This is a genomic window from Nesterenkonia suensis (assembly GCF_054782935.1).
The window spans coordinates 1-55,557 of sequence record NZ_BAAGRN010000007.1 but is presented as its reverse complement, the minus strand read 5'-3'; the positions used below and the strand labels follow the sequence as shown (position 1 = coordinate 55,557).

Here is a 55,557-nt window from a genome sequence, read left to right as displayed (position 1 = left end):
CTCGGCTTCGAAGCCGACCACCTCCGGGCCAAACTGGCCCGCCGCTCCCCGGAGCTGCTGGCCGACTTCGACGCGTTCGACGCGGCGTCCCCGGACGGCGCCGGACGATGGCCGGTGCACCCGCTGTTCATCGAGGTCCCCGGCGCGGTGGAGAGCTGGGAGCGCCCCTGATGCGCTGGGGGCGCCCCCGTGGTCGGTTCCCTGACGCCGTCGGCTGCTCCTCGGCGTCGAATGGGAATCTGGGCACGGGCAACCGGGGTCGAGAGGCAGTCAGGCAGGGGTGAATCCCCGCTCGACGGCGCAGGCGGGCGCAGGGGCGCCCAGTATCGTAGTGCTATGCGGATCGATCACGGGCCGGAGCACGGCACACTCACGCTGCGCAGCAGCACCAAGGGGTTCGGCGCCTGGCTGGGGCTGGCCATCGGAGTGTTCGGGGCGAGCATCGGCATCGCCGTCATCGGAATGGCGCTGGCCGGTGGGGCGTCGGCGGAGATCGGCCGCCTGGCGTGGTTGTTCCTGCTCCATCCGATGATCTTCCTGACCGTGGGGTTCGGCATCTTCGGTGCGAGCAAGAAGGTCTCGGCCACGCTGCGCCCCTATGGGGAGTCCGAGGCACATTTCCGCCGCTGGTGCGGGATTCAGCGGCGCGACGAGACCTTCCGGACCCAGCAGGTGCGGGTGGTCCGGCTGCACACCGAGGTGCGGACCAACCGCACCAACAGCGCTTCCCGGCGCGATCTGGTGACCTTCCTGAGCCTCGGCCTGCAGGACGGCGGGGAGATCCTCATCGGGGTCAACCGACGGGGCAGCGTCTTCCAGCGCGAACAGGCGCTGGTCGCCGAGGCCGGGCAGATCTCCGAGTTCTTGGGCGTGCCGTTGGAGCGCAGCGGCCACGGGGCGCCCCAGGGCTGGGAACCCGGGGGAGTGGCCGGTCCGCCAGGGCTGGGGTCCGGCTGGACGGACGGCCAGCCGGGGCATCGGGGCTGGCCGCAGGCACAGCGTCAGGGCTGGCATGCTGGGCAGGACCCGCCGCAGCCGCCCGAGGGATATCACGGCCCCGACGACCTCGGCCGCTGATCCTCCCTAAGGTGGGTGCGGCGCCGCTCAGTCGCGCCGTCGCAGATGCCGCAGCTGGTCAGCCCCGGAGACCAGCAGCACCGCGGCGCCGAGCCACACGGCGGCCGCCGGGCCCACCGGCCCGGCCAGGGCGCCGGCCGCGGCTGGCATGGCCACCTGGCCCAACCGGTTGCCGATCAGCCGCAGCGCGAGGGTCGGGGTGCTCCAGCCTTCGGGGACGGCGGCGGTGACCATCGTCATCGTCAGCGGCTGACCGAGTCCCAGGAAGAACCCGCCCACCGCCATCAGGGCACCGGCCATGGCGATGGTCCCGGTGGTGAAGGGCATGGCGGCGAAGCTGACGGCGGAGAGCAGCAGGGACAGCACCAGCAGCACTTCCCGGGAGATTCGGCGCACCAGTCCGCCGAGCAGGACGCGCGAGGCCAGGGAGCCCAGCCCGCGCAGCGCCAGGAGCAGTCCCACTTCCGACGGGCTCAGCCCGGCCTGCTGACCCAGCAGGGGAAGGAATGCCACCAGGACGTCAGTCAGCGCGAGCAGTCCGGCGGAGGCGGCGATGTGCGAGCCCACCCTCGGGGTGCGCAGGATCGCCCCGGGGGAGGCCTTCGGCTCGCTGTCGCGGGCCGCCGGCGTCGTGCCGGTCACCGGTCCTTCGTGGGAGGGCCGGCGCATCCGCCACAGGGCGAGGAACAGCAGCAGCGCGCCGGGAAGCGCTGCCGCGCCACCGGCGAGGATCGACAGATCGACGCCGGTCTCCACGTCCTCGGGCGCGCTGATGATCCATCCGGCCACAGGCGGCCCCAGCATCTGACCGGCGGAGACAGCGGCGGTGAACCAGCCGAAGGCCGCATCGCGCGTCGCCGGACCGGCCGCTCGGGTCACCCCGCTCTGCCCGCCGATGGCGAACACCAGCTGCCCCAGGCCCAGTGCCGCACTGCCGACGATGACACCCCACACCGTGGAGGAGAGAGCGATCGCGGCCGCTCCGGCGGCCATCACGCACAGGCCGCCGCCGATCAGCCCGGCCACGGTCCCCGTGCGTTGGATGAGCCGGCCGACCGGCATCGCGATCACCAACGGGACGATCGCGTAGGAGGCCGCCACCAGGCCGACCATCGCCGCGTCGCCGCCGAGCGCATCCACCTTGTAGGTGGTGGCCGGGCGGATCATGTTGACCGAGAACTGGCCCAGCATGGACGTGACCACCAGCAGGATCAGCCACAGATGAGGGGAACGACGCACGGGACCATCTTCGCTCATCGGAGCATCTCAGCGGGCCGTGTTGATCATCGGTGCGGCGACGGCGTGGCTCACCTGACGTCGCTGAGCGGTGCAGCCGGCCGGGGAGGCGAGGGGGTGCGCCGCCTCGCCTCCCCGGCCGGCTGCACCGGGGGAGGGCGGAGGTCATCCCCAGCTCAGCACGCCCTGGGCGATCAGCACCGAGGCCAGGAACGTCCCGGTGAACACCGCCAGACCCACGGGGATGATCTTCCATCCGACGCTGCGCAGCATCCGGGCGTCACGGCCCAGCCCCAGACCGGCCAGCACCAGCACCGGGGTGGTCATCGGCAGGAAGCTGACCGGGTCGACGAGGGTCAGCAGCGGCTCCGCGATCGGGGACCACGGGGTGGAGGCCAGCATGGCCAGGGTCATCGAGGTCACGATCGCGGAGATGCGCAGGTACCGACGGGCCAGCAGCCCGAGGACCACGAAGATCACGATGACGCCCATCCCGGGCAGGACCGAGGCGGTCACTGTGCCGCCGGCGGCCCACAGGGCGATGACGGTCAGCACCGTGGACAGCGCCAGCAGCGCGATCGGGGAGACCGGCCGGCCCTGGGCCGGAGCCTTCTGCTGGGACACCTCGACTCCGGAGAGGTACTGTTCGGCGTCCTCGGAGAAGTCCCGACGGCGGCGGGCCAGGGCCCGGTAGAACCGGTCGGCCAGCGGCAGCGCCACGTAGACGCCGATGTAGAGGCCCAGGGCGGAGCTGAGCAGGTTGCTCATGGCGGCCAGGGCGAGGATCTCGCCCTCCATGGCCGGGAACTGGGCGACGACGGCGTTGGAGGCGGCGGCCATCATCGAGCCGGATCCCACGCCGGAGCCCATCGCCAGGGCCAGCGGGTTGAACCAGCCGGTCCCGGCCATCATGGAGGCCAGCAGCCCCACCCACAGGGCGCCGAAGACGGTGCCGAAGATGTAGATGGCCAGCACCCCGCGGATCTCCGGGGACTCGGTGCCGTAGCGCTCACCCACCATGGCGAAGGAGCCCTCACGGCCGATGGAGAAGGTCGCGCCCACGGAGGCCCGGCGCATTCCCAGCAGCACGGCCAGTGGAAGTGCGACCAGTATGGTGGCCAGGTTCCCGATCTCCTGCAGCACCAGTGCGGGGCCGACCTCCACGACCACGCCCAGGTTCTCCCCGACCATGAAGGCCAGTCGGGTGACCAGCAGCAGCACCCCGATCTGCATGGCGACCGAGGCGATCTTCTGGGATCCCTCAGGGAACGGGCGGACCTTCTGCAGGCTGACGGCGGCCCCCAGCAGCAGTCCCCAGATGAGGGGAAGCAGGGTCAGGGTGCCGATGCCGAGGCTGATCTCTTGGGCCCCGATGAGCTCCGCGCCGATGGTGACCAGCGCCCCGGCGATCAGCAGCGGCAGCCACAGGCGCATCTGGGCGCGCATGGTCGTCTTCTCGGAGGGCACCGCGGGGCGGTGTGTGGGGGACTTCATGCCTGGTCCTCCTGGGTGAACGGTGTCCGGGTCGCCTGCTCGGCGAGGAGCTCGGCCCGGACCTCGGGAGCGGAGGCCACCTCGATGATCGTCTGTGCCATGGCGATGGCACCGTCGAGGGCGGCGGAGTCACCTCCGGGGGCGACGGCGTCGTCGGCGAATCCGCGGGTGTGTGGGGGCGCGCCGGAGCCCTCCACGGAGATCATCGGGTGGATCGAGGGGACGTGCTGGGAGACGTTGCCCATGTCGGTGGAGCCGCCGGTCAGTCCGCCGGTGTCGGTCAGAGTGCGTCCGAGGGCGGTCACCGCCCGGCTGTACGGGCCGGCCAGGCGCGGATCCTGGCGCAGGGGCGCGTACTCCGGCTCGGTCTCCTCGAAGTCCACCTGACAGCCGGCCGCCAGCGCCCCGGCTTCGAAACAGTCACGGACCCGGTCCCGCAGGTCGCGCAGCTGGTCGAGGTCGAACTCGCGGACCTCGAAGTCGACCACAGTGCGCTCCGGGATGATGTTGGTGGCCTGACCGCCGTCGCGGACGAACAGGCCGATGCGAGCGGTGGAGGGGATCTGCTGGCGGAGCAGGCCCACGGCGACCTGGGCGACGACGGCGGCGTCGGCGGCGTTCACACCGTCGGTCGGGGCGGCCGCGGCGTGGGCGGCACGCCCGGTGAAGGTCGCGGCATGCCGGGACACGCCCTGGGAGGCGGTGTCGACCGGGTCGGCGTCGGCGGTGCCGGGGTGGACCATCAGGGCGACGGTGTGGTGGTCGAAGCAGCCCTTCTCGAGCATGAGGACCTTGCCGCCGCCATGTTCCTCGGCCGGGGTGCCGACCACCTCGACGGTCAGGTCGAGCTCGTCGGTGACCGGGGCCAGGGCCAGGGCCGCCCCGACGGCGGCGGTGGCGATGATGTTGTGGCCGCAGGCGTGGCCGATCTCCGGCAGGGCGTCGTACTCGGCACAGATGCCGACGACGAAGTCGCCGCTGCCGTATCGGGCGGTGAATGCGGTCGGCAGATCCGCCACAGGGGTGGTGACGGTGAAGCCGGCCGCGGCGAGCTCATCCTGCAGGCGGACGGCGCTGCGGTGCTCGTCGAAGGCGGTCTCGGCCAGCCCGTGGATGTCATGGCTGAGTCGGGCGAGGCGCTCGCGCACGTCGTAGACGGTGTGGGTGGCGCGCTGATGAAGGGGGGAGGTCATCGGCGGAGCCTCTCGTGTTGGTGATCTCTGTCACTGTTAAGGTTGAGCTATACGCCAATGGAGGGGTTCAGATTGCACGATTCGGTCACAGAGCCTGAAGTGATGAAGTATTCCATCACCTTGGGTGAGGATGATCTCCGTCTCCTCCAGGCTCTGCAGATGAGCCCCCGTGCGAGCTGGGCGGAGCTCGGCCGCGTGCTGGGCATGGGCCCCACCACGGTGGCGCGGCGATGGGCCCGGCTGGAGGAGGCCGGCGCGGCCTGGGTGTCCTGCCAGCCGCTGGTCGAGCGGAACGCCGCGGTGGCGGTGCTCGAGATCACCTGCCGGGCCGGAGACATCATGACGGCGGCGCAGACGCTGGCCGAGGACTCTGCGGCGATGACCATCGATGTGACCTCCGGGTCCCGTGATCTGTTGGTGACTGTGACCTGCCCGGACCAGCTGTGGCTCAGCAGCTACCTGCTGGAGCGGGTCGCGCAGATCCCGGAGGTCGAGTCGGTCCGCAGCCACGTGGTCACCCACATGTACTCGGATGCGAGCCGGTGGCGGCTGCGGAGCCTGTCGAAGCGCGAGGAGGAGAAGCTCGCCTCCGCCGCCCGGGGGGCCGCTCCCGGTGGCTCTGCGCTGGGAGGTCTGGAGCGGCGGATCGTCGAGCTCCTCTCAGTGGACGGGCGCCGCCCGGCGGGGCTGCTGGCCGAGGAACTCGGGGTCTCGGAGAGCACGGTGCGGCGGCGCCTGCACAGCCTGGTGGCCTCCGGTGCTCTGCGCCTGCGCTGTGAGGTGGCCCGGGGGCTCACCGAGTGGCACGTGCTGGAGTGGTTCTTCCTGCGGGTGCCGCCGGCGCACATCGACGAGGCCGGCCAGGCGCTCGCGGGCATCGCCGAGCTGCGGGCCTCGCTGTCGACGACAGGTCCGGCCAATCTGGTCGCCGCAGCCTGGCTGCGCACAGTGGCCGACGGGCAGCGCCTCGAGAAGCGTCTGACCCAGCGGCTGCCCTGGATGGAGGTCCTCGACCGCAGCGTGGTGCTGCGCCCGGTCAAGCTGGTGGGCCGGCTGTTGGACGCCCGGGGTCTGGCGGTGGGCACAGTGCCGCTGCGCCAGGGCGGCGGCCACCGGGGCGGGTGGTGAGCACGGTGCGGGCCGCGCCGCCGTGACGGCGGCGCTCAGCCCCGTGCAGCCCATGACGATCAGCCCATGACGATCAGCCCGATTCCGGCGCAGACGACGGCGGCCCCCACAGTTCGCCGCACCGGGTCCGGCTCCCTGAGCAGCCACCAGGCCAGCAGCGCACCGATCACGAGGGACGACTCCCGCACCGGGGCGACCAGCGCGACCGGCGTCGTCGTCATCGCGTAGAGCACCAGGATGTAGGCCAGCGGGGAGAGTGCGGCCACGATGATCACCGGTCGCCGGTCGGCATGCCAGGTGGGGCGGACCAGGCCGCGCCTGCGCAGCACCCAGGGGAGCATCACTGCGGACTGCAGCACGCTGCTCAGCGCGAAGTACAGGATGGGTTCCAACCCCAGGGCGGTCACGGCGAAGCTGTCCCACAGCGTGTAGGCGGCGATGGCAGCCCCGGTGGCGCTGCCGTAGAGCAGGCCGGCCGTCAGGCGCTCGTGGCGGTGGAGCAGGCGCCGGCCGGTGACGATCAGGATCCCGCTGATCACCACCGCCCCGCCGGCGAGGGCGGCGGGTCCCGGGCGTTCGCCGAGCAGGCCGACGGCGACCGCCATGGTCAGCACGGGGCCCACTCCGCGGGCCACCGGGTAGACCACGCCCAGATCGGCTCGGCGGTACCCGGTCTGCAGCAGTGTGGCGTACCCGATGTGGATCACCGCGCTGACCAGGGCGGCGGCGGCCAGCCCCCAGCCGTAGGCGGCGTCGGTGCGCAGCATCTGGATCAGGCCCACCGGAAGGCAGAGCAGCCCGCCGAGGGTGAAGTAGCACCACACGAACACCGTGGTGTCCCCGCGGGCAGTCTTGGCGGCGAGGTTCCACACCGCGTGGAACACGGCCGCGGTCAGGATGAGCGCCAGGGCCCCGGTGCTCACCGTGGTCCCCCGGGCCATGGGTCGAGAGGAGCCGGGATCCTGGAGTCGGCGGTCACAGTCGAGAGGCTACCTGAGGGTCGCCAGCTGACCTGCGCGGCGCCGGCGCGACCCAGCCGGCGGTCCTCGGGTGGGCCCAGGAGTGGGTGCCCCCCCTGCCGGGCGGCCTCTGCTGCGGCGCAGTCCGGTGAGGTGCGCCGCACCGCAGACCGTGGCGCGGGCTTCGATGCCTGGTGGGACCGGCCGAGGGCTGATCGGCACTGCGTGCGAGCGGGGTTCACAGTTTGCACAGGACATGCTTCCCTGGTGTAATTCAGACGCATTCGCAATAGAGGGGGAAGCTGTTGCTGGTCCTCCCGCCGTCGCGCCTGAGACCAAGGAGCACCAGCTCATGTCCGTGCACTCCGCCTCGTCTCCCCTCGTCCACCTCCAGGACGTCGAGGTCGTCACGCGGCGCACCCGACAGACCCTGTTGCGTGTCCCGGACCTGCCGATCGCCCCGGCGTCTCGGGTGGCGATCATGGGGCCCTCCGGGGCGGGGAAGTCGATGCTGCTCTCGGCGCTCACCAGCCGCCTGCCCGGCGGCGTGGAGATGACGGGCCGTCGGCAGGCCCCCGTCGATCTGCGCATCGGATTCGTCCCCCAGCGGGGAGCCGATGCTGTGCACCCGCTCATGCCGATCGGGCGCCAGCTGCGGTCCGTCACCGGAGCCGACGCCTCGCGCACCCGGGAGGTGCTGGCAGCGGTGGGACTCGATCTCCAGCTGCTGGGCCGACGCCGCCCGGCAGAGCTCTCCGGCGGCCAACTTCAGCGTGTGGCCATCTCCTTGGCGTTCCTCGGATCCCCTGCCCTGGTCATCGCGGACGAGCCGACCAGCGCACTGGACGGCGCCTCTCGTGACGAGACCCTGGCCGTCCTGAGCGATCTCACGGAGACCACGGGCAGCGCGCTGGTGGTCGCCACCCATGACCCGCAGGTCCGCGATCGGCTCGACGCCCGGCTGATCCGCGTCTCCTCCGGCCAGGTGGACCTGGGTGACGCCACGAGTCAGGAGGCGGCGTGAGCACCGCGATCCTCGAAGCGCACGGCATCGGTGCCGTCTACGGCACGCGACGCCGCCCCCTGACGGTCCTGCATCCCACCGACGTCGCCCTCCACGCGGGGGAGTCCGTGGCGGTGATCGGCCGATCCGGGGCCGGCAAGTCCATGCTGGCGGAGATCATCCTCGGGCTGCGCCTGGCCAGCACCGGTCATGTCACGGTCCACGGCGAGCCCTTCTGCGGTGTGGGCAGTGCACCGCGGCCCCACCGGCGTCGCCTGGTCCAAGGAATACCTCAGGATGCGGGAGCCTCCCTGCCGCCACGCGTGGCGGTCCGCGCCTCGATCGAACGGGCGCTGGCCAGGCTCGGTGTCGAGGGGGACCCCGGTGGGCGGATCGCGGCCGCCGCCGAGATCGCCCGGCTCGAGCCGGAGCTCCTCGACCGCACACCCCGCGAGCTCTCCGGAGGGCAGGCGCAGCGTGCGGCGATCGCCCGTGCCGTCGCGGTTGGCCCCGATGTCATCGTCGCCGACGAGCCCACCAGCGCCCTGGACCCGTCCACCTCTGCCGGTCTCACCGACGCGCTGCTCGCGCTGCCGACCCGCACCGGTGGGGCGCTGCTGGTCGTCACGCACGACGACGCCCTGGCCGCCGGCTGCGACCGCATGCTGACCGTCCGCGACGGCGTCGTGGAGCATGCCCGATGACCGCTGGCGTATCGCTGCGCTCAGTGCTGCTGCTGCAGCTGCTGTTCATGCTGGGCTTCTCCGCAGTGGTCCCGTTCGTTGCGGCCATCGGGCAGCACCGGTTCGCCCTGGACGCCTCCGCCGTCGGCCTCCTGGTGGGCGCGCGGGTCCTGGCACAGCAGGGCCTGTTCATCGTCGGCGGGATCCTGACCGACCGCTTCGGACCCCGGAGCCTGCTGCTCACCGGCTGCCTGCTGCGCGCCCTGGCGTTCGGGATCATCGCGTGGGCGCCGCACGCGCCGGCGTTCGTCGTCGGCGTCGTGCTCGTCGGCATGGCCGGAGCGCTGTTCTCCCCTGCCGTGGACGCCCTCGTCGGGCACCTCGACGCCCAACAGCGCGGCGTGGTGCACGGTGGCGGCAGTATCTCCGGTGTCTCCGGTGTCTCCGGTGTCTCCGGTGTCGCCGGTGTAGGCGGTGTCGGCGGCCGGCGGGGCCCCACTCCTTTCGCGGCGCTGCTGATGGTCAGTGAGCTCGGAGGCGTGCTGGCCGCCCTCGGTGCCGCCAGAGTCATGCCCGAGCATTCGCCGGCCGTCGCAGCCGGCTCGGCGGTCATCTTCCTCGGGGCGGCCGCCGCCGTCCTCCGGCTGAGCGCGGCCGCAGGGGAGACGGAGCCCGGGCCGCGGAGCCGCGCTCAGGATGCCCCGGGATCGTCAGCGGGGGCACCAGCAGGGGCACCAACGGGCATGTCCGCCCCGCAGCTCGGTGTGCGCGTGCTCCCGCTGGCGATCGCCTGCTCGGCCCTGTTGGCGGTCTACGCCCAGCTGTTCTCCACCGTGCCGCTGGCCCTGGCCGAACACGGCCTCGCGGCGGGACAGATGGGCGTGGTGGCGGCCTCCCTGTCGGCGGCCACGCTGGTGCTGCAGTGGCCGCTGTCCCGCGCCGCCGAGCGGCTTGGCCGGGGCACCGCCGTGATGCTGGCGCTCGGTCTCTCGGCCACGGCGTGTCTGTGCGCGTTCGCCGGTCAGCTGCTCCTTCCTCCGCGGGCGCTGACCGGGGTGCTCTGCGTCGTGGCCGTGCTGGTGGGCGTGTCCCTGATGCTCGGCAGCCCGAGCGCCCAGTCGCTCATCGCCGAAGGACCGGGCCGGCGGAGGGCCACACGCCTGGCGCTGCTGCCGACCGCCGGAGGAGCGGCCGCCTTCCTGAGCACCACATTCACCGGTGTGGTCTCCGGCAGCGCCAGCACCTTGGCCGCATGGCCGCTCGCCGCCGTCCTGCCCGCCGTGATGATGCCGCTGGCCTGGTATGCGCTGGGCCTGGGCTCCCGCCAACACCGCCATCACCGTCATCACCGTCATCACCGTCACCCCGCACAGTTCTCATCCTCGGCACCATCCGTGCCTGCAGCGCCGGCTTCCGCCGACACTCCGACCACCAACACCTCGACCACCAACACCTCGATCATCAAGGAGCACACGCAGTGAACCGTCCTCTCCGCGCCCGCGCGATCACCGTCGGAGCCCTCGCTCTGGCCCTTCCTCTGACCGGCTGCTTCTCCGCCGAATCGGCCGAGACCTCCGGCTCCGGGGACGACGCCCGTCTGACCCTGGCCATGATGCAGCCTCCGCGATCCGGGCTGAGCCCGCTGAGCGACGACGCGTTCAAGCTCTCGCGCTGGAGCACCGCCGAGACCCTCGTCGCACTCGACGACGACGGCGGTCCGCTGCCGCTGCTGGCCACCGAATGGGATCAGACCGACGATCACACCTGGCACTTCAGCATCCGCGAGGACGTGACATTCCATGACGGGTCGCCCCTGACGCCGGAGGCGGTCGCCAACTCTCTGCGCGTCGCCTCCGAGGCGTCCCCGCTTCCGCGCATCCTCGACGGCGTGGAGCTGGAGGTCGACGTCGACGACGAGCAGGTGGTGCTGACCACCGGTGAGCCGGACCCGCTGCTGCCGAACAGGCTGTCGAGCCCTCAGCTGTCCATCCTGTCCAAGGACGCCTACACGGGGAGCACGGTCAGCCCGATCGGCACCGGGACCGGCCCCTTCGAACTGGTCGCCGTCGACGGGACCTCCAGCGCCACCCTGGACCGGTACGACGACTACTGGGGCACACCGGCGGCGGCCGCCGGCATCGACGCCGACTTCGTGCCCGACGGCACGGCGCGCGCCGCCGCGCTGCGCACCGGGACCGCGCACCTGGTGGAGACCGTCCCCGCCGGCCAGGCCGCCTCGATCGACGAGGACCTGCTGCATGAGGTGCCCATGCCGCGCACCAACACTCTGTACCTGAACGCCGACTCCGGTCCGTTCGAGGACCCCGCAGTCCGGGCGGCGGCCCGCGAGGCGGTCGACCGGGCGGAGATCATCGTCTCCACCTACGAGGACCGGGCCGACGAGGCCGTCGGCCTGCTCGGGCCGGCGCTTCCCTGGACCCTTGAGGAACGGGGCGGCGAGGAGTACGAGGAGATCCTGGAGGATCGCGCCGAGCCGGCCGACGTCGACGGCGTGCAGATCAGCCTGGGGACCTTCACGGACCGGGCCGAGCTGCCCGAGGTCGCGGTGCTGCTCGAACAACAGCTGGAGGCCGCCGGGTTCGAGGTGGTCCAGGACGTGCGCGAGTACCAGTTCATCGAGTCCGACGCCCTCGACGGGGCCTTCGACGCGTTCATCCTCTCACGTGCCACGATCCTGGACTCCGGTGACCCCGTGGCGTACTTCAGCGCGGACTTCACCTGCGCCGGAGGGTTCAACATCTCGCAGCTGTGCGACGAGGACGTGGACGCCGCCGTGCAGGCGGCCTCCCAGATTCCGGCTGGGGATGAGCGCCGCGAGGCCATCATGCTCGCCGAGGCCGAGATCCTGGCCACCGACACGGCGATCCCGCTGCTGCACGAGCGGGTCATCCAGGGGGAGACCAGTGACGTGCACGACGCGATCCGGGACCCCCGTGAGCGTGCCCTGGTGGACGAGCTGACCGGCCGCGATGAGGACCGGTGACCGCCGGGCCCTGATCTCGCGGGTCCTGGCGGGGCTGGGCCTGCTCGTGGTGGTCGGGGCCCTGCCCTGGCTCTCGCAGCGTGACCCGGCGCTGTCCGTGCTGCGGGCGCGCTATGCGGAGCTGGAGCCGACGCCGGAGGCTGTCGCCTCGGTGCGTGCCGAGCTCGGCCTGGACGGTGGGCCGTTCGCGATCAGCGCCCGCTGGTGGCTGGGCGTGCTGCGCGGCGACCTGGGGGAGTCCTGGGTCTCGGGGAACCCGGTGGGTCCGGGAGTGTGGGAGGCCGTGGGCGTCTCCGCCACGCTGACCCTGTTGGCTGTGGTGGTCTGCCTGCTCGTCGCCGCCGCCCTGGTGGCCCCGGTGCTGCGGGCCGTCGCCCGGGATCGGCCCGTGCGGGGTGCCGGGCCGATGGGTGTGGCGCTCACGGCGCTTCCTGAGTTCCTGCTGGCCAGCGGGTTCCTCGTCGTGCTCGCGGTACACCTACGCTGGTTCCCGCCGTACGGCTGGGCGGGACTGGAGACCATGATCCTGCCCGCGGCGGCGCTCGGCATTCCGGCCGGCGGCCTGTTCGGCCGTCTGCTGGGCGACGCGCTCGCCGGATCCTCCCGGGAGCCCTGGGTGACCGTCTGGCGGCTCGCCGGAGCGCCGCGTCGGGTGATCGTGCCCGCGGTGATGCGTCGGGCCGCCGCCTCGGTGGTGGACCAGATGGGCCTGATCGTGATCGGTCTGCTCGGTGGAGCGGTCGCGGTGGAGCAGATCTTCGCCGTCCCCGGACTGGGCCGGTACCTGCTGGGTGCGGCCAACGCTCAGGACCTGCCGGCCCTGCAGGCCGGGGTGCTCGCCATGGCGGGCGCGGCCGTGCTGATCGGTGCGGGGGCGGGAGTGGGTCGGCTGTGGCTGCTGGGCGGGTCGCTGCCGGCCGGTGCGGTGTCGGCGCCGCCGGAACGGCCGCATGGCGACCGGCTCGCGCAGTGGACGTTCGGGGTCGGCTGTGTGCTGCTGGGGCTGCTGCTGGTCGCCGGTCTGCCGCGAGACCCGTACGGGATCGTCCACGACAGGCTCGCCGCGCCGTCGTGGGACCTGCCGTTCGGCGCGGACGCCAGCGGCCGCGATCTGCTGGCCCGGGTGGCCCATGGGGCGCTGGGCACTCTGGTGCCGGCGCTGGTGATCGTGGTGCTGGCGATCGCCATCGGGCTGGTGCTCGCGTTCATCCCGCACGCCGTGCGGGGGCCGATCGAGGTCGCCAACGCGACCCCGCCGGTGATCGCCGGAGTGGTGATCGCCGCGCTGATGGGCCCCACGATGGGCGGGGCCGCGGCCGCGGTGCTCTGGGTGAGTTGGCCGCCGCTGGCCTCTCACGCGGTGGCACTGGTGGACGAGGCCAAGGCGATGCCACATGTGACGTGGTTGCCGCTGGCCGGGGTGCGGCCCTTCGAGATCATGGTCCGCTACGTGGTGCCTGTGGTGGCCCCCGCGTTGGCCCGGCACGGCATGCTGCGGCTGCCCGGTGTGGCGCTGGCGCTGGCCTCGCTGGGGTTCCTGGGGCTCGGCGCGCAGCCCCCGACGCCGGACTGGGGCCGGCTGCTGGCCGAGGGGATCGACTACGTGGAGCGCGGACCGTGGGCGACCGCCGCCCCGGCGGCGGCTCTGGTGCTCGTCTCGGTGATCGCGGTGGCCGCGGCCTCGCTGCAGGGTTCGCGGGTGCGCTGGCCCCGCCGTCGTCGAGCGCAGGCCAGGCTGGCGACCGAGGCCGGGTCGACGAGGGGATGAGCCGGGGCGCCGGGACATGGCGCCGATGGCCTGAGCGACGACGCTCTGGTGCCCCCGGCAGGATTCGAACCTGCGACACCCGCTTTAGGAGAGCGGTGCTCTATCCCCTGAGCTACGGAGGCTGGGACCCGACCATCCTACCGGTTGCCCAGCGGGCGCGCGGTCCGTTCCACGGAGCGTCGCACCATCGCCATGATCACCGCGATGATCAGCAGCGAGCCCACCACGGCGAAGAACAGCCAGCTGCTCACGGTCAGCGCGGAGGCGGTGGTGACGGTGCCGACGTCGAGGGTCTCAGCGGAGAGGAGGTCGTCGATCAGGAAGTTCTCGGCGATATCCATGGCGCTGAACAGGCCCGCAGCGGCCAGCAGCAGCCAGCGCACCACGGACTCGCGCATCATCAGCCCCACCACGGCCCAGGCGGTGAAGAAGAAGGAGACGGGGAACAGGATCCCGGCGGTCTTGTGCACGAAGTTCAGCTGGCCGATGGCGTCGTCGTCCATCACGGAGCGCAGGCGCTCGATGTCGGAGACGTCGTAGCCGGTCAGTCGCGCGTCGGGCATGGCGAACCCGCCGGTGAACTGGGTCATCTGCGGCAGGGCGATCAGGTGCAGGTAGATGAAGAGGAACACTGTGGTGCCCAGCAGTGCGTAGACCAGCAGCGTCGGGTTGGCCTGGGAGTCGTCGGCGGCCCGCTGGTTCGCCTCGGCGATGATGCCCCCTCCGCCCATGGAGCGGGGGCGGGGTCGGCGCGGCCGGTCGGCGCGTGGCTCGCCCGACGTCGACTCGGAACCTGCCGCGGGATTGCCGCGGGTGGTCTTCCGTCGTCTGGACATCGTCCTCCTCCGGGATCGTGGGTATGGGGCCCAGCATGGCGCCCAACATGGCGTCCCTGCGTGGATGCTCCGACGGGCGCACCCGGTGTCCATTGTCGCAGAGCCTGCTGGCCGCCCCGGGGGACGCGGGTCACCGGCCGCGCTTAGACTGGGAGCACCATGGAGTTCCTCTTCACCCCGCCGTCAGAACGCCCGTCCGAGACCGCCCGCGCCGCGAAGGCCCCCGCCGACGACGGCGCCGCGGCCGTGTTGCCGGAGGCCCCCTCTTCGGGAGGGCCCGAAGGTGCCGCACCGGCCCCGGCCGACCCGACGATCGGGCTGAACCCGCAGCAGCGGCAGGCGGTGCTGCACACCGGGTCCCCGCTGCTGATCGTCGCCGGCGCCGGCTCCGGCAAGACGAGCGTGCTCACCCGGCGGATCGCGCATCTGCTCCAGACCGGAGCGGCCCGTCCGCACGAGATCCTGGCGATCACCTTCACCAACAAGGCCGCCCGGGAGATGAAGGAACGCGTGGTGAGCCTGGTCGGCCCCGCGGCGGAGCGCATGTGGATCTCCACCTTCCACTCGACCTGCGTGCGGATCCTGCGCGCCGAGGCGGCGAACCTGGGCCGGAAGTCCAGCTTCACCATCTACGACGCCGCCGACTCCCTGCGGCTGATCACCACCATCGCCAAGCTCCACGACCTGGACCCCAAGCGGTTCGCCCCGCGGGCGATCAAGAACCGGATCTCCACACTGAAGAACGAGCTGGTCGACGCCGAGGAGTTCACCGCCACCGCGCCGAACGAGCCCTTCTCCGAGGCTGTGGCCACCGTGTATCGGGAGTACACCCAGCGGCTGCGTCAGGCCAATGCCTATGACTTCGACGACCTGCTGGCCGAGACCGTCTATATGTTCGACGCCTTCCCCGGCATCCTGGACGGCTATCGGCGGCGCTTCCGCCATGTGCTGGTGGACGAGTACCAGGACACCAACCACGCCCAGTACCGGCTGGTCCGCCAGCTGACCGGCGGACCCGGCGACGGTGTGCAGACCCCGGGGGCCGAGCTGACCGTGGTCGGCGACTCGGACCAGTCCATCTATGCCTTCCGCGGCGCGGACATCCGCAACATCATCGAGTTCGGGCGGGACTACCCGGACGCCACCACCATCAAGCTGGAGCAGAACTATCGCTCCACCCAGACGATCCTCGACGCCGCCAATGCGGTCATCTCCCAGAATCCGGGTCGCACGGAGAAGCAACTGTGGACCGAGGAGGGCTCCGGGGAGCCGGTGACTCTGCACGTGGCGCCCTCCGAGTCCGACGAGGCCGAATGGATCGCCCGGACCATCGATGATCTCGGCGACCGGGAAGGCATCCGGCCGGCCGACGTCGCGGTGTTCTACCGCACCAACGCACAGTCCCGCTCCCTGGAGGAGCGCCTGGTCAGCCGCGGCATCCCCTACCGGGTGGTCGGCGGAACCCGGTTCTATGACCGCAAGGAGATCAAGGACGCCCTGGCCTATCTGCGGGTCCTCAGCAACCCGGACGACGACGTCAACCTCCGCCGCATCCTCAACGAGCCCAAGCGGGGCATCGGGGATCGGGCGGAAGGAGCCGTGGCCGCGCTGGCCCAGCGGGACCGGACCACGTTCTTCGAGGGGCTGCGCCGGGCCGAGGAGGCCCCGGCCATGGCGACGCGTTCGCTGAAGGCCGTGGACTCCTTCGTGCGGATGATGGACGACCTCGCCTCCCTGCTGGAGTCCGAGAAGCCCTCGGTGGTGCTGGAGGCGGTGCTCGAGCAGACCGGGATGCTCGAGGCGCTGCGGCAGTCCAAGGACCTGCAGGACGAGTCCCGGGCGGACAACCTCGGCGAACTGGTGGCCGTGGTCAAGGAATATGAGGCCTCCACCGAGGGCGGGACTCTCGCAGACTTCCTGGAGCAGGTCTCGTTGGTCGCCGACGCCGATGCGATCCCCGCGGCCGATGACGCCGAGTCCGAGAAGCTCGCCCAGGAGCAGGGCCAGGTCACCCTGATGACGCTGCACACCGCCAAGGGGCTCGAATTTCCTGTGGTCTTCCTCACAGGCATGGAGCACGGCATCTTCCCGCACGCCCGCTCCATGTCTGACGGCGAGCAGCTGGCCGAGGAGCGTCGCCTGGCCTATGTGGGGCTCACCCGGGCGAGGCAGCGGCTCTACCTGAGCCGCGCGGAGTCCCGCCACCTGTGGGGCCAGCACCAGTACAACCCGCCCAGCCAGTTCCTCGGTGAGATCCCCGAAGACCTGCTCCATGTCGATGCGGCCTCGTCATCAGGTTTCGGCGGAGGGCACTCCGGGGGTCTGCGCGGCCACCACTACGGGACGCCCAGCTTCGGTGGTGGCCCGTCCTCACGCGGATCCGCGGGCGGATCCGGCTGGTCCTTCAGCGATGGTTCCGCCGGGGGCTCACGGACTGGCCGCTCCGGCGGTGCCGACAGAGGAGGGCGTGCGGAGCCCACTGTCTACGGGGCGGCGAACAGTGAGAAGACGTCATCTTCGCTGCCTGGGGCGACCGGCGGCGTCGCGCCCCGCCAGGTGGACCCCAGCCGGAAGATCCCCTCCCTGGCCCCCGGTGACAAGGTCTCTCACCAGAAGTTCGGGCGCGGCGAGGTCCTGACCGTGGAAGGCACGGGGGACAAGACTGTGGCCAAGGTCAGCTTCTCAGGAAGCGAGAAGCGTCTGCTCCTGCGATATGCTCCCCTGGAGAAGGCCGACTGAGCCTTCAGGCTCAGCGTTGCGCCAGGTGCGCAGCGTGGCCGCTCAGCCCGTGCCGGCGGGTCCCGCCGTCGACGTCGGGCTGAGGTTGTCAGAAACGACTTCGACGCAGAAGGACACCACCCGTGGACCTGTATGAGTACCAGGCGCGCGATCTGTTCGAGGCACACGGAGTTCCCGTGCTGGCCGGAATCGTGGCGCAGACCCCGGAAGAAGCGAAGGCTGCTGCTGAGCAGATCGGCGGCGTCGTCGTCGTCAAGGCTCAGGTGAAGGTCGGAGGCCGCGGCAAGGCCGGCGGTGTGAAGCTCGCGAAGACCGCGGACGAGGCCTACGAGCACGCCAAGGCGATCCTGGGCATGGACATCAAGGGGCACACCGTGCACCGCGTGATGATCGCGCAGGGTGCCGAGATCGCGGAGGAGTACTACTTCTCCATCCTTCTGGACCGCGCCAACCGCGACTACCTGGCCATGTGCTCCAAGGAGGGCGGCGTCGAGATCGAGCAGCTCGCCGAGGAGCGGCCCGAGGCGCTGGCGCGGGTGAACGTCGATCCCAACGTCGGCATCGATGCCGCGAAGGCCGCCGAGATCGCTGAGAAGGGAGGCTTCTCCGCCGAGGAGGTCCCCGCGCTGGCCGAGGTGTTCCAGCAGCTGTGGACCGTGTTCTCCCAGGAGGACGCGACCCTGGTCGAGGTGAACCCGCTGGTCAAGACCGGTGAGGGCGCGATCATCGCTCTGGACGGCAAGGTCACCGTGGACGAGAACGCCGAGTTCCGCCAGGCCGGCCACTCCGAGCTCGTGGACGAGCAGGCCGAGGACCCGCTGGAGGCCAAGGCCAAGGCCAATGACCTCAACTACGTCAAGCTCGACGGCGAGGTGGGGATCATCGGCAACGGCGCCGGGCTGGTCATGTCCACCCTCGACGTCGTCGCCTATGCGGGCGAGGCCCACAACGGTGTGAAGCCCGCCAACTTCCTGGACATCGGCGGCGGCGCCTCGGCCGAGGTGATGGCCAACGGCCTCGACGTCATCCTCGGCGACGACCAGGTCAAGGCCGTGTTCGTCAACGTCTTCGGCGGCATCACGTCGTGTGACGCGGTCGCCAACGGTATCGTCAAGGCCCTGGAGATCCTCGGTGACGCCGCCACCAAGCCGCTGGTCGTCCGTCTGGACGGCAACAACGTGGATGAGGGTCGCCGCATCCTGCGGGAGGCGGACCACCCGCTAGTCACCCTGGCGACCACCATGGACGAAGGCGCCGACAAGGCCGCCGAGCTGGCGAACAAGTAAGGACTGAGGATCGAGCATGGCTATCTTTCTGAACAAGGACTCCAAGGTCATCGTCCAGGGCATCACCGGCGGCGAGGGCTCGAAGCACACGGCCCGCATGCTGCTGGCCGGGACGAACATCGTCGGCGGCGTCAACGCCCGCAAGGCCGGCACCACGGTGGCCCACACCGACCAGCACGGCGCTGAGGTCGAGCTGCCCGTGTTCGGCTCGGTCTCCGAGGCGATGGAGAAGACCGGTGCCGACGTCTCGGTGGTCTTCGTGCCGCCGAAGTTCGCCAAGGACGCCGCCGTCGAGGCCATCGACGCCGGCATCGGCCTGCTGGTGGTCATCACCGAGGGCATCCCGGTCCAGGACTCCGCCGAGTTCTACAACTACTCGCTGACCAAGACCGGCGCCGACGGCAAGCCCGTCACCCGGATCCTGGGCCCGAACTGCCCCGGCATCATCACCCCCGGCGAGTCCCTGGCCGGCATCACCCCGGCCAACATCACCGGCAAGGGCGGCGTCGGACTGGTCTCCAAGTCCGGGACCCTGACCTACCAGATGATGTACGAGCTGCGTGACCTCGGCTTCTCCACCTCCATCGGCATCGGTGGTGACCCGGTCATCGGCACCACGCACATCGACGCGCTGGAGGCCTTCGAGAACGACCCGGAGACCAAGGCGATCGTGATGATCGGTGAGATCGGCGGTGACGCCGAGGAGCGCGCGGCCGAGTACATCAAGGCCAACGTCACCAAGCCGGTGGTCGGCTACGTGGCCGGCTTCACCGCTCCGGAGGGTAAGACCATGGGCCACGCCGGCGCCATCGTCTCAGGCTCCTCCGGCACCGCAGAGGCCAAGAAGGAGGCCCTCGAGGCCGCGGGTGTGAAGGTCGGCAAGACCCCGTCCGAGACCGCGCACCTGCTGCGTGAGGTCTACCCGGTCGCGGTGGAACCCTCCGCGCTCTGAGGTTTCCTGCACACAGCTGAGGCTCGCACCCACGGAGTTCGCTCCTGGGTGTGAGCCTCAGCTGTTTGTCAGGCGTGCCGACGCTCCGACGCCGTCCTGTGTCGGCCCGGGGTCGAGATGCCGACCGTGCGTCGGCGGCTCAGCCGGTCTCTGATCCTTCGCCGAGCTCGCGTTCCGGTTGGAGGCCGAATCGGAAGTGGCGCCCGCTGATGGCTGTGGGAGTGATCCTGACGTAGTTCTCCTTGAGCGTGGGCACCCACGAGCGCAGGCCCAGAGCCTGGACAGCTTCCCGCTCGTGGGCGCTCTCCAGACGCTGAGCGCGTCCGCGGAGCACTACGGACCAGGCCTGGTCGGATAGGATCCCGTCCGACTCGAAGACGACCTCCTCGTTGACCGCTATCTCGGCGAGTTTGGTCCCGGGGGCGGTTCGCAGGACCAACGTGCGTTCCTGGACCGCGTGGTTCACTGGGAAGATGTCGGCTCGCCCTGCCACCACGGTGACGAGTCTTCCATGCTGGGTGTTCTCCAACAGTCTCCAGCTGTCGTCCTCGGAGAGGACCAGCACCGGATCGTCGTCTTCGTGCTCGAACATGTTGCGCCCCTTTCCGCCGAGTGGCGCAGGCATTTGTGGGTGAGATGGAGTGTAGCCACGCCGGTGCTCCAGTTGTCAGCTGCGCCGGCCGCCCCTGCGCTGGGGCGGTCCCGAGGCAGTCACGTTTCGTCGTCGTGCTCTCCGCTGACCCAGGCGATGTACCGCTGGGCGGAGCGTGCCACGGCGGCGGCGGCGTCGACGGGGATGTGCCGGGCGAAGTTGCCGTAGAGCCTGTCATAGTCATGCTGCGCGGCATGGTCGGCGAGGCGACGCACCACAGCAGGGGAGAGCGGGATCATATTGGGGTAGGAGCGCATGAACGTGACCCACCCCTGGTCCGCCACGGGGAAGATGGCGTCACCGCTGAACAGCACGCCACGCCCATCTGGAGCCCGCCAGCGGGCCACCATGGACCCGGGGAAGTGTCCGCCGATCTGGGTGGCGACCAGATCCTCGGCGATCTGCGCTCTGCCTTCCCAGACCACGGTGCGGGCAGGGTGCAGCGCCAGCCAGTGCTCATCAGCCGCGGAGACGTACACGGTCGCGTCCCCGAACGCCTCAGCCCAGAGGGACTGCACCCCGTACATATGCGGATGCGAGGCCAGGATCGCGGCCAGCCCTCCCACCGAGGCGACGGCGGCGACCGCGTCGTCGTCGATGTGCGCCGGGGGCTCGATCATCACATTGCCGATCTGCGTCCGCACGATGCTGGTCACCTGTCCGATGCCCGGGCCGTCATGGAGCACCAGGCCGTGCACCCCGGGTTCTCTGTCGATCAGCTCGAGGCGCGCACCGGCGGCCCGTGACTGGCGCGGGGAGGTCCACTGCTGCCCTTGGGGCGGCACGTGTTGGCGTTCGTCGGCGCAGATCGGGCAGCGCTCGGGACAGTCGTGGAGGGGGCGCTCCACCCCACAGGTGCGGCACTGCAGCACGTCACGGTCCGGCATGGTGGGCGTCGGCGAGGTGCGGGTGGACGGCTCGGCGGCAGGGTCTTCGGTGGGCATGGCCCATCCTTGGCGGTGCCGCCTCCTGGGGGTCAAGGCCGCCTGGCCGGCTCAGTCGAGCACGACGCCGAACGCTGAGCCCAGCGCGTAGGTGATGGCCGCAGCTCCCATGCCGATGCCCAGCTGGCGGAGGCCCCGCAGCAGCGGGGAGGCGCCGGAGAGCAGGCCCACGATCGCACCGGTGCACAGCAGTGCCACCCCCACCAGTGAGAGGGAGAGCACGACGGCGGAGAGCCCGGCCATGCCGAACAGGTAGGGCAGCACCGGGATCAGCGCGCCGGCCGCGAAGCAGCCGAAGCTGGAGAACGCGGCCGTCCACGCGTTGCCGACGACGTCATGGTCGTCCTGGGTGCCCTGCTCCACGGGCTGCCACGACTTGGAGGGGTTGCAGTCGCAGTCGAAGACCCCCAGGCGTTCCATAGCGCGGTGTTCGGCGTCCTCCCGACTGAGCCCTCGGGCCCGGTACACCAACACCAGCTCGTTCTGATCGAAGTCCAGGTCTGGGGCCGCCTTCAGGGTGACCTGGGTGGGGCGGGTGGCGGCGAGCAGCTCCCGCTGGCTGCGCACCGAGACGTACTCGCCGGCAGCCATGGACAGCGCGCCGGCGAGCAGGCCGGCGATGCCGGTGGCCAGGATGATCGAGGCGCCGACTCCGGTGCCGCCCATGCCCATGATGAGGGCCAGGTTGGAGACCAGTCCGTCGTTGGCGCCGAACACGGCCGCGCGGAAGCCGCCCGAGAGCTTCTCCCGGCCTCGGGTGGCCAGCCCCCGGACGACCTCCTCGTGGATGGCTTCGTCGGCGGCCATGCCGGCGGTGGCGTCCGAGTCCTTCGCGTACGGGGAGTCCGACTCGGCCCGCTGGGCCAGGGCCAGGATGAACACGGAGCCGAAGATCCGGGCCATCCAGCCCAGCAGCACCCGGTGGGCGGAAGGGGCGGGCAGCTTCTCGGCCTGCGGGCCCAGCAGCTGCCGCCAGTGGTCGGCGTGCCGTTGCTCCGCCTCGGCGAGCCCCCGCAGGATCAGTCGCTCCTCGCCCTCCTTGCGTTCGGCCAGATCGGCATAGAGCTTCCCCTCGGCGATCTCGTCGGCGAGATGCTTCCGCCACCGGCGGATCTGCCGACTCGTCGGCGCGGCGGACCTGGCCTTCGTCCCGGAAGGAGCGGGGTCCGGCTGGGCAGGCGGGCGCGGGGCGCCGTCGTCGGTGGTCACACCCCCCATTGTCGCCAGCCGCGCCCCGGCCTGACAGGTGCCCGACGACTGTGACGATTCTTAGGGATCCCTGAATCTGCAGGCCGTCCGCATCGTCGCCCAGGCCGGGGCCGGACGCCGGGCGGCGGCGAGTTTTCGGCATGCCTGAACTGTGATGCCTGAACTGTGATGCCGGTGATGTGGGTGATGTCGAGCGGTGCGGGGTCAGCGGGCGCGCCGCTCCACGATCCCGCCCACGAGCCGCCGGGCCGTGGGGGAGTCCACACCTGGGGCGAAGGCCAAGTAGTGCGGGGCCAGATGGTCGCCCGGAGTGCCGGCCCCGGGCACGAGGTCGGCGCCCAGGCCCCAGTAGGTCCCGCCCGACCGGCGCAGGATCAGCATGCCGGCGGCCACGTCCCAGGGGCAGGTGTCCACCCCGAAGACGACGTCGGCCCAGCCGGCCGCCGCGTGGCACAGCTCCAACGCCCCGGAGACCACCCGGCGCACAGTGGAGAATGTGCGGACCGTCTCCGCGAACGTCTCCAGGGCAGCCGGTCCGTCGATCTCCAGCGCCTCCGCCGAGGGGTAGCTGGTCACCAGGTTCAGGCGGTGCTCCGGGGTTCGGGAGGCCTCGGCCCGGCCGGACAGGGGACGCTCGACGCCGTCCGGGCCGCCCTCACGCAGCCAGGCGCCGGCGTCGTCGGCGGAGAAGGTCAGGCCGTTGACCGGGTCATGGACCACCCCGGCGACCACCTCGCCGTCGACGGCGGCGGCGAGGGAGACCGAGAACATGGCGAAGCCGTGGGCGAAGTTGGAGGTCCCGTCGATCGGGTCCACGATCCATTCCACCGCGCCGGATCCCTGCGTCCCGCCCTCTTCGCCGGTGATGCGCGAGTCCGGCACCGCGGCGCTGAGCAGCTGAGCCAGCCGCTCCTCGGTGGCGGAGTCGTGCCAGGTCACCAGGTCATGGGCGTTGGCCTTCTCCTGGGTCTTCACGGCGGTGCGGAAGGCCGCGGCCAGGGTGGGGCCGACGTCGTCGGCGGCGGCCAGCGCAATGCGGCGCAGCTGTGCAGGTGGGGGCAGCTGTGCTGATGGCGGCAGAGGAGCCGTGGGGCGGTCGGCAGGACGGGAGGCGTGGTTCTCAGTCACGATTCCAGACTAGACCGCGACGACGGCGGCGTCTGCCCGCTGAACGGGGCGCGTGGGCCTCCATTGGCGATTCTGCCCCCGGACGGCTAATCTCGTTCTCGGATGCAACTAAGACGTGAAGGTGCCCCCGTTCGCCGTCCGCCGCAGGTCACGCCGGAAGGCATGACGCGGCGCGATGTCAGCTGGGCGATCGCCGGGATCCTCATCGTGTTCTTCGCCGCCATGCTGGCGATGAACATCGTGGTCACCGCGCTGCCGGTCATCGTCGGTGATCTCGACGGCAGCCAGATCCAGTACAGCTGGGTGGTCGCCGCGACCCTGCTGGCCAACGCCTCCTCCACTCCGGTGTGGGGGAAGCTCGCCGACATGGTCTCCAAGAAGCGGCTCTTCCAGCTGAGCAACATCATCTTCTTCCTGAGCTCTCTGGCCGCCGGATTCGCCGTCTCCATGGAGATGCTCATCGCCGCCCGCTTCGTGCAGGGCATCGGTCTGGGCGGGCTCGGCGCGCTCGCCATGGCCATCATGGCCTCGATCGTCTCTCCGCGGGAACGGGGCCGCTACGCCGGCTACATCGGGGCCATCCTCACCACCGCCACGGCGGCCGGGCCGCTCATCGGGGGCCTGACCGTCGACACTCTGGGCTGGCGCTGGTGCTTCTTCGTGGGCGTGCCGCTCTCGCTGGTGGCCCTGGTGCTGGTGCACCGGACCCTGCACCTGCCGCACGTCCGGCGCGAGGTCCGCATGGACTACGCCGGGGCGCTGCTGCTGGTCACCGTCTCCTCGCTGCTGCTGATGTGGCTCTCCTTCGCCGGCACCCCGGAGCTCTTCGCCTGGGTGTCCTGGGAGTCCGGACTGATCCTCGGCAGTGTCGTGATCCTGCTGGCGGTCTTCATGGTGGTGGAGCGGCGCAGCGGCGAACCCGTGGTGGCGCTGCGCATGCTGATCAGCCGCACCACTCTGTTGGCGGTGATCTCCTCGGCCTCCATCGCGGTGTGCCTGTTCGGCATGCCGGCCTTCCTGGGGCAGTACTTCCAGATCGGCCGAGGATTCAGCCCCACCGCCTCCGGAATGATGATCCTTCCGCTGGTGGTAGGGAACCTCATCGGCTCGCTGACCACCGGGCGGCTCATCACCCGCTACGGGCGCTGGAAGATCTACCTCGTCATCGGGTCGATGCTGCTGTCGGCGGCGATGTTCGGGCTCTCCACAGTGGACTCGCACACCGATCTGCGCTTCGTGATGGCCGTCATCTTCGTGGTCGGGCTGGGTTTCGGCGCCCAGATGCAGAACCTGATGCTGGCGGTGCAGAACACCGTCGCCGTCACGCAGGTGGGACAGGCCAGTGCGCTGGTCGCCTTCTTCCGTGTCTTCGGCGGGGCGGCGGGCACCGCCGTGCTGGGCTCGGTGATGGCCCTGCAGGTCGCCGGAGTCTCCGCCGGTCAGGTCAACGGGGCGACGTCGACCCCGTCTCCGGCCTTCGCCGACGGCTCAGGGACGATGTTCCTGGTGGCCGCCTGCATGACGCTGCCGGCGATCCTGGCGAATCTGCTGATCCGCGAGACTCCGCTGCGCACCACGATCTGAGAATCGTCCCCGGACAGCGCGCTTCAGCGCCGGAGGCCCTCGTTCGCCAGGTGCAGAAGTGCGACGCCGCCCGCCTCTCCCCGCGCCGCAGCCATGGCAGGATGGAGCTGTGACCGAGGTGGCCCAGAACGACGAAGCCCTGCGCCGGCAGTACTCCGATCCTGATCGGAACACGGCGATGAAGGTCGAGGACCGGTGGCACCGCTTCCGTCTCGACCTGGCACGGCGACGCCGCCAGCACGTCACCGTCCTCGCGCTCACCGGCTACGGCACCCAGCAGTGGGTGCGCGTCTTCTCTCGGGTGGTCATGGCCCCGGACTCGCACTTCGAGAACGGCCGTCGCGTGGCCAAAGTCATCGCCGACGGCGTGCGCGGCTGGCGGAACTTCGTCTCCGCCCCGGTGCCGTTCGCCGAGGTCAGCATCACTGTGGGAGACCGCACCGTCGACGTCGTCGCGGACCGCGGCGGCGTGGTGGACGCCGTCATCGCCGTCGACCTCGAACCGGGCTGGCAGGAGGTCACCCTGCGCGCCCCCGGTGCGCAGGCCACCCGGGTGGCGGTGCAGATCATCGCCGAGGACACCCGCACCGGGGTGGTCTGCGACATCGACGACACCGTGGTGGTCACCAAGCTGCCCCGACCGGTGCTGGCCGCCTGGAACTCCTTCGTCCTCGACGAGCACGCCCGCACGCCGACCCCCGGCATGGCGGTGATGATGGAACGGCTGCTGCACCGCCACTCCGGCGCGCCGGTCATCTACATCTCCACCGGCGCGTGGAACGTGGCGCAGACGTTGACCCGCTTCCTCACCCGCAACCTCTACCCGCACGGCCCGCTGCTGCTCACCGACTGGGGGCCTACCGAGGAGCGCTGGTTCCGCTCCGGCCGGCAGCACAAGGAGGAGCAGCTCGAACGCCTCGCCCAGGACTTCCCGGAGATGTCCTGGGTGCTCATCGGCGACGACGGCCAGCACGATCCGGCCATCTACGCGGACTTCGCCCGCCGGCACCCGCAGGCGGTCACCGCGGTCATCATCCGTCAGCTGACCTACTCCGAGGCGCTGCTGGCCGGTGGACGCTCCAACGATCCGGACAGCGAGTTCCTCCTCGGCTCCGGCGACGGCGCCCGCCCCCCGACCGGATACCAGGAGGTCGAGGGGCGCAGCATCCCGTGGATCTACGGCCCCGACGGCAAGGACATCGTCGCGAAGCTCAAGGCCCACGGCCTGCTGGACTGAGCCGGCGAATCCGTGACCTCAGGCGTGGGATCAGTCCTCGAGGGCTTCGGCGATGAGGGGGACGAGATGGTCCAGGGCGTAGTGGGTCGCCAGCGGTGTCCCGGTGGAGATGGCCCAGCGTTCGTCTGCCGTCGGGACGACCATCGCGGCGTCGAAGTCGGCGAACAGCTGGTTGTACTCCTCAGGGACGAAGTTCACATCCTCGGTGAGGAACATGATGAGGTCACCGTCGAAGACCTCCACCTCCTCTGCGGAGACCTCCACGCTGAACTGATCGTCGTTGATCAGCTCGAGCACCCCCTGCGGGGTCTGCATGCCGATCGTCTCGACGAACTGGCCACGGCTGTCTCTCGGGTGGAAACCCCAGTAGGTGGTCTCGTCGGAGACCAGCACCGCCGTGCCGACCTTGTCTTGCAGCTGCGGGTGCTCGTTCCGGGTGTCGGCGATGTGCTGGTCCAGTTCGTTGAGCAGCTGCTCACCGGCCTCCTGCTGTCCGAGGGCATGGGCGATCTGACGAGTCCCCTCTGCCCGGTTCACCCGCCACGGATCCGACCCTTCCGGGCGGGTCACGGTCGGGGCGATCGAGCTCAGGCGCTCGAACCGCTGCTCGTCGGTCTGATGCTGGACTTCGATGATCAGGTCGGGTTCCAGAGCGGCGATCTCCTCAAAGTCGCCATCGAGGGACGGGCCCAGGTCGACGGCGTCGTCGTCCCCGGTGATCTCCTCCGACCATGGCTGCAGACCCGGCGCGCCGTGAGTGCTCGTGTACCCCACTGGGGTGATGCCTAGTGCGAGGACGTTGTCGACGTCACCCCAGCCGAGTGTGACGACGCGTTCGGGGGCGTAGTCGATCGTGGTCTCACCGAAGGCATGCTCGACAGTGACCGGGAAGGTGGAGGCGTCAGCGGTGGCCTGGGAGGCGTCAGCGGTGTCCTGGGTGGTCGGGGCCTCCGGCGTGGTCTGCTCGGTCGTCGCTGGGCCGCATCCGGTCAGCGCCGCGGCGGCTGACAGGGCTGCTGCGGTCAGGGTGGTCAGCCTCCGGGCCGCGGTACGGGTCCGGTGGGTGGCCCGGTCAGTGGTGTGGCCCCGGAAGGCGGTCGGTGTGCTCATGTGAACGTCCTCTGTGATCAGGCGAGTGTGGTGGTCAGTGATGGCAAGGGATCCGGAACGGTTGCAGGAGCCTCTGTGTGCCGACGTCGGCGCTCGCGTCCCAGCGGCACTACCTGAGGGGTCCCGGCGACGGGATCGGGCAGGATCCGGCAGCGCAGCCCGAAGACCTCCTCCACGAGCGTCTCGGTCATGACATCGGCGGGATCCCCGGCGGCGACCACCTCGCCGTCCTTCATCGCGATCAGATGGGTCGCATACCGCGCCGCCTGGTTGAGGTCGTGCAGCACGGCCACGAGCGTGCGGCCCTGCAGGTGCAGATCGGTGAACAGCTCCATCAGGTCGATCTGATGCGCGATGTCGAGGAAGGTGGTGGGCTCGTCGAGCAGCAGCAGCGGGGTCTCCTGAGCCAGGGCGAGCGCCACCCAGACGCGTTGCCGCTGACCCCCGGAGAGCTCGTCGACCAGACGGGGGGAGAGTTCGGTGGTGCCTGTGGCGGCCAGTGCCTCCCCCACGGCCCGTTCGTCGTCGGCTGACCACTGGCGCAGCATCCCCTGGTGGGGGGAGCGCCCGCGGGCGACCAGTTCGGCGACACTGATCCCGTCGGGTGCCAAGGAGGACTGCGGAAGCAGCCCGAGCCGCCGGCTGACCTCCTTGGTCCGGTAACTGGTGATGGCCTTCCCATCGAGGAGGACTTCTCCAGCCGAGGTCTTCAACAATCGGGAGAGCGCCCGCAGCATGGTGGACTTCCCGCAGGCGTTGGGCCCGATGATGACGGTGAAGGAGTCCGGCGGTATCTCGACGCTCAGTCCTTCGGAGATCGTCCTCTCGTCGTAGCCGATGGACACGGCCTCGGCGCGCAGCCGCGACTCGTTCATGCGTGTCTCCTCATCTCGTGGATCAGCAGCCAGATCAGGTAGCCGCCGCCGATGATCACCGTGACGACGCCGACCGGCAGAGGGTGCGGCAGGGCGTGCTGGGCGACGGCGTCGGCGGCCAGAAGCAGGGCCGCGCCGGTGAAGGCCGCCGGGGTCAGGGTGATCCCCGGGGTGCGGGCGAGGCGGCGGGCGATCTGCGGGGCGGCCAGCGCGACGAACGCGATGGGTCCGGCGGCCGCGGTCACCGCGGCGGTGAGAGCCACCCCGGACAGCACGAGTCCCAGGCGGGACGGTTCGAGGCGCACTCCGAGGGCTCGGGCCGCATCGTCTCCGAGCTGCATCTGGCGCAGCGAGGGGCCCAGCCCCCCGGTCAGCAGGCACAGCATGAGGATGACCCCGGTGGCGATGCCGGTCTGTTCCCAGATGATGCCGTTCAACGAGCCGGCGCCCCAGGTCGCGGCGCTCATCGCGACTTCGAGGTCGGCACGCAGCAGCAGCCACGTGTTCAGTGCGCTGAGCATGGCGGCGACGCCGATGCCGACGATGATGAGCCGGAATCCAGTGATCCCGCCTCGGTAGGCGAGCAGGTAGACCGCCGCCGCCGTCGCGATCCCGCCGATCAATGCGCCGGAGGCGACAGAGGCGTAGCCTCCGCCGAGCACGATGATCACGATCAACGCGCCGGTGTATGACCCGGCGGCGAAGCCGATGACGTCCGGGCTGGCCAACGGGTTGTTCGTCAGCCCCTGGAACACTGCTCCTGACATGCCCAGAGCAGCGCCGAACACGACCGCGGCGAGGGCGCGCGGGGCGCGCCACTCCAGGACCACAGTGCGGGCGAATGAGTCGTCGACCCCGCGCAGCACATCCGCCAGCTGCGGCAGGCTCACGGCATAGCTGCCCAGGGCCAGGGCCGCCACGAGGCCGATCGTGCAGAGGACCGCCAGCATGGTGCAGACCACAGCGGCCCGCGCGCTGAGACGCAGCGAAAGGCCCCGCCAGCGCAGCACGTGCTGGGTCCGGCCGAAATCCACGGCCTGCGCTGTTCGAGTCATACTCATAGGGCGCTGGCCTTTCGCCGTCGGGCCAACAGGATCAGCAGCGGGGCGCCCACGAAGGCGGTCACGATCCCGACCGGCAGCTCACCGGGGCGCATCACGACCCGACCCAGGATGTCTGCCACCAGGACCAGCAACGGCCCCCATCACGACACTGACCGCCAGGATCCACCGCTGTTCCGGACCGGTGATCCAGCGGGCGAGGTGTGGGACCATCAGACCCACGAACAGAATGGGGCCGGCGATGGCCGTCGCGCCCCCAGCGAGCAGGGTCACGGCCGCGATCACGGCGACCCGCACCAGACCGATGCGGGTGCCCAAGGCCGCGGCGAGATCCTCGCCCAGAGATATCGAATTCAGCGGAGATGCGACGGCGGCCGCCAGCAACAGGCCCAGCAGCAGGAAGCCCAGCACCGGCAGGAGGACGTCATAGCCCCGTCCAGCGATGGTGCCGGCGTTCCATTGCCGCATCTGGTCGAAGGCCACCGGGTTCAGCAGCACCATCGCCGTGGTGATGCCGGCCAGCACCGCTCCCAACGCGACCCCGGCGAGGGTGAGTCGCAAAGGATCAGGCGTGCCTCCGCCCGACGAGCCGATCAGGTAGACGGCCACGGTGACGACCAGCGCACCGGCAAAGGCGAACCACACGTACCCCAGCACGGCGGTGACCCCGAAGAAGGCCACCCCCAGGGCGACGAAGAAGGCGGCGCCGGAGCTCACACCGAGGATCCCGGGGTCTGCCAACGGGTTACGTGTGAGCGCCTGGATGAGCGCCCCCGCGACAGCCAGGGCGGTCCCCACCGCGACGGCTGCCGCGGCCCGAGGCAGGCGCATCTGGCGGATGATGAAATGTTCGTCCAGGCTCGGATCATAGGACCAGAAGGATTCCAGCACCGTGCTCAGCGCGATCTCCTTGGATCCGATGGCAACGCTGGCCAGCAGGGTGACCACCAGGGCCGCCGTCAAGGCCACGACCGCCGTGACCCGCCGTGCTATGAGGGTCCGGTCGCCCCGTGCGGACTCCGCATGAGGCGAGGTGGCCGGGGCGATGACTGGCGGCTCTGGAGAGCGGGTCGAGGGGAGGGTCGAGGTCATGGTCAGCCCCTGGCCTCCCCAAGACGCCAGTAGCCGCTGAAGGTGATCCGTTCGCGGGGTACCACGGCCTCGCGGATCAGCAGGCGTCGAGCCTGTTTGACCATCTCGGCCTCAGCGCAGACCCACGCGTAGTCGACGGGGTCGTGGGTGCTGCCGCCGTCGACGACGGCGTCGCGCAGCAGCGGGATGGAGAATCCGGCGGGCTGAGTGCCCCGAACGTGCCAGTGGACGGTGGCTTCCGTGGTGATCGGGGTGATGTCCTCGGCCGTCGGCACCTCGATGTGGGCGATCGTGTCGCGGTCGGGCCGCGGTCGTCCTGGTGCGGGCGTGGCGGACTCCAGGATCGCGCACAGAGCTGGCACTGCGGTGATGTCGGCGAAGAACAGCTGACGTCGTGCACCCGCCGGAGGGTTGTACATGCCGTTGCCTTCGGCGAAGCCCACAGTGTCGCCGGGCTGTGCCGCCTCGGCCCACCTGCTGCCCGGTCCGCTCTCCGGGCCCGAGCCGTGCAGGACGATGTCGACGTCGATCTCTCCGTCGTCAGGCCGGTGGTCACGGATCGTGTACCAGCGCAGCTCGGGGCGGTCCGCCTCGGACAGCGCGGAGACGATGCCGCGCGGAGTGGTGCCGGTCATTCCCCGCTCGGGTACGTGGAGCGCGTCGCCGCGGGGCAGCAGGAGCCCGAAGAACTCGTCCGGCCGAGTGCGGCGGTGGGTCGTGAACTGTGGTGACCGGAGGGTGAACCGACGCATGCGCGGGGTCAGTTCGGTCACCGCATGGACGGTGGTGGGGAACGCCCGGTAGGTCTCGCGGCGGGGCGGCGGTGTGGCCCGCTTCGGGGCGGGCAGGATCTGGGCGAGGCGACTCATGAGTCCTCCACGAAGGCTTCCAGCTCGCGTGCGATGGCGCGGGCAGCTCGGGCCAGGCCCTGGTTCACGGTCAGGTCCACGGAGCGCACCTGGTCCTGTTCGGCCGCCGGCAGACGACTGAAGGCGGCGGAGTCGCCCAAGGCGGGGCGATCATCGAAGGCGTGGACGGCCAGGGCGTCCACATCGGCGACGACGTCGAGGTTCTCCTCGGAGATCTCGAAGTGGCCGTCCTCGTCCTCGGGGTCATAGTGAGGCAGTGTGATGCCGAGGTCCTCCGCGACGGCGTTGCCCAGGGAGTTGGTGATCACGAACATCCCCGGCTCGTCCAAGGCGGTGCCCCAGGCCAGGGACAGTTTGGAGAGCTCCTCACCGGAGCGTGCGGTGATCTCGTCGACCAGCTCGGTGTACCGGCCGATCTCCTCCTCGACGGCGTCCTCGCGTCCGAGGATCTCGGCCTGATCACGCAGCACCTGCTGCCAGTCGGCCACTCCGGTCTCGACGGCGAGGATCGGAGCGATCTCCTCGAGGCGGTCCAGCCCGTAGAAGTCGCCGGTGTAGGCGTTCTGCCTCATGACGATCAGATCCGGCTCCAGGGAGGCGACCACTTCGTAGTCCGGTTCGTGGCTGTCGGCGAAGTCGAACGTGTCGAGAGCCTCGGGGACCAGCTCGTCGAGCTCATCGAACAGTGCACCGTCGCGGCCGAAGAAGAACCCCGAGGCGATGACCGGGTAGCCGACGGTGAGGGCGAACTCCAGGTCGGCGCGGCCTTCGATGACGACGACGCGTTCTGGCTCTGCGGGGATCTCCCCGGTGAACTCGCCATAGTCGACGGTGATCGTCTCGGCCGGTGCCTGGGCCTCTCCTCGCGCGGGAGTTTCTTCGTTGGCCGCGCTCGACTCCCCACAGGCGGCGAGTGCCACCAGGGGTGTCAGAGCGAGCATGCGGAGCAGTCGGCGGGGTGCGACGCCAACAGATGGGGTCGGTGAAGTCATGGCGGTCTCTCCCCGTGGGGCGAGCGATCAGGCGAGGTCGGTCTCCCCATGGGGACAGGCGGTGACCGTGGTCCTCCGTTCCGGGACCCCATGGGTGTATAAGGTTCACCTTAGGTGATTACATCACAACAGCGTTTTCTCATATGGGTCACCAGATGTCGCGTATCGGTCACTTGCCACGGAGCCGGGAGTGCGTCCCGTCATCTCCTTGAAGGCGGCGATGAAGGCGCTTGTGGAGTGGAAGCCCACCTGCCAGGCCGCGCCGGTCACGGACTCCCCGGACGCCAAGAGCAGCTGCGCTTCGTGGATGCGCAGGTGTCGCCGCCACTGGGTGAAGCTCATCCCCGTCTCGGCGCGTAAGACTCGAGCGACGGTGCGCGCACTGAGCTTCACCTGGGCGGCCCACTCCTGCAGTGTCCGCGGGTCAGCGCAGTCGTCGAGCAGTCCGTGGACCAGGGGCTCAAGGCGGGGATCCTGTGGGAGCGCCAGGGTGGGGCGTCGTCGTTCCGGCGGGTCCATCAGGTCGAGGCAGGCGCGCTGCAGGCGCAGGAGTGTGTCGAGGCCGAGGTGCACCTGATTCATGTGGATGAGCAGCTCCCGCAGGGCTGGGCGCACCGTGGTCAGGCCTGTGGCCGAGGGGGTGGTCGATGCGTCGGTCCGCAGATACGTGGCGCCGAAGCGGGTGGCCCGCGGCACGGAGGCCTCATGGATCACTCCCGCGGGCAGCCAGATTCCCTGTCCGGGCAGGGCGGTGACCGTGTCATCCTCGACGGCGACATGCAGCGGTCCGTCCAGGGGCCAGAGGAGTTCGTGCTCACACAGGTGGGCGTGGGCGTTCCACGACATCGGGGACGCAGTTTCGAGCATCATGCTGCCGAAGAGGAACGGTGCCGGTATGAGTTGCCTGCACGGTTCGGGGAGGTTCTGCCGGGCGGTGTGCGGGCCTGGATCCAGTCGGCGGGTCACCGTGCCGGGCGGCCTGGGCCCGAGGGTGTTCTTCTCGTGCATGCGGTTCTCCTCCTGGGCTGGATCGTCTGGGCGGTGCCAGACGATGGTCGTCCTCCGTCGTGATAGCCTCCCACTTGATTAGGTTAACCTTATTCGATTAGGCGTTATATTTCTGATCAATTGGCGCGCCACTGGGGGTGTCCCAGTGGTCGTTCACGGGCGTCGCCCCCACGACTCGCACAGGAGGATCTGCCATGACCACCACTCTTCTGCGTCGGCGCGCGTCGCTGGCACTGGCCGCGACAGCGGCGCTGACCGCGCTGGCGGCCTGCGGCCCGCCAGGGACGGCCGACGAGACCCCCGCTGAGGAGGATGCCGCGGAGACCTGGAGCATCACCGATTCTGGATACGGCAACACCATCACCCTCGACGCGCGACCTGAGTCCCTCGTCGTCGACGGCTATTCCGCGGCCGCGCTCTGGGAGTACGGCATACGCCCCGACGGAGTCTTCGGCTACGGCGTCACCGACGAGGACTCTGTGGCTCTCGGCACGGCGGATGTGTCCGAGATGGCGGTGGTCGGACGGGAGGGCGAGCTGGATCTCGAAGCGCTGGGCGCCCTCGAGCCGAACCTGATCGTCGGATTCGGAGACGACGATGGGGCGGGCTGGACCTGGTGGGATGAGCAGGTCAAGGACGAAGCGACCCGAGTCGCGCCGTTCCTGGGGGTGCAGTTCGGCGGACGTCCAGTGCAGGAGGTCATCGAGGACTACGTCTCGCTGGCGGAGGCCCTCGGCGGCGACGTCGAATCCGCCGACGCTCAGCAGGCTCAGCAGGGCTTCGAGGATCGGCTGCAGCGTCTGCGTGACATCGCCGAGGAGGCCCCTGACCTGAGGCTCATCGCCCTCAACGGGTATGACGAGCTCTACGTCGGCCAGCCCACCCTAGGCCAGCTGGCTCTGCTGGAGGATCTGGGATATACCCTCGTCGGACCGGAGGCCGAGTCCGCGTGGGCGTCGCTGAGCTGGGAGAACGTGGCGGACTATCCGGCCGATGTGGTGCTGAGCTACGCCGGCTCCGCCGATCAGGTCGACGGCGTCCCTGCCTACCAGCGCCTGCCGGCGGTCGAGGCCGGACAGGTGGTGGTCTGGGACGACAAACGCCCTTTCACCTACACCAGCTACAACGCGTGGCTGGACGATCTCATCGACGTCCTGGAGGACGCTGAGGTCGTCTCCTCCTGAACGCACGGGGGGGGGGGAACATCAGTCACCCCCGCAAGATTTCGGAACCCCACGAATATCCGTGAGGTTCCGAAATCTTGCGGGGGTGCTGCGGGGCGAGGTGTGCCCCCGGCGCTCAGCCGCGGTTCTTCGGCGGGTCCAGCGACGGCGGCGTCGCGGCCGGAGTCTGCTCCAGCCGGGCGAAGGCCTCGGCCACGGCCCGGTCCAGCTGCGGGTCCTCCGCGCTGAACCACACGGACGGATCATGGACGACCTCGATGTCCGGCTCTGCGCCGTGGTTCTCCACGCCCCAGCCATAGCCGGCGATCCAGAAGGCGTACTTCGGCTGGGTCACCACGGTCCCGTCCACCAGGGAGTAGCGGCCGTCGATGCCGATGACCCCGCCCCAGGTGCGCTCGCCGACCACCGGACCCAGCCCCATGGCCTGGGCGGCGGCGTTGACGATGTCCCCGTCGGAGCCGGACCACCGGTTGGCGACCAGCACCACCGGGCCCCGGGGTGCGGACGAGGGATACGGCTCCACTCCGGACTCCCCGCGGGCGGTCGCCCAGGCCACCAGCTGCTTGGAGAGCCGCTGCAGCACCATCTGGGAGGTGTGCCCGCCGCGGTTGTAGCGGACGTCGACGATGATCCCTTCGCAGTCGGCGGCCAGCCGCAGGTCACGGTGCAGCTGCGCCCAGCCGGTCGAGGTCATGTCCGGCACGTGCACATAGCCCAGCCGACCGGACGAGGCGCGCTTCACATATTCCCGGCGTGAGCGCACCCAGTCCTGATACCGCAGCTCCTCCTCACTGGCCAGCGGCACGACGACGACCCGGCGGGTCTCCTCCTCAGTCTCCTGCTCAGGCGTCTCCGGTCGGCGCAGCGTGAGCTCCACCGGTTTGTCCGCCGCTCCTGCCAGCTGGGTGTTCGGCCCGGCCACCGGGTCCACCGGCTGCCCGTCGACGGCGATGATCACATCACCGGCCCGGGCGTCCACACCGGCGGAGCGCAGCGGGGAACGTGCCTCCGGGGCGCTGGACTCCGCCGGGAGGATGCGGGTGATCCTCCAGCCGGACTCGCCGGTCTCCAGCCCGGCAGGCTCCAGATCGGCGCCGAGCAGGCCGAGCCGATGCTCGACGTCGGGGTCCTGGTGCGGCATCACGTAGGCGTGGGAGGTGTTGAGCTCCCCGACCGTCTCCCAGAGGACGTCGACGAGGTCGTCGTGGCTGCGGACCTTGTCCACCACGGGCCGCCAGCGTGCCACCACGGCATCCCAGTCCACTCCGTCCATGTCCTCGCGCCAGAACTGCTGGCGCATCAGCCGACACGTCTCCTCGAACATCTGGGCCCACTCGGCCGGCCGGTCCACTGTGCGCCGCAGCCGGGTGAGATCCACGGCGACGCGGGCGGCGTCGTCGTCCTTCTCCGTGGGTCGGGTGGCCGGCACGGCGGTCACCTCCTCACCGGAGCGGACCACCAGCCGGGAGCCGTCGCCGGAGACCGCGTAGGAGTCCAGCTTCTCCACCAGGGTGGTGGCCTTCCGCGCGGCGAGGTCCCAGCGGATGAGGGCATCGGCCGGCTTCTCCCCGCTCACCCCGGCGCGCCGGGTGCCCAGCTCTCCGGTCTCCTGAGCCTGCCGGATCCACAGCAGTCCACCCTGGGCCGCCCGCAGATCCCGGTACCGGGCCGAGGGGACGGGGAAGGCCACGAGCCGCTGATCGGCGTGTTCGGTGTCCAGGTCCGGGCTGCGGGGTGCGGATCCGCCCGCGGATGCGGCTGCCGTGTCCTCCGCGGAGGCCTCCCCGTCACTGGTTCCCGCGCTGGTTCCGGCACCGGTTTCGGCACCTGCGCCGGCGGAGGTCGGCCAGCCGTCCACGCGGGGGCCGAAGGGCGCCGGCTCCGCGGCGGAGAGCGGCAGCAGCCACGGGCGGACGGAGCCGGCGAAGGAGAGGTTGAACTCGTGATCGTCGTAGTGCGGGTCCAGGGTGCGGGTGGACAGGAACGCGACGTGCTTCCCGTCGTCGGTGAACGCCGGGGAACTGTCATGGAAGGTGCCGTCGGTCAGCGGGATCGGCGTGATCTCCGCGCTGGTGGTGTCGGCGATCATCAGCTGATGCATCTGGGACTCGGTCACGGTCGGAGCAGACCACAGCAGGTAGCGGCCGTCCGGGGAGAACGACGGCGAGAGCATCTCCCCATGCTCGGAGCGGTGGATCTCACGCACCTCGGGGCTGGCCCCGTCCCGCAGGGTCACCAGCCGCAGCCAGCCGTCATGGGAGATCACGGCCAGGCGCTCTCCGGCGGGGTCGGCGGCCAGATGCAGCACGCGTCCGAGCTCGCCGCCCAGCACGCGCTGCGCCGGGGAGGAGCCGTCCAGGTGATGGATCTCCAGGGCATCCTCGCCCTCGGCATCGGTGGCCACCGCGACCCGGCCGGTCTGCCCCAGCACAACGGGTTCGCGGGTGCGGACCCCCGGCTCGGCGGCCAGGGCGCTGGCGGGACCCTCCCGGTGGGTCAGCCACCAGGTGGTGCCCCGCCAGGAGACCACCGAGGCGTCTCCGGTCTGATCCGGCACCAGTGTGTCGAGGTTCTGTGTGGGCTTCAGCCGCAACGGCGCCGGAGCAGACCCGGGCAGGGTGACCTCCAGTCGGCGGGGCGTCGCGTCCAGGGAGTCGAGGATGTGGATCTCCCCGCGCGAGTGCCAGGTGATCCGGGTCCCGTCAGTGGTGGCGTCGCGGACGTATCCGGTCTCCTCCCCCTGGAAGGTCAGCTGGCGGGGCACGACGTCGGGCGCATCGGCCGTGCCGCCGTCGTCGCCGAGGCCGTCGCCGACGCCGTCGAGGATCCACAGGTTCGCCTGCTCACGGGTCCGTTCCGGGAAGGTGGCCGCCCGGTCCGAGGAGACGACCAGCTGCCCCTCCACCCACATCGGGTCCAGCAGGCCGGCGTCGTCGTCCGGGAGGAGACGCGTCCAGCGCCCGGCGGTGCCGGGGCCGTCGACGCCGTCGGTGCCCAGCCACAGCTGCCCGGCCACTCCGCCGCGATAGCGCTTCCAGTGCCCGGCGGGACGGGTCGGCGGGGTGGTCAGCGCCACGGCGCCGGAGGTGCTGATCGCCAAGCCGCCGGCTGAGCCGTAGCGCAGACGCTCGGTGCCGCCGTCGAGCGAGACGGCGTGGACCACCTGCTCGCGGATCACCGACTCCACCGCGTGGGTGGCCACCAGCAGCCGCCCGTCCGGAGCCCAGCCGATGATGGCCGCCTTGGAGGCGCCCCACCAGGTCAGCCGCCGGACCTCGCCGGTGTCGATCGTGGCCGCGTACACCTCGGGGTGTCCGTCGCGGGTGGAGATGAAGGCCACCTGGGAGCCGCCGGGGGAGATCCGCGGAGTGCGCACGGTGACGCCGTCGCGGGTCAGCCGCCAGGCGCGGCCTCCTTGGGTGGGAGCCAGCCAGACGTCGTCGGCGGCGATGAAGGTGACCAGGTCGCCGCGCAGATGCGGCTGCCGGAGATATGGAGTGATGAGGGTCATTCTCCCAGCCTAGGGATGTTGCTTCGGGCAAGCATCAGCGTGGAATCGGCTGTGAGCGTAATCTCTCGGCCGTCAGCGCAGCTCGAAGGGATCGGTGATCCCGCTCAGCCACGCCTGCTGGCGGATGAAGTCCTTGGCCTGTATGCGCAGGATCCGCTCGTTGACGTCGATGGCGCGCGCATAGTGGCCGGTCAGCTGGTGGCAGATCGCCTCCCAGGTGCGCCCCTGCACCGCCTCGGCGGCATTCTGCGCGAATCGGCGGCGGGCGTCGTCGTCGCCCACCAGATGCTCCACCGCTGACCGCATCCGCCCCAGATCCCCGGGCCGATAGAGCCACCCGGTGCGTCCCTCGTCCACCAGGTCCAGCGGGCCGCCGCGCCCGACGGCGACCACCGGCACCGCGGCGGCCATCGCCTCCTGGATGGTCTGGCAGAAGGTCTCCGCCTGACCGGGATGCACGAAGACGTCCAGGCTGGCCACATGCCGGCCCAGATCCTCACCGCCGCGGAACCCGGCGAAGTGGGCGCCCGGCAGACGACGGCGCAGCTGCTCCTCCGCAGGTCCGTTGCCGATGATCACCAGGCGGCTGCCCGGCAGGTCATCCAGCGCGGCCAGATCCTCGACCTGCTTCTCCGCGGCCAGACGGCCCACGAACCCGATCAGCTTCTCCCCGGCCGGAGCCAGTTCGCGGCGCAGCGCCTCATCCCGGCGCCCTGGGGAGAAGCGCCGGAGGTCGACGCCGCGCCGCCACGTCTTCAGCCGCCGGATGCCGCGCCGGCGCAGCTGATCCTTGCAGAAGCGGGACGGGACCAGGGTCAGCGTGGAGGCCAGATGGATCCGGTCCACGTGCTGCCAGAGCAGCTCCTCCGCCCATGGCAGCCGATACCGGGCAGCGTAGCTGGGGACCTCGGTCTGGTAGACGGAGACGGTCGGCAGGCCCAGTGAACGGGCCGCCTGGATGGCGCGCCAGCCCAGCACGAACGGGGAGGCCAGGTGGACGACGTCGGGCCGCAGTTCCTCCAGCAGATGCCGGATCCGCGGCACGAACCCGGCGGCCACCCGAACCTTCGGATACTCCGGGAACGGCAGGGACGGCACACGCACCACTGGGAACCCCTCACAGCGCTCCGGGGCCTGTCGGGTCGACTCCCGCACCGCAGAGGCCGGGGCGATGACGGTGACCTCGTCTCCCCGGCGACGCAGATGGGCCAGCACATGGACCACGGAGTTCGTCACTCCGTTCATGTGCGGAAGGAAGGACTCTGCCACCACGACGACTCTCACCCCTTCAGGATGAGGGGACGAAATGCCCTGCCGGCGACGTCGTCGGGACGGGCAGATGAACCCACGGGGAATCCTGCCGCGGGAGGCTCGGCGCGGGAGGCTCGGCGCGGGAGGCCCGGCGCAGGGGCCCGGGGCTGGAAGCCCCGGGGCGTCAGCCCGCGCCGTGAGATTCCCGTCACGGCATTCTGAATCGATGTGACGCCAGGAGTAGAGTCACCTGCAGGCCTGTCCGCCCTGGGACGGCATCAGGAGGAGGAGCACGCGTGGGCATCACGATGGCGATCGCAGTGGTGGCGTTCGTCCTGCTGGCCGCCACTATCCAGCGGATCGCCGGACTCGGCTTCGGGATGATCCTGGCGCCGTTCCTGGTGGTGATGATCGGCGCCCATGAGGGCGTGATGCTGGTGAACTTCCTCTCCATCATCGCCCCGATCCTGGTGCTGCCACGCATCTGGGACGACATCGAGTGGCGCAAGGTCCTCTGGCTCGGGATCCCCGCGGTGCTGGTGATGCCCGCGGCCGCCTGGGTCTCGGTGATCTCACCGCCCGGTCCGCTCTATGTGCTGGTCGCCGGGCTGGTGCTCTTCGGACTGCTGACCTCGATGCTGCTGAGCCGGATCAGCAGCGCCGTGGACGGCGACGGCCGGACCGCACAGATCCTCACCGGCATCGGCTCCGGGCTCGGCACCGTGCTCGGCGGCGTCGGCGGACCGGCCATGACGATCTACGCGGTGCTCTCCCGCTGGCCGATCATGCGCATGGTGGCCACGCTGCAGCCGTTGTGGATCCTCATCTCCGCCTTCTCCTTCGGCATCAAGTGGGCCTTCGACGACGGCCAGATGCCGGACATGCCCTGGTGGGCCTGGGCCGGATGCGTGGTGGTGATCGTGCTCGGCATCTGGGTCGGCGAATGGATCCAGCGTCGAGTCGACGACGCCACGGTGCGGAAGTTCGTGGTGTTCCTCGCCCTGGTGGGATCCCTGCTGGCCATGGGCACCGGTATCCGACTGCTGCTCTGAACCTGAGAGTTCGGTGGATGCCGGACTGTTGCGTCCCTGATCCGGGGCCGGTGCTGGCACGATGGTCACGATGAGCCGCTCAGAGAACGACTCCCGCGCCGGAGATGCCCGGGACGCCGGAGACGCCCGGAATGCCGGAGATGCCGGAGAGGCCGTGGCGCCCCGCCGTCCCCGCCTCCGCCTGCCGGCGCCGCCGCTGTGGCTGCTCGGCCTGCTGGAAGCCGTGCAGGTGCTGCTGGCCACAGCCCTGCTGGTGGCGCTCCCGGTGCTCGCCGTCGGACTGGCCGGCGGGTTCGCCGAGATCGACCTGGAGTTCATGGCGGCCTTCTCCGCGCAGATCTGGCTGGTCCTCCACGGGACTCCCGTCGAAGTGGCGGTGCCGGTCGCCGGCGATGTGCTCGGCGGCGGGGTCACCCTCGCCGAAGGGTGGCTGCACCTGCTGCCCATGGGGTTCACCCTGGTGCCGCTCGCCCTGGGCTGGCGGGCCGGCGGCCGACTGGCACGCGGGGCCTACTCGGATCAGCTGTGGCAGGGCCTGCTCACCCTGGTGCTCGGCTACGCCGCCGCCGCGGTCGGGATCGCGCACCTGGCGGAGGCCGACGGTTTCGCCGTGCAGCTGCACTGGGCCGCACTGTGCGCGGCCGGAGTGATGGCCGTCGGCGCGCTCGCCGGCAGCTACGCGGAGGCCCGCTCCTGGACCCGCCTGATCGGCATCGACCTGGAGGACCGGGTGGAGCGGCTCTCCCAGCGGCTGAAATGGGCCGGCCACTACGCCTGGGCGGTGATCCGTGGCGGACTGCTCGCCGTCGTCGTCGCCGTCGGGCTCTCGGCGCTGCTGCTCGCCGTGCAGCTGGGCCTGACCTGGATGGAGATCGCCAACACCTACCAGCGTCTGGACCCGGGAGTCTGGGGCGTGGTCGGGCTGACGCTGCTGCATCTGGGCCTGCTGCCGAATCTGGTGCTGTGGACGCTGTCCTACACCACCGGGGCCGGATTCGCCCTCGGCTCGGGCAGCACTGTGGCGCCGCATGCAGTGGAGCTGGGACCGGTGCCCGCCCTGCCGGTGCTCGGCGCGCTGCCTTCGTCCGGCGGGGACGCGATGTTGGCGGTGCTCGCGCTGCCGCTGATCGCCGGGATGCTCGCCGGGTGGTGGCTCATGCGGGAAGGGGAGAACCACCTCGACGACTGGTGCGCGCTGCGGATCTCCTGGCGCCCGGTCTCCTGGACGCTGTCCACCCTGGCCCTGGGGGTGCTGACCGGGGCGGTCGCCGCCGTCGTGGCCGTGCTTCCGCTGTGGCTCTCGCACATCTCGCTGGGGATCGGGCGGCTCACCGACGTCGGCCCGCACGCTCTGCTGGCGGCCGGTCTGCTGGGTGTCTGGGTGGGCGTGGGGACGATCCTGGGCTATCTGATCGCCCCGGCCGCGCACACGGTGCGTCGCCGGCGGGTGCAGGGCGCGGAGACCCTCGAGGACTGAGGGTCCGGGGTGGGCGGCGGGTAGGGCCCGCACGCCCCGCGTCGCGCCCGCCCGCACGCTTTGCCCGCCCGCACGGCCCGGATCGCGCCCGCCCGCGTCGAGGGGTCACTTTCCCCCGCATCGACTGGAACTGATGCGCGTTACCAGGGGGGGGGAGATGTGCCGGAGAATGACTCCCCGATGCGGGAATCACGCGGCAGGGACGACGTCCAGAGGACTCCGCTCAGGAAGACCGCAGCTCTGCCAGCTCGGCGCTGAGGTTCGCCCGGGCGGTGTCTTCCCAGAGCTGCTGGCCCGTGGCGGTGCGGTAGAGGTGGGGCCGCTCCAGCAGGCGGGCCAGCACCTGGGCCCGGCCCTGACGGAACAGGTGCTCCGGCACCTGCGCGTAGTCCTCACGGACCTGCTCGGTGTAGCGCCGGTAGGCCGCCGGGGCTCGGCCCAGCACCTCCAAGTCGGCGTCCACCAGCACCGCACCGGCGACGTCGCCGCTCGACGGGTCGTGGCTGGCGGTCAGCCGCACCAGCCGGGACACCTGCGCGACCTCCTCGGCGGGAAGCAGCCCCTGCAGCCGGTCCTCGGCGAGCCGGGCGCTGTACTCCTCGTCCTGGCCGGCGGCGCCCGCGTAGACGGCGTCGTGGAACCAGGCGCCCAGCAGCACGCGTCGGCGCAGCGCTCCCGGCAGTTCGCCGGCGCGCTCCAGGATCCCGACGGCGGTGAGCACCGCTGCCAGATGGGTCAGCGAGTGGTAGTTCCGGTGCGGCTCGGCCCAGCGGTCCAGCAGCTCCTCGCCGATCGCCGTCGCCTCGACGGGCAGCAGCCGCCGCCAGGCGCGGGCCAGCCGCCTCCGGACCTGCGCGGGTCGTTCGATGCTCCGGACCCGAAGCCCGCAGTCGGCGAGGATCCGGGCCAGTTCCCGTCCGCTGACCGGGGTGGCACCGGAGGCGATCAGGTCTCGATGCCGGTGTGCCGGGACGTCATAATGGTCCTCGTCGAAGGCTCGCGGGCTGATCCCGGTCCGGGCGGCGAAGGTATGCAGCTCCTCCAACGAGGCGTCGGAGATCACGTGCGAGAACACCGTTCCGTGGGCGGGCCACAGCGGCGGATCGATGTAGATCGTCATTCGGTGGCGTTCACGAGTCGGGAAAGCTGATCCGGCCCTCGGCGATGCCTGCGATCGTCTCCACCAGGAGGCGGCGCTCGGCGACCTTGATCCGCTCATGGAGGGTCTCGACATCGTCTTCCGGCAGCACCTGCACTGCCTCCTGGGCGAGGATCGGGCCGGTGTCCACGCCGGCATCCGCCTGGTGGACGGTGCAGCCGGTGACCTTCACCCCGTGGGCGACGGCGTCTCGGACCGCGTGCGCCCCGGGGAAGCTGGGCAACAGAGCCGGGTGGGTGTTGATGATCGGGGCGCCCACGCCGTCGAGAAACTCCGGACCCAGGATGCGCATGAAGCCGCTGGAGACCACCAGATCCGGCTCGAAGCGGCGGACCTCGTCCCGCAGGCGGCTGTTCCATGCCGAGCGGTCGCCGCCGCGGGCCAGCGGCACCGAGAAGGTGTCGATGCCGGCCGCTGCGGCACGCTCGAGCCCGCCGCAGCCGGGGATGTCGGAGCCGACGGCGGCGAGCTCCGCGGGCAGAGTGCCGGCGGAGGCGGCGTCGATGACGGCCTGGAGATTCGTCCCCGAGCCGGAGACCAGAACCACGATGCGCATGGTCTCCACCCTACTTCCCCGCATCGGCGGCGCGCCGCGGAGGCTTGTGCGCCGCGTAGGCTGGTGTGCCATGAGCGTCACGCCACCGCAGCAGGAGCAGCCCCGGCCTGGATCCGAGAACGGCCCGCCGGACGGGGGGAAGCCCGGTCGCCGTCGGGCAGTGGACCTGGACCAGGAGACCTTCCGCCGGTACGCCCGCTTCACCGGGTGGCTGGTGCTGGCGCTGATCGTCTCCTACATCGGGCTGCAGGTCCCGCTGCCGTACCGGCTGCTGGCCGTGGTGGCCGGGTTGGTCGGCCTCATCGGCGGGGTGGTGCTCCTGGTGCAGGCGATCCGTCGGCGCCTGCCGATGCTGATGCACGTCAGTGGGCTGGTCGCGATCGTGTGCTGCGGCATGTTCGCCGCCACCGCCTCAGCCCAGGCGATTTTCTGGGGCGCCACCGTCGAATTCGACCAGTGCCGGGAGAACGCTGTGACCGAACGGTCGATGGCGCAGTGCTATCTGGACTACGAGGAGCAGATGCTCACCACGATCCCCGGCATGCCCGGCGGCCGCTGACGGTCACGGAGTCGTGGACAGCGACCGCGTCACAGCCCCGGGGGCTGCTGGATGGTCTGTCCCAGATTGCTCGAGGGCACACGCGGGGAGAGCATCGCATTGGCGGGGATGCCGCCGTCGTGTCGCTGGGTGTGATGCCGTCGCACATGGTCCGAGGATTCGTGGGTCCACATCAGCCCCAGTGCCAGCAGGCTCGGAGCCGTCACCAGCAGCCCGGCCCACGGGGACGCCAGCAGTGCCAGCAGGCTCAGCGGCAGCACGGCAGTGGCCACACCGCGGCCGAACCGGGAGCCTGAGGTGGTGCGCCAAGCCAGCAGCAGGGACAACAGCCCGGCGGCGACGACGAGCACCATGAGCATCGTGGAGAAGGTGGCCAGCGCCTCGGTCCGGTTGCGCGTGGATCCGCCGACCGAGCGCAACAGGGCCGGAGGCAGGATGGCTGTGGGATCGGCGCTGCGCGTGGACAGCGCCACGGCGATGCCGCCGCCGAGGACGGTGCCGGAGGTGACCTGCAGAAGGGCCCGGCTGGCCTGCAGGGATCAGGGAGGGGCTGACATCTCTCTCACCTCATCGACGGTGCCCAGATGAACCTATGTCGCACCGACACTGACGCGCGTAGGCTTCAGGCTACGTGCAGTCCTCAGCAGGGGCAAGGGTGCGTCGACGGGCGAGGTGTTCGCTGGCTCCCCGGCCGCACAGGCACAGTCGGCACAGACGACGACGGCCGGCCCGGACCGCGCAGAGGGGTTTCGGGCCGGCCGTGGTGCCGTGGGGTCAGCCGCCGACGAGGGTGCCGGTCGGGTGTCCGGAGGGTGCCAGGAGGGTCGGGCGGAATGCTGTCAGGAGGAGTAGGGGGAACCTGGCTGGCCGCCAGGGCCGCCGTATCCGCCGTGCGGCGGCGTGCCGTAGGGGTTCTGCGGTTGAGCCGACGGGCCGCTGTATCCTCCCTGGCCGTATCCTGCAGGAGCCTGCCCGCCCGGGGTGTACCCTCCCGGGGCGCCGGGCCCACCAGGTCCACCGGGTCCGCCCGGTCCGGTGGGTCGCTTGGACTCGCGGACCTGTCGGACGTAGGCGTTGCTCGCCGGAAGCCACAGCAGTACCAGGGCCACGAGACTGGGCAGGAACACCAGCAGCAGGTTCCACGGCCCGAAGAGCACCGAGAAGATGCTCAACGCCAGATAGATGGTCGCGAAGATGCGGCCGACGTTCGAACCGCGTGTGCTGACGACGGCGAAGATGAGGTACGGAACGGCCAAGACCACTGCGCCCACGAGGATGACGATGCCGAGGACCGCCATGACGTCCTGAGCCTCGGACACGCTCAGCTCGAAGAGGATCCGCCAGTCCTGCTCCGGCAGCAGCTGCGTCGGGTGAGCGCCCATGATCCGCACTCCGGAGACGATGCCGGCGATCGCGAGGACGACACCGGTCAGCAGCTGCAGGATCATCGAGAGGGTGAGGGTCAGGGGGCGCGTCAGCGTCCCGGACGAGTCCAGGGGGCCGCCGGAGGGCGACACCGAGGACTGAGGAGACTGCTGTCCCTCGTCCGGCTGGCCATAGGACCCCGGCTGGACATAGGGGCCCTGCTGTCCGTAGGGGTTCTGCTGACCGTAGGCGGGCTGACCGTAGGGGCTCGGCTGGCCATGGGGGCTCGGGTGGCCAAAGGCGGGCTGGCCGTACTGCGGCTGCTCCCCCTGCTGCCCGTAGCCGGAGGCGCTCTGCGCCGAACCGGCTGAGGCGGCCGATCCCGGCGTCCCGTACGGGGACCGCTCGCCCTGCTGATCGCCGTGCTGCCCACTGTGCTGATCGCCCTGCTGGTCACCGTGTGGGGGCTGCTCTCCGTGGGGGGGCCTCTCGGGGCTCCCGGGTTCTCATCGCCGGTGGTGCTCATGCTCCTCGATCCTCCGTACTGTGCGTCAACCATGCTCTGGGTCACCACTGTTCAGACCGCGATCGGTCCTTCAGCCCTCGTGAACAGCACCCTATCCCTCTGAACTGGACACAGGCAGGGTATGTCGCCGTCACCGCGGCAGGCCGCCGGGTCCGGCGGATTCTGCGACACTGGTGCCCATGGCTTCCCGCATCACCGGTCCGACGACGGCCACCGTCCACCTCGTGCGCCACGGCGAGGTCCACAACCCCGAGAAGATCCTCTATGGTCGACTGCCCGGCTACGGGCTCTCCGAGCTCGGTCATCGCATGGCTGAGGGGATCGCGGAACACTTCGCCGCCCGCGCCGAGGCCGGCCGCCCCGTCCATCTGCTGGCCGCCTCCCCGCTGCAACGTGCCCAGGAGACCGTCGCCCCGCTGGCCGAGCGCCTGGAGCTGCCGGTCACCACGGAGGAGCGGGTGCTGGAGGCGGAGAACTCCTTCGAAGGGCTCTCCCGGGTGAAGCGGCAGCTGCGCAATCCGCGGTGGTGGCCGCTGCTGCTCAACCCCTTCCGCCCCTCCTGGGGCGAGCCCTACGCGCAGCAGGTCACCCGGATGCTCGCAGCGGTCAAGGACCTCTCCGAGCAGGCCGTGGCCGAGCATGGGGACGGGGCTGAGGTCGTCGTCGTCTCCCACCAGCTGCCGATCTGGGTGACTCGACTCTGGGCGGAGGACCGGCCGCTGTGGCACGACCCGCGCCAGCGGGAATGCTCCCTGACCTCGATCACCAGCCTGCACGTCGGCCCGGACGGTGTGGAGTCGGTCAGCTATGCCGAACCGAACCACGAGCTGCTGAAGGACGCCACCGCCCTGCCCGGTGCATGAGCGGCCGATGCTGGCTCGGCCAGCACGCGCCTAGGTTCAGTTGATACCTTCTGGCCCGCAGCGAGTCGAGGCCGAAGGTGAGGTCATATGACATGCCCACCCCCTGCCCCTTACTACTACACGCTGTAGAATTATGCGGGCGCCCAGATCAGCAGATCGGCGTCCCCGTACAGTCAACAGGCCAGCCCCCTGCCACGCCACCCCGCAAGGACCGCCCCATGAGCTCCCCCGACGCCACCGCGCAGCAGCCGGCCCCTCGCCGGTCCGCGATCGGCCGACGTGCCCTGCTCAGCGCCTCCGGGCTGATGGTCGGCCTGCTCACGCTCACCGCCTGCAGCTCGGAGAACGACCGGCTCGCCGAACAGGCGGCCAACGACGGCAGCAACTACGTCGCCGGAGACGGCTCCGTCCAGGAGTTCGCCCCCGAGGAGCGCGGCGAGCCCGTGCACTTCGAATCCACCCTCTTCGATGGCTCCACAGTGGGTCCGTCCCGCTGGGAGGGTGAAGTCGTGGTCATCAACTTCTGGTACGCCGCCTGCGCCCCCTGCCGGGTCGAGGCCCCCGACCTCGCCGCCCTGCACGAGGAGTTCGCCGACGAGGGCGTCCAGTTCTACGGGGTCAACACCCGCGACACCCAGCCCACCGCCGAGGCCTTCGAACGCCGCTTCGGCGTCGGCTACCCCTCCATGGAAGACCGTGACGGCCAGGTCATGCTCGCGATGACCGACTACGTGCCGCCCTCGGCCGTCCCCACCACTCTGGTGCTCGACACCGAGGGCCGAGTCTCGGCACGGATCCTCGGCATCGCTGAGCCGGGCACGCTGCGCGCTCTGATCACCACCGCGCTCGAGGAGTCTTCACAGGCATGAGCGCCGACGTCGGGCTCGCGACCCTCAGCGCTGCCACCCTCGGTGCGGCCAACAACCGGTTCGCAGAGATCGTCTTCGACGGTTCGCTGCTGATCTCCGCCCCGGTGGCGCTGCTCGCCGGACTCGTCTCCTTCCTCTCGCCCTGCGTGCTGCCGCTGGTGCCCGGTTACCTGGGCTACGTCACCGGGCTCTCCGGCGTGGACCTCGCCCAGCGACGCCGCTGGCGGATGGTGCTCGGCGCCAGCCTCTTCGTGCTCGGCTTCTCCGTGATCTTCGTGGCCATCGGCTTCATGTTCACCCAGGCCACCGTCTGGCTGCGCGTGGAGGGCGGGTGGCTGACCCAGCTGCTCGGCGCCGTCGTCGTGCTCATGGGCCTGGTGTTCATGGGGGCGTTCAGCGTCTTCCAGCGCGAGCGCAAGATCGAGCGCCGCCCGCCCGACGGCCTGCTCGGCGCCCCGCTGCTGGGAGCGACCTTCGGCATCGGCTGGGCCCCCTGCATGGGCCCCACCCTGGCCGCCGTGCTCGCCCTGTCCACCCCCATGGGCGGCGACCCCGGGCGGGGGGCGGTGCTGATGTTCATCTACTGCCTCGGACTGGGCATCCCGTTCATCCTCATCAGCCTCGGCTTCCAGCGCGGGATGAAAGCGATGTCCTTCTTCCGGACGCACCGTGTGGCCGTGACCCGGTTCGGCGGAGGGGTGCTGATCCTCGTCGGACTGCTGATGCTCTCCGGACTGTGGAACATCTGGGTCTACGCACTCCAGGACTGGTTCGCCAATGAGGTGAGGATGCCGATCTGATGACCCAGCCATCTCAGCCGTCCCAGCCGTCTGCGCACCGGGACAACGCCCGAGAGGACGCGCTCCACGCGGCCACCGGAGACACCCCGCGCCAGGAGGTCACCCCTCCTGTGCTCGGGCTCACCGGCATGCTGCGCTGGGCCTGGACCCAGTTGACCAGCATGCGCACCGCCCTGATGCTGCTGCTCCTGCTGGCCGTGGCCGCAGTGCCCGGCTCGCTGTTCCCCCAGCGGGTCCAGGACGCCTTCGCGGTGCAGACCTGGATCGAGGACAACCCCACCGTGGGCCCGATTCTGGACACCCTGCAGTTCTTCGACGTGTACTCCTCGGTGTGGTTCTCGGCGATCTACCTGCTGCTGTTCATCTCGCTGATCGGCTGCATCATCCCGCGAGCCCGCAAGCACCTGCGCCAGATGCGCTCGGCCCCGCCGCGCACCCCCGCCCGGCTTCAGCGGCTGCCCGAGTACGGTGCCCTGGAGCTCGACGACGACGGGCCCACCTCCGAACAGGCCCTCGAGGAGGCCGCCGAGGAGCTGAAGAAGCGCCGTTACCGGGTGGACGTCCGCCCCGGGGGCGAGGATGCCCGCGGCAGGAGACGGCCGCCGTCGATCGGTGCGGAGAAGGGCTACCTCAAGGAGATCGGGAACCTGGTGTTCCATATCGCGCTGGTGGGCGTGCTGATCTGTGTGGCGGCCGGCTCCATGATGAGCTACCGCGGGCAGAAGGTGATAATCGAGGACGAGGGCTTCGTCAACGCGCTGGTCGCCTATGACAACTTCTACCCGGGCGCCTGGTTCGACGAGTCCCACCTGCATCCGTTCTCGCTGCGCCTCGACGGGTTCGAGCGCGTCTTCGACCGTGACTCCACCACTCACTACGGTCAGGCGCTGGACTTCACCGCCACGGTGACCACCCAGGACGGCACCGACGGGGAGCCGCAGACCGAGGAGCTGAAGGTCAACCACCCGCTCACCCTCGGTGGGGCCCGGGTGTTCCTGGTCGGCAACGGCTACGCCCCGGTGGTCACCGTCCGCGACGGCGAGGGCGAGGTCGCCTTCTCCGGGCCGGTGATCTCGCGGCCGGACGATCAGGTCTACACGTCGATGTCGGTGATCAAGGCTCCCGACGCCCAGCCTGAGCAGCTGGGCTTCGTCGGGCTGTTCCTGCCCACCGCCCATGAGGCGGAGGAGGGCGGCCCGGCGATCTCCGTGGACCCGGAGCTGCACAACCCGCAGCTGCAGCTCAACTCCTACGCCGGGGACCTGGGGCTTGACGAGGGCATCCCGCAGAACGTCTACGTCCTGGACACTGAGGACCTCCAGACGCTGAACTCCCGCGAGGTCGACGCCGGCGGCATCGTCCTCGAACCGGGAGAGACCCAGCAGCTGCCGGAGGAGATGGGGTCCATCACCTTCGAAGAGGTCCAGGACTACATCGCCATCGACATCCACTACAATCCCGCGCAGGGCGGGGTGCTCGTCTTCGCGCTGACCGCGCTGGGCGGGCTGATCCTGTCCCTGTTCCTGCGCCGCCGTCGTGCCTGGGTGACCGTGGAGACCACTGAGGCCGGACGCACGCTGGTGCGCTACGGCCTGCTGTCCCGAGGCGAGGACTTCCGCCTGCGGGACGAGAACATCGCCCTGCGCGCCCAGCTGGAGAAGCGGTGGCCGGTGCGGGCCCCCGAGAAGGAGGACTGATGGATCCCGTCAACGAGGAGCTGGCGCAGTACAGCGACCTGTTCATGCTCATCGCCGCGCTGATCTATACGGCGGCGTTCATCGTCTTCGCGGTGGACATGGTCCGCAGTTCGGCGACGATCCGCCGTCTGGAGGCTGAGCTCGCCGAGGAGGCCGAGGCGGAGCTCGCCCGCGCCCGACGCGACTCCCTGGTCAGCGCCGGCAGTGCCGACTCCGGGGACGCCGACTCCGGGGACGCCGACTCCGGGGACGCCGACTCCGGGGATGCCATCGACGCGGACCGGGTGACCGCGGAGGCGGAGGACCTCGTCGACGAGGACATGGCCTATGTGGGCACCCGGCGGCCCTTCGCCAACGTGGCGGTGGCGCTGACCATCCTGGCCACGGGTGCGCACGCCTTCGCCGTCACCGCCCGTGGGGTGGCCGCCGGCCGCGCCCCCTGGGCGAACATGTACGAGTTCCTCACCACCGGCGCGCTGATCGTCTCGGCGGTGTTCCTGCTGACCCTGATCCGCAAGGATCTGCGCTTCCTGGGCACCTTCGCCATCGGCCTGGTGGTGGTGATGATGTCGGGGGCCACGATCGGTTTCCCGACCCCGGTGGCGCATGTCCAGCCGGCCCTGCAGTCTCCGTGGCTGGCGGTGCACGTCACCCTCGCGGTGCTCGCGATGGGGCTGTTCACTCTGACGTTCGCGATGAACATCCTGCAGCTGGTCCAGCACCGTCGGGAGCTGAAGGTGGCCTCCGGGCAGCTGCGCGGCACCGGCGGGTGGCAGTTCATGCGGATGGTGCCGTCGTCGACGTCGCTGGAGAACTGGGCCTATCGGATGAACGCGGTCGGGTTCGTCTTCTGGACGCTCGGTCCGCTGATCACCGGTGCGATCTGGGCCGAGGAGGCCTGGGGCCGCTATTGGGGCTGGGACGTCAAGGAAGTCTGGACCTTCGTGATCTGGGTGGTCTACGCCGGTTACCTGCACGCCCGGGCCACCCGTGGCTGGACCGGCAACCGGGCCGCCTGGCTGTCGATCATCGGCTTCGGCTGCATCATCTTCAACTATGCGGTGGTCAACGTCTACTTCCCGGGCCTGCACTCCTACGCCGGCCTGCCGGAGTAGCTCCCCGTTCTCGTCGCGTGGCCACGTATCACGGCTTCTCCCCGGTGACACGCCGTATCCGGGGGTGAGGTTGCCGCGATGGGTGGCCACTCGAGGAGAAAGAAAGGTCAGGGGCGGGCGTCGTGGTCGGGTTCGTCGTCCTCGCCGGGTTCGTGCCGCCCCGGCTGCTCAGCGCCTGATGCCCGACCCTCTCGGCGCTCCTGCTCGCGCTGGGCGTGATAGTCCTCGGCCAACGCGTCCTCGGCGGCGTTGTCCTCCAGCTCGGAGGCCCCGAGTCGGCGGGCACCGCCGAACCGCCGGGCGAGCGCCTCCCCGGCCTCCACACGCAGCTGATTGAAGAACAGGTAGCCCACGGCCCAGGAGCCGAGCAGACCCACGATCAGCGCGAAGATCATGCCCAGCCCCAGCAGCAGGCAGGCGGCGAAGAGGATGAAGAACGTCGCCAGGCGGAGCAGGGAGTACTTGAGAACGGCCATCACTCGATTCTACGTGCTGTAGAGGCCGCCATGTCCGCGGTGAGCTGACCAGGCGGTCTCAGCGTGAACCGCAGGGGACCGATGAACTACCCTGGAAGATATGTTGAAGGTGATCGTCCCGCTGGGAATCGTGGGTGTCGGGCTGATGATCTACAGCCTGATCGAATGCTTCCGCACCCCACGGCACCGCGTGCGTGTCCTGGGAAAGGGCGCATGGCTCGCGGTGATCCTGCTCGTGCCGATTCTCGGAGCCGGGCTGTGGCTGGGTCTGGGCCGGCCCCGGTCTGGCCCCTCCGGCCCCGCGCCTCGGCGCCAGGCCGCTCCGGACGACGATCCCAACTTCTTGCAGAACTTGGAGATCCAGCGCCGCCAGAAGCAGCGGGAGGAGGAGCTCCGCCGCAAGGAGGCCGAGCTCGAGGCCAAGCAGAAGCGTGAGGCCCAGAAGGACCAGCCCCAGAAGACGCAGGATCCGAAGAAGCCCGACGACGCGCCGCCACCTGAGCGCGGCGCCGCAGGTCAGGGTCCCGGCACCGCGGAGGAGCACCCTGGGAACGGCCGCCCGCCGAAGCGGTCTGAGGACCCCGCGCCAGACCCCGCGCCAGACGCCGCGGAGGACACCGACGTGGAGGACCCGCGCAACAACTGAACGGGCGCACCCGTCTGGCCCACGCTCACAGGTGAGCAGTCAGCTCAGCAGCATCGCCGCGGCCATCGTCACGGCGAACGCCAGGCTCACCTGACTCGTCAGCTGCAGGACTTTGATCAGCGCGCTGCCGGTGTGCCGGCTGGAGAGCATGATCCGCACCGGCCCGGCGCACAGCGGCCAGACCAGCGCCACCAGCAGGAACCAGGGATTCTCCACCGTCAGAATCAGCGGCAGCAGCACCGCGCCGCCGGTCATCGCCACGTAGCTGTACCGGGCCCGGCGGTCTCCCAGCCGCACCGCCAGGGTGAGCTTCCCGGACTCGGTATCCGTGGGAATGTCCCGCACGTTGTTGGCCATCAGCAGCGCGGCGGCGATCAGCCCGGCTCCCACTGCCCCCACCACGGCGGCGGCGCTGAGCTGCGCGGCCATCACCCAGGTGGTGCCCAGCGTGGCGACGAGCCCGAAGAACACGAACACCATCACCTCTCCCAGGCCCAGATACCCGTACGGTCGGGAGCCTCCGGTGTACCACCAGGCGGCCAGCACACAGACCGCCCCGACCGCGACCATCCACCACATCCCGGTCAGCGCCACGATCGCCAATCCGGCGACCCCCGCGACGCCGAAGGAGAGGAAGGCCGCGGCCTTCACGGTCGGCGGGGCGGCGGCTCCGCTGGCGGTGAGGCGCATCGGTCCCAGGCGGGCGTCGTCGGTGCCGCGCACCCCGTCGGAGTAGTCGTTGGCGTAGTTCACCCCGATCTGCAGGGCCAGGGCGACCAGCATCGCCAGGGCCGCGATCAGCAGGTCGAAGGAGCCGAGTCCGGCGGCCGCGGCGGCGCCGATCACCACCGGAGCCACCGCCATGGGGAGGGTGCGGGGACGGGCTCCGGCGATCCAGTCCTGAGTGGTGGCCACGGGTCTCCTTCAGTGGTGCGGTCGGTCGAGGTGGGGCATCCGGCGTTCAGCCGGCGAACATCCTGAGCAGCTCTTGGCGGTCCGGCTTCCCGGAGGGCAGCAGCGGCAGGGCGGCCAGCACATGCAGCTGCTTGGGCACGGCAGCGGGGCCCAGGGTCTCACGGACTGCCCCCCGCAGCGCCTCCAGGGTGTCCCCGGTCCGGGAGACGGCGGCCAGCACCACGGCGGCGCAGACCTGTTCGCCCCAGTCAGCATCCGGGGTCGCGCCGACGAACGCGTCGCGGACGGTGTCCTGTTCCAGCAGTGCGGCACGGACCTGCTCGGCGGAGACTTTCACTCCGCCGGTGTTGATGACGTCGTCGACGCGGCCGGAGATGCTCAGCGTGTCCTGGGCGGTGTCCTGGGCGGTGTCCTGGGCGGTGTCCTGGGCGGGGTCTGGGGCCGCGCCGTTGGTGAGCGTCCCCAGGTCGTCGGTGAGGAAGCGCCGGTGCCCGGTGAAGGGATCGACGTCGAAATGCGCGGCGGACAGTGGGGGGTCGCCCAGGTAACCGAGGGCGACCATGGGCCCGCCCAGGCGGACTCGCCCGCCGTCGTCGGTGTCCACGGTGACACCGGGCAGCGGGTGGCCGTCGTAGACGCAGCCGCCGCAGGTCTCACTCATCCCGTAGGTGCGCACCACCTGCAGTCCGGCCGCCTCGGCGCGGGCCAGCAGCGGCGCGGGGGAGGCCCCGCCGCCGAGCAGGATGGTGTCGAATCGCCGCAGCGCCTTCAGGGTGCGGGGCTCGCCGCTGTCCAGCAGCCGGCTCAGCTGGGTGGGGACCAGGGAGACGAAGCGCCGCGGCGCCGTCAGCTGCTCGGCGGCTGCGGCGAAGAGGTCGGGATCGGTGGTCTCGCGCAGCAGCGGGACGGGGACGGTGCCGGCCACCAGGCTTCGGGAGAGCACGGCCAGGCCTGCCACATAGCTGGGCTGCAGGGTCAGCAGCCATTGGCCGTGGCCGCCGAGCGCCTGCGCGGTGGCCTCCGCCGAGGCCACCAGCGCCGCGGCGGAGAGCAGAGTCTGCTTCGCGGTGCCGGTGCTGCCGGAGGTGCGCACGACGACGGCGGCCCCCGGGCCGGCGTCGTGGCTTCCGCGGGGCGGCGGGTCTGTCTGCGCCGCGTCCGGGCGGCTGACCCAGCGCGGGGCGCCGTCGCCGTCTGCGGGCAGGAACTCGATCGGGGGAGTCTCCCCGCGCAGGGCGTGGTCGAGCGCCTCCAGCGCGGGGGAGAGCCAGGAGTCGGCGGATGCGGAGTCAGCAGAGTTCATACGTTCTTCCGGGTGTTGTCTCCGGGTGTGGGCCCTGAGGAGACGAGAATCCGCCGGACGAGGGCCCACACGCCGGAGGCAACGGGGACACAGGGGCTCAGAAGTAGTACGGGAACTATGACAGCAGGGCTATTATCCGTTGGCATACGCTGTCAGTGCTTGATGAGTAGTCATTATTCTCCATGAGAATGTTGGCTAGGATCGGTTCGATGCGGTCTGAATCAGCTCTTCTGTGCACGGTGCGTGCATAGTAAGAGCCTCCTGTGCGAGCTTACTCGCTGCGATGCGGGTCTTCTCCTCTGCAGACGACCAGAGATGCAGGTAGGTCTTATGGGTCGTCGACGTCGAGGCGTGGCCGAGGGCCTTGGATACCGACACGACGTCGCACCCTGCTGCGATCAGACCGGAGGCATAGAAGTGCCTGAGGTCGTGAAGTTTCGTCTCGACACCGGCATCCTTCTTCGCCCCGCGGAAGTGAAGCGCCCCAGGTTCTCTGCCGCTTTCATATGAGGTGGGGCTCCGCTTCCAAGGCGGCGTAGTGGAGCTGTTCGTACTCTATCGGGGTCAGGTTCTCGATGCTGCTGTGCAGCCTCTGGTGGTTCCACCAGTCGACCCATCCGGCGGTGGCGAACTCCACGTCTGCCAGCTTCCGGAAGGGACCTTCGTGGAAGACGTCAGTGCGGATCGCTTCAGTCTTGAACAGCCCGATCACTGACTCCATCAGCGCGTTGACGCTCCTATAGCTGTCAAGTAGCTGGCACCACCGCGTCTGCGCCTGCTGGTGATGCTTTGATGAGGTGGTAGACCTCGCGGATCACGTAGCGTTTCAGGCAACGGATGATGTCGCGCTTGCTCTTTCCTTCCGCAGTTCGTCGAGCGACATAGGCCTTGGTCGGTTCGTGGAACTGCATCCTCACGATCACAGTCCTGTAGATCGCCGCGTTGAGCTGCCGGTGCCCGCCATGGTTGATCCGGTGTTTGCCACTTGTCATGCCAGAGCCCGTAGGTACAGGACTGATCCCGGCGAGCTTAGCGAATGCGGCCTCGGAGCGGATCCGCTCGGGGTTGTCTCCCGCCACAATGAGAATCTCCGCGGCGGTATCCGTCCCAACTC

At 70.3% G+C, this 55,557-nt stretch carries 51 protein-coding genes, 1 tRNA gene and 1 pseudogene (1 of these 53 only partly in view); 23 read left to right on the top strand and 30 right to left on the bottom strand.

Going from position 1 to position 55,557, the window contains the following annotated elements:
- Together ACYVKI_RS08030 and ACYVKI_RS08025 are read left to right on the top strand one after the other, a co-directional pair.
- A protein-coding gene (locus ACYVKI_RS08030; protein ID WP_460689830.1) for a pyrimidine dimer DNA glycosylase/endonuclease V crosses the window boundary here: on the top strand, positions 1–171 show its 3' end. 300 nt of this gene lie to the left of the window's left edge; 171 of the gene's 471 nt are visible here — the last part of the coding sequence; its start codon lies off the left edge, out of view; it ends in the stop codon at positions 169–171.
- 165 nt (positions 172–336) lie between these two features.
- Positions 337–1,077 carry a hypothetical protein gene (locus ACYVKI_RS08025; protein ID WP_460689829.1) on the top strand — a complete coding sequence of 247 codons (741 nt, stop codon included), beginning with the start codon at positions 337–339 and terminating at the stop codon, positions 1,075–1,077.
- A 27-nt stretch (positions 1,078–1,104) separates the two neighbouring features.
- On the opposite strand, the gene ACYVKI_RS08020 is transcribed toward ACYVKI_RS08025, so the two are convergent.
- The 3 genes from ACYVKI_RS08020 to ACYVKI_RS08010 form a co-directional block, all read right to left on the bottom strand.
- Positions 1,105–2,316, bottom strand: a complete 1,212-nt coding sequence (locus ACYVKI_RS08020; protein ID WP_460689828.1) for an MFS transporter — start codon at positions 2,314–2,316, stop codon at positions 1,105–1,107.
- A 162-nt stretch (positions 2,317–2,478) separates the two neighbouring features.
- The gene (locus tag ACYVKI_RS08015; protein ID WP_460689827.1) at positions 2,479–3,807 is read right to left on the bottom strand and encodes a DUF3100 domain-containing protein; all 1,329 of its coding nucleotides are present in this window, start codon (positions 3,805–3,807) and stop codon (positions 2,479–2,481) included.
- On the bottom strand, positions 3,804–5,000 hold the full coding sequence (locus ACYVKI_RS08010) for an amidohydrolase (RefSeq protein WP_460689826.1): 1,197 nt from the start codon (positions 4,998–5,000) through the stop codon (positions 3,804–3,806). The genes ACYVKI_RS08015 and ACYVKI_RS08010 overlap by 4 nt, the downstream gene beginning before the upstream one ends.
- 102 nt (positions 5,001–5,102) lie before the next feature.
- On the opposite strand from ACYVKI_RS08010, the gene ACYVKI_RS08005 reads away from it, so the two are divergent.
- Positions 5,103–6,128: an Lrp/AsnC family transcriptional regulator gene (locus ACYVKI_RS08005; protein ID WP_460689825.1), complete on the top strand. Its 1,026-nt coding sequence runs from the start codon at positions 5,103–5,105 to the stop codon at positions 6,126–6,128.
- A 59-nt stretch (positions 6,129–6,187) separates the two neighbouring features.
- Here ACYVKI_RS08005 and ACYVKI_RS08000 read toward each other — a convergent pair whose 3' ends face one another.
- Positions 6,188–7,069 (bottom strand): DMT family transporter, encoded by an 882-nt coding sequence (locus ACYVKI_RS08000; RefSeq protein WP_460689824.1) that lies wholly within the window; start codon positions 7,067–7,069, stop codon positions 6,188–6,190.
- A 370-nt stretch (positions 7,070–7,439) separates the two neighbouring features.
- Between ACYVKI_RS08000 and ACYVKI_RS07995 the strand changes: the two genes are divergently transcribed.
- The 5 genes from ACYVKI_RS07995 to ACYVKI_RS07975 all read left to right on the top strand — a co-directional run bounded on the left by ACYVKI_RS07995 (position 7,440) and on the right by ACYVKI_RS07975 (position 13,545).
- Positions 7,440–8,111 carry an ATP-binding cassette domain-containing protein gene (locus ACYVKI_RS07995; RefSeq protein ID WP_460689823.1) on the top strand — a complete coding sequence of 224 codons (672 nt, stop codon included), beginning with the start codon at positions 7,440–7,442 and terminating at the stop codon, positions 8,109–8,111.
- Positions 8,108–8,794, top strand: a complete 687-nt coding sequence (locus ACYVKI_RS07990) for an ATP-binding cassette domain-containing protein (protein ID WP_460689822.1) — start codon at positions 8,108–8,110, stop codon at positions 8,792–8,794. Before ACYVKI_RS07995 ends, ACYVKI_RS07990 begins: the two co-directional genes overlap by 4 nt.
- Positions 8,791–10,254 (top strand): MFS transporter, encoded by a 1,464-nt coding sequence (locus ACYVKI_RS07985; RefSeq protein ID WP_460689821.1) that lies wholly within the window; start codon positions 8,791–8,793, stop codon positions 10,252–10,254. Before ACYVKI_RS07990 ends, ACYVKI_RS07985 begins: the two co-directional genes overlap by 4 nt.
- A gap of 128 nt (positions 10,255–10,382) precedes the next feature.
- Positions 10,383–11,777, top strand: coding sequence for an ABC transporter substrate-binding protein (locus tag ACYVKI_RS07980; RefSeq protein ID WP_460689905.1), 1,395 nt, complete (start codon positions 10,383–10,385; stop codon positions 11,775–11,777).
- Complete coding sequence (locus ACYVKI_RS07975; RefSeq protein WP_460689820.1) at positions 11,764–13,545, top strand: ABC transporter permease subunit; 1,782 nt, start codon at positions 11,764–11,766, stop codon at positions 13,543–13,545. The genes ACYVKI_RS07980 and ACYVKI_RS07975 overlap by 14 nt, the downstream gene beginning before the upstream one ends.
- Before the next feature lie 46 nt (positions 13,546–13,591).
- Here ACYVKI_RS07975 and ACYVKI_RS07970 read toward each other — a convergent pair.
- Positions 13,592–13,667: transfer RNA gene (locus tag ACYVKI_RS07970), tRNA-Arg, on the bottom strand.
- Between the two features lie 15 nt (positions 13,668–13,682).
- Positions 13,683–14,381 carry a hypothetical protein gene (locus ACYVKI_RS07965; RefSeq protein ID WP_460689819.1) on the bottom strand — a complete coding sequence of 233 codons (699 nt, stop codon included), beginning with the start codon at positions 14,379–14,381 and terminating at the stop codon, positions 13,683–13,685.
- A 159-nt stretch (positions 14,382–14,540) separates the two neighbouring features.
- On the opposite strand from ACYVKI_RS07965, the gene ACYVKI_RS07960 reads away from it, so the two are divergent.
- From ACYVKI_RS07960 to sucD, 3 genes are all read left to right on the top strand, one after another.
- Positions 14,541–17,120, top strand: a complete 2,580-nt coding sequence (locus ACYVKI_RS07960; RefSeq protein WP_460689818.1) for a UvrD-helicase domain-containing protein — start codon at positions 14,541–14,543, stop codon at positions 17,118–17,120.
- Positions 17,121–17,242: 122 nt separating this feature from the next.
- Positions 17,243–18,406: an ADP-forming succinate--CoA ligase subunit beta gene (sucC, locus tag ACYVKI_RS07955; RefSeq protein ID WP_460689817.1), complete on the top strand. Its 1,164-nt coding sequence runs from the start codon at positions 17,243–17,245 to the stop codon at positions 18,404–18,406.
- 16 nt (positions 18,407–18,422) lie between these two features.
- On the top strand, positions 18,423–19,358 hold the full coding sequence (sucD, locus tag ACYVKI_RS07950) for a succinate--CoA ligase subunit alpha (RefSeq protein ID WP_460689816.1): 936 nt from the start codon (positions 18,423–18,425) through the stop codon (positions 19,356–19,358).
- A 139-nt stretch (positions 19,359–19,497) separates the two neighbouring features.
- On the opposite strand, the gene ACYVKI_RS07945 is transcribed toward sucD, so the two are convergent.
- The 4 genes from ACYVKI_RS07945 to ACYVKI_RS07930 all read right to left on the bottom strand — a co-directional run bounded on the left by ACYVKI_RS07945 (position 19,498) and on the right by ACYVKI_RS07930 (position 23,291).
- The gene (locus ACYVKI_RS07945; RefSeq protein ID WP_460689815.1) at positions 19,498–19,950 is read right to left on the bottom strand and encodes a pyridoxamine 5'-phosphate oxidase family protein; all 453 of its coding nucleotides are present in this window, start codon (positions 19,948–19,950) and stop codon (positions 19,498–19,500) included.
- A 119-nt stretch (positions 19,951–20,069) separates the two neighbouring features.
- Entirely contained in the window at positions 20,070–20,954 is an 885-nt protein-coding gene (locus ACYVKI_RS07940; protein ID WP_460689814.1) for an MBL fold metallo-hydrolase, read from the bottom strand.
- Between the two features lie 51 nt (positions 20,955–21,005).
- Positions 21,006–22,172: a VIT1/CCC1 transporter family protein gene (locus tag ACYVKI_RS07935; protein WP_460689813.1), complete on the bottom strand. Its 1,167-nt coding sequence runs from the start codon at positions 22,170–22,172 to the stop codon at positions 21,006–21,008.
- Between the two features lie 195 nt (positions 22,173–22,367).
- Positions 22,368–23,291 carry an inositol monophosphatase family protein gene (locus tag ACYVKI_RS07930; protein WP_460689812.1) on the bottom strand — a complete coding sequence of 308 codons (924 nt, stop codon included), beginning with the start codon at positions 23,289–23,291 and terminating at the stop codon, positions 22,368–22,370.
- Between the two features lie 162 nt (positions 23,292–23,453).
- Between ACYVKI_RS07930 and ACYVKI_RS07925 the strand changes: the two genes are divergently transcribed.
- Together ACYVKI_RS07925 and ACYVKI_RS07920 are read left to right on the top strand one after the other, a co-directional pair.
- A complete protein-coding gene (locus tag ACYVKI_RS07925; RefSeq protein ID WP_460689811.1) occupies positions 23,454–24,875 on the top strand; it encodes an MFS transporter in 1,422 nt (473 codons plus the stop codon).
- A 109-nt stretch (positions 24,876–24,984) separates the two neighbouring features.
- The gene (locus tag ACYVKI_RS07920; protein ID WP_460689810.1) at positions 24,985–26,112 is read left to right on the top strand and encodes an App1 family protein; all 1,128 of its coding nucleotides are present in this window, start codon (positions 24,985–24,987) and stop codon (positions 26,110–26,112) included.
- A 30-nt stretch (positions 26,113–26,142) separates the two neighbouring features.
- Here the strand turns inward: ACYVKI_RS07920 and ACYVKI_RS07915 are convergent, their stop codons facing one another.
- The 8 genes from ACYVKI_RS07915 to ACYVKI_RS07880 form a co-directional block, all read right to left on the bottom strand.
- The gene (locus ACYVKI_RS07915; protein ID WP_460689809.1) at positions 26,143–27,222 is read right to left on the bottom strand and encodes an iron-siderophore ABC transporter substrate-binding protein; all 1,080 of its coding nucleotides are present in this window, start codon (positions 27,220–27,222) and stop codon (positions 26,143–26,145) included.
- Positions 27,223–27,239: 17 nt separating this feature from the next.
- Entirely contained in the window at positions 27,240–28,097 is an 858-nt protein-coding gene (locus ACYVKI_RS07910) for an ABC transporter ATP-binding protein (RefSeq protein WP_460689808.1), read from the bottom strand.
- Positions 28,094–29,158, bottom strand: a complete 1,065-nt coding sequence (locus tag ACYVKI_RS07905) for a FecCD family ABC transporter permease (protein WP_460689807.1) — start codon at positions 29,156–29,158, stop codon at positions 28,094–28,096. Before ACYVKI_RS07905 ends, ACYVKI_RS07910 begins: the two co-directional genes overlap by 4 nt.
- Entirely contained in the window at positions 29,155–29,253 is a 99-nt protein-coding gene (locus ACYVKI_RS07900) for a hypothetical protein (RefSeq protein WP_460689904.1), read from the bottom strand. Before ACYVKI_RS07900 ends, ACYVKI_RS07905 begins: the two co-directional genes overlap by 4 nt.
- On the bottom strand, positions 29,240–30,250 hold the full coding sequence (locus ACYVKI_RS07895) for an iron chelate uptake ABC transporter family permease subunit (RefSeq protein ID WP_460689806.1): 1,011 nt from the start codon (positions 30,248–30,250) through the stop codon (positions 29,240–29,242). Before ACYVKI_RS07895 ends, ACYVKI_RS07900 begins: the two co-directional genes overlap by 14 nt.
- Before the next feature lie 2 nt (positions 30,251–30,252).
- Complete coding sequence (locus ACYVKI_RS07890; protein ID WP_460689805.1) at positions 30,253–31,119, bottom strand: siderophore-interacting protein; 867 nt, start codon at positions 31,117–31,119, stop codon at positions 30,253–30,255.
- On the bottom strand, positions 31,116–32,060 hold the full coding sequence (locus tag ACYVKI_RS07885; RefSeq protein ID WP_460689804.1) for an ABC transporter substrate-binding protein: 945 nt from the start codon (positions 32,058–32,060) through the stop codon (positions 31,116–31,118). The genes ACYVKI_RS07890 and ACYVKI_RS07885 overlap by 4 nt, the downstream gene beginning before the upstream one ends.
- A 174-nt stretch (positions 32,061–32,234) precedes the next feature.
- Positions 32,235–32,981 (bottom strand): helix-turn-helix transcriptional regulator, encoded by a 747-nt coding sequence (locus ACYVKI_RS07880; protein WP_460689803.1) that lies wholly within the window; start codon positions 32,979–32,981, stop codon positions 32,235–32,237.
- A 332-nt stretch (positions 32,982–33,313) separates the two neighbouring features.
- Here ACYVKI_RS07880 and ACYVKI_RS07875 point away from each other — a divergent pair, with 332 nt between their 5' ends.
- Positions 33,314–34,303 carry an ABC transporter substrate-binding protein gene (locus ACYVKI_RS07875; protein WP_460689802.1) on the top strand — a complete coding sequence of 330 codons (990 nt, stop codon included), beginning with the start codon at positions 33,314–33,316 and terminating at the stop codon, positions 34,301–34,303.
- Positions 34,304–34,418: 115 nt separating this feature from the next.
- Here ACYVKI_RS07875 and ACYVKI_RS07870 read toward each other — a convergent pair whose 3' ends face one another.
- Positions 34,419–37,814, bottom strand: a complete 3,396-nt coding sequence (locus ACYVKI_RS07870) for a S41 family peptidase (RefSeq protein WP_460689801.1) — start codon at positions 37,812–37,814, stop codon at positions 34,419–34,421.
- Positions 37,815–37,886: 72 nt separating this feature from the next.
- Entirely contained in the window at positions 37,887–39,098 is a 1,212-nt protein-coding gene (locus tag ACYVKI_RS07865) for a glycosyltransferase family 4 protein (protein ID WP_460689800.1), read from the bottom strand.
- A 263-nt stretch (positions 39,099–39,361) separates the two neighbouring features.
- On the opposite strand from ACYVKI_RS07865, the gene ACYVKI_RS07860 reads away from it, so the two are divergent.
- A complete protein-coding gene (locus ACYVKI_RS07860) occupies positions 39,362–40,117 on the top strand; it encodes a sulfite exporter TauE/SafE family protein (protein WP_460689799.1) in 756 nt (251 codons plus the stop codon).
- 70 nt (positions 40,118–40,187) lie between these two features.
- Entirely contained in the window at positions 40,188–41,594 is a 1,407-nt protein-coding gene (locus ACYVKI_RS07855) for a cell division protein PerM (RefSeq protein ID WP_460689798.1), read from the top strand.
- A gap of 223 nt (positions 41,595–41,817) precedes the next feature.
- Here the strand turns inward: ACYVKI_RS07855 and ACYVKI_RS07850 are convergent, their stop codons facing one another.
- Together ACYVKI_RS07850 and purN are read right to left on the bottom strand one after the other, a co-directional pair.
- Positions 41,818–42,714, bottom strand: coding sequence for a DUF4031 domain-containing protein (locus ACYVKI_RS07850; protein ID WP_460689797.1), 897 nt, complete (start codon positions 42,712–42,714; stop codon positions 41,818–41,820).
- A gap of 10 nt (positions 42,715–42,724) precedes the next feature.
- Positions 42,725–43,309 carry a phosphoribosylglycinamide formyltransferase gene (gene purN, locus ACYVKI_RS07845; RefSeq protein WP_460689796.1) on the bottom strand — a complete coding sequence of 195 codons (585 nt, stop codon included), beginning with the start codon at positions 43,307–43,309 and terminating at the stop codon, positions 42,725–42,727.
- 70 nt (positions 43,310–43,379) lie between these two features.
- On the opposite strand from purN, the gene ACYVKI_RS07840 reads away from it, so the two are divergent.
- On the top strand, positions 43,380–43,868 hold the full coding sequence (locus tag ACYVKI_RS07840) for a hypothetical protein (protein WP_460689795.1): 489 nt from the start codon (positions 43,380–43,382) through the stop codon (positions 43,866–43,868).
- 29 nt (positions 43,869–43,897) lie between these two features.
- Here the strand turns inward: ACYVKI_RS07840 and ACYVKI_RS07835 are convergent, their stop codons facing one another.
- Both ACYVKI_RS07835 and ACYVKI_RS07830 read right to left on the bottom strand, forming a co-directional pair.
- Positions 43,898–44,341, bottom strand: coding sequence for a hypothetical protein (locus ACYVKI_RS07835; protein WP_460689794.1), 444 nt, complete (start codon positions 44,339–44,341; stop codon positions 43,898–43,900).
- Positions 44,342–44,707: 366 nt separating this feature from the next.
- Entirely contained in the window at positions 44,708–45,316 is a 609-nt protein-coding gene (locus ACYVKI_RS07830; RefSeq protein ID WP_460689793.1) for a hypothetical protein, read from the bottom strand.
- Positions 45,317–45,938: 622 nt separating this feature from the next.
- Here ACYVKI_RS07830 and ACYVKI_RS07825 point away from each other — a divergent pair.
- The 5 genes from ACYVKI_RS07825 to ccsB all read left to right on the top strand — a co-directional run bounded on the left by ACYVKI_RS07825 (position 45,939) and on the right by ccsB (position 51,103).
- Entirely contained in the window at positions 45,939–46,622 is a 684-nt protein-coding gene (locus tag ACYVKI_RS07825) for a histidine phosphatase family protein (protein ID WP_460689792.1), read from the top strand.
- A gap of 218 nt (positions 46,623–46,840) precedes the next feature.
- Entirely contained in the window at positions 46,841–47,491 is a 651-nt protein-coding gene (locus ACYVKI_RS07820; protein ID WP_460689791.1) for a TlpA family protein disulfide reductase, read from the top strand.
- Complete coding sequence (locus tag ACYVKI_RS07815; protein ID WP_460689790.1) at positions 47,488–48,291, top strand: cytochrome c biogenesis CcdA family protein; 804 nt, start codon at positions 47,488–47,490, stop codon at positions 48,289–48,291. The genes ACYVKI_RS07820 and ACYVKI_RS07815 overlap by 4 nt, the downstream gene beginning before the upstream one ends.
- A complete protein-coding gene (gene resB / locus ACYVKI_RS07810; RefSeq protein WP_460689789.1) occupies positions 48,291–49,988 on the top strand; it encodes a cytochrome c biogenesis protein ResB in 1,698 nt (565 codons plus the stop codon). Before ACYVKI_RS07815 ends, resB begins: the two co-directional genes overlap by 1 nt.
- Positions 49,988–51,103 carry a c-type cytochrome biogenesis protein CcsB gene (gene ccsB / locus ACYVKI_RS07805; protein WP_460689788.1) on the top strand — a complete coding sequence of 372 codons (1,116 nt, stop codon included), beginning with the start codon at positions 49,988–49,990 and terminating at the stop codon, positions 51,101–51,103. The genes resB and ccsB overlap by 1 nt, the downstream gene beginning before the upstream one ends.
- Positions 51,104–51,210: 107 nt before the next feature.
- On the opposite strand, the gene ACYVKI_RS07800 is transcribed toward ccsB, so the two are convergent.
- Positions 51,211–51,579 carry a DUF4229 domain-containing protein gene (locus tag ACYVKI_RS07800; protein WP_460689787.1) on the bottom strand — a complete coding sequence of 123 codons (369 nt, stop codon included), beginning with the start codon at positions 51,577–51,579 and terminating at the stop codon, positions 51,211–51,213.
- A gap of 100 nt (positions 51,580–51,679) precedes the next feature.
- Between ACYVKI_RS07800 and ACYVKI_RS07795 the strand changes: the two genes are divergently transcribed.
- The gene (locus tag ACYVKI_RS07795; RefSeq protein ID WP_460689786.1) at positions 51,680–52,225 is read left to right on the top strand and encodes a PLD nuclease N-terminal domain-containing protein; all 546 of its coding nucleotides are present in this window, start codon (positions 51,680–51,682) and stop codon (positions 52,223–52,225) included.
- 39 nt (positions 52,226–52,264) lie between these two features.
- On the opposite strand, the gene ACYVKI_RS07790 is transcribed toward ACYVKI_RS07795, so the two are convergent.
- The 5 genes and pseudogenes from ACYVKI_RS07790 to ACYVKI_RS07770 form a co-directional block, all read right to left on the bottom strand.
- Complete coding sequence (locus ACYVKI_RS07790) at positions 52,265–53,140, bottom strand: 1,4-dihydroxy-2-naphthoate polyprenyltransferase (protein WP_460689785.1); 876 nt, start codon at positions 53,138–53,140, stop codon at positions 52,265–52,267.
- Positions 53,141–53,186: 46 nt separating this feature from the next.
- A complete protein-coding gene (locus ACYVKI_RS07785; RefSeq protein WP_460689784.1) occupies positions 53,187–54,443 on the bottom strand; it encodes an AMP-binding protein in 1,257 nt (418 codons plus the stop codon).
- A gap of 195 nt (positions 54,444–54,638) precedes the next feature.
- Positions 54,639–54,908: pseudogene (locus tag ACYVKI_RS07780) on the bottom strand (tyrosine-type recombinase/integrase); the annotation flags it as partial.
- 37 nt (positions 54,909–54,945) lie between these two features.
- The gene (locus ACYVKI_RS07775) at positions 54,946–55,164 is read right to left on the bottom strand and encodes an integrase core domain-containing protein (protein WP_460689783.1); all 219 of its coding nucleotides are present in this window, start codon (positions 55,162–55,164) and stop codon (positions 54,946–54,948) included.
- A gap of 25 nt (positions 55,165–55,189) precedes the next feature.
- Positions 55,190–55,557, bottom strand: a 368-nt coding sequence (locus tag ACYVKI_RS07770) for an IS110 family transposase (protein ID WP_460689782.1), incomplete at its 5' end; no start/stop codon positions are given.

What these genes read in the sequence shown, in the direction of transcription:
- ACYVKI_RS08025 (WP_460689829.1), top strand. Translation starts at nt 337, where the DNA reads ATGCGGATCGATCACGGGCCGGAGCACGGCACACTCACGCTGCGCAGC.
- ACYVKI_RS08015 (WP_460689827.1), bottom strand. Translation starts at nt 3,807, where the DNA reads ATGAAGTCCCCCACACACCGCCCCGCGGTGCCCTCCGAGAAGACGACC.
- ACYVKI_RS08010 (WP_460689826.1), bottom strand. Translation starts at nt 5,000, where the DNA reads ATGACCTCCCCCCTTCATCAGCGCGCCACCCACACCGTCTACGACGTG.
- ACYVKI_RS08005 (WP_460689825.1), top strand. Translation starts at nt 5,103, where the DNA reads ATGAAGTATTCCATCACCTTGGGTGAGGATGATCTCCGTCTCCTCCAG.
- ACYVKI_RS08000 (WP_460689824.1), bottom strand. Translation starts at nt 7,069, where the DNA reads ATGGCCCGGGGGACCACGGTGAGCACCGGGGCCCTGGCGCTCATCCTG.
- ACYVKI_RS07995 (WP_460689823.1), top strand. Translation starts at nt 7,440, where the DNA reads ATGTCCGTGCACTCCGCCTCGTCTCCCCTCGTCCACCTCCAGGACGTC.
- ACYVKI_RS07985 (WP_460689821.1), top strand. Translation starts at nt 8,791, where the DNA reads ATGACCGCTGGCGTATCGCTGCGCTCAGTGCTGCTGCTGCAGCTGCTG.
- ACYVKI_RS07980 (WP_460689905.1), top strand. Translation starts at nt 10,383, where the DNA reads ATGATGCAGCCTCCGCGATCCGGGCTGAGCCCGCTGAGCGACGACGCG.
- ACYVKI_RS07975 (WP_460689820.1), top strand. Translation starts at nt 11,764, where the DNA reads ATGAGGACCGGTGACCGCCGGGCCCTGATCTCGCGGGTCCTGGCGGGG.
- ACYVKI_RS07965 (WP_460689819.1), bottom strand. Translation starts at nt 14,381, where the DNA reads ATGTCCAGACGACGGAAGACCACCCGCGGCAATCCCGCGGCAGGTTCC.
- ACYVKI_RS07960 (WP_460689818.1), top strand. Translation starts at nt 14,541, where the DNA reads ATGGAGTTCCTCTTCACCCCGCCGTCAGAACGCCCGTCCGAGACCGCC.
- sucD (WP_460689816.1), top strand. Translation starts at nt 18,423, where the DNA reads ATGGCTATCTTTCTGAACAAGGACTCCAAGGTCATCGTCCAGGGCATC.
- ACYVKI_RS07945 (WP_460689815.1), bottom strand. Translation starts at nt 19,950, where the DNA reads ATGTTCGAGCACGAAGACGACGATCCGGTGCTGGTCCTCTCCGAGGAC.
- ACYVKI_RS07940 (WP_460689814.1), bottom strand. Translation starts at nt 20,954, where the DNA reads ATGCCCACCGAAGACCCTGCCGCCGAGCCGTCCACCCGCACCTCGCCG.
- ACYVKI_RS07935 (WP_460689813.1), bottom strand. Translation starts at nt 22,172, where the DNA reads ATGGGGGGTGTGACCACCGACGACGGCGCCCCGCGCCCGCCTGCCCAG.
- ACYVKI_RS07925 (WP_460689811.1), top strand. Translation starts at nt 23,454, where the DNA reads ATGACGCGGCGCGATGTCAGCTGGGCGATCGCCGGGATCCTCATCGTG.
- ACYVKI_RS07915 (WP_460689809.1), bottom strand. Translation starts at nt 27,222, where the DNA reads ATGAGCACACCGACCGCCTTCCGGGGCCACACCACTGACCGGGCCACC.
- ACYVKI_RS07910 (WP_460689808.1), bottom strand. Translation starts at nt 28,097, where the DNA reads ATGAACGAGTCGCGGCTGCGCGCCGAGGCCGTGTCCATCGGCTACGAC.
- ACYVKI_RS07905 (WP_460689807.1), bottom strand. Translation starts at nt 29,158, where the DNA reads ATGAGTATGACTCGAACAGCGCAGGCCGTGGATTTCGGCCGGACCCAG.
- ACYVKI_RS07900 (WP_460689904.1), bottom strand. Translation starts at nt 29,253, where the DNA reads ATGCGCCCCGGTGAGCTGCCGGTCGGGATCGTGACCGCCTTCGTGGGC.
- ACYVKI_RS07895 (WP_460689806.1), bottom strand. Translation starts at nt 30,250, where the DNA reads ATGACCTCGACCCTCCCCTCGACCCGCTCTCCAGAGCCGCCAGTCATC.
- ACYVKI_RS07890 (WP_460689805.1), bottom strand. Translation starts at nt 31,119, where the DNA reads ATGAGTCGCCTCGCCCAGATCCTGCCCGCCCCGAAGCGGGCCACACCG.
- ACYVKI_RS07885 (WP_460689804.1), bottom strand. Translation starts at nt 32,060, where the DNA reads ATGCTCGCTCTGACACCCCTGGTGGCACTCGCCGCCTGTGGGGAGTCG.
- ACYVKI_RS07880 (WP_460689803.1), bottom strand. Translation starts at nt 32,981, where the DNA reads ATGATGCTCGAAACTGCGTCCCCGATGTCGTGGAACGCCCACGCCCAC.
- ACYVKI_RS07875 (WP_460689802.1), top strand. Translation starts at nt 33,314, where the DNA reads ATGACCACCACTCTTCTGCGTCGGCGCGCGTCGCTGGCACTGGCCGCG.
- ACYVKI_RS07870 (WP_460689801.1), bottom strand. Translation starts at nt 37,814, where the DNA reads ATGACCCTCATCACTCCATATCTCCGGCAGCCGCATCTGCGCGGCGAC.
- ACYVKI_RS07855 (WP_460689798.1), top strand. Translation starts at nt 40,188, where the DNA reads ATGAGCCGCTCAGAGAACGACTCCCGCGCCGGAGATGCCCGGGACGCC.
- ACYVKI_RS07850 (WP_460689797.1), bottom strand. Translation starts at nt 42,714, where the DNA reads ATGACGATCTACATCGATCCGCCGCTGTGGCCCGCCCACGGAACGGTG.
- purN (WP_460689796.1), bottom strand. Translation starts at nt 43,309, where the DNA reads ATGCGCATCGTGGTTCTGGTCTCCGGCTCGGGGACGAATCTCCAGGCC.
- ACYVKI_RS07840 (WP_460689795.1), top strand. Translation starts at nt 43,380, where the DNA reads ATGAGCGTCACGCCACCGCAGCAGGAGCAGCCCCGGCCTGGATCCGAG.
- ACYVKI_RS07830 (WP_460689793.1), bottom strand. Translation starts at nt 45,316, where the DNA reads ATGATCCTGCAGCTGCTGACCGGTGTCGTCCTCGCGATCGCCGGCATC.
- ACYVKI_RS07825 (WP_460689792.1), top strand. Translation starts at nt 45,939, where the DNA reads ATGGCTTCCCGCATCACCGGTCCGACGACGGCCACCGTCCACCTCGTG.
- ACYVKI_RS07820 (WP_460689791.1), top strand. Translation starts at nt 46,841, where the DNA reads ATGAGCTCCCCCGACGCCACCGCGCAGCAGCCGGCCCCTCGCCGGTCC.
- ACYVKI_RS07815 (WP_460689790.1), top strand. Translation starts at nt 47,488, where the DNA reads ATGAGCGCCGACGTCGGGCTCGCGACCCTCAGCGCTGCCACCCTCGGT.
- resB (WP_460689789.1), top strand. Translation starts at nt 48,291, where the DNA reads ATGACCCAGCCATCTCAGCCGTCCCAGCCGTCTGCGCACCGGGACAAC.
- ccsB (WP_460689788.1), top strand. Translation starts at nt 49,988, where the DNA reads ATGGATCCCGTCAACGAGGAGCTGGCGCAGTACAGCGACCTGTTCATG.
- ACYVKI_RS07800 (WP_460689787.1), bottom strand. Translation starts at nt 51,579, where the DNA reads ATGGCCGTTCTCAAGTACTCCCTGCTCCGCCTGGCGACGTTCTTCATC.
- ACYVKI_RS07795 (WP_460689786.1), top strand. Translation starts at nt 51,680, where the DNA reads ATGTTGAAGGTGATCGTCCCGCTGGGAATCGTGGGTGTCGGGCTGATG.
- ACYVKI_RS07785 (WP_460689784.1), bottom strand. Translation starts at nt 54,443, where the DNA reads ATGAACTCTGCTGACTCCGCATCCGCCGACTCCTGGCTCTCCCCCGCG.
- ACYVKI_RS07775 (WP_460689783.1), bottom strand. Translation starts at nt 55,164, where the DNA reads ATGGAGTCAGTGATCGGGCTGTTCAAGACTGAAGCGATCCGCACTGAC.